The organism is Xenorhabdus sp. TS4, assembly GCF_014467265.1.
GTDB classification, from domain to species: domain Bacteria; phylum Pseudomonadota; class Gammaproteobacteria; order Enterobacterales; family Enterobacteriaceae; genus Xenorhabdus; species Xenorhabdus ehlersii.
This window is the reverse complement of record NZ_NKHQ01000014.1, coordinates 1-56,342: the sequence shown is the minus strand read 5'-3', so window position 1 is coordinate 56,342 and position 56,342 is coordinate 1. Positions and strand designations below refer to the sequence as shown.

59 protein-coding genes are annotated in these 56,342 nt (G+C 45.4%); 31 read left to right on the top strand and 28 right to left on the bottom strand.

All coding sequences use genetic code 11. From position 1 onward, the window contains the following. Nucleotides 1-339 precede the first annotated feature (339 nt). The 12 genes from Xets_RS28645 to Xets_RS28590 all read left to right on the top strand — a co-directional run bounded on the left by Xets_RS28645 (nucleotide 340) and on the right by Xets_RS28590 (nucleotide 11,885). Complete coding sequence (locus Xets_RS28645) at nucleotides 340-2,742, top strand: primase-like DNA-binding domain-containing protein (protein ID WP_187651314.1); 2,403 nt, start codon at nucleotides 340-342, stop codon at nucleotides 2,740-2,742. Between the two features lie 509 nt (nucleotides 2,743-3,251). Then, nucleotides 3,252-3,995, top strand: coding sequence for an Hcp family type VI secretion system effector (tssD, locus tag Xets_RS28640; protein ID WP_255430569.1), 744 nt, complete (start codon nucleotides 3,252-3,254; stop codon nucleotides 3,993-3,995). Between the two features lie 4 nt (nucleotides 3,996-3,999). After that, nucleotides 4,000-5,202, top strand: coding sequence for a hypothetical protein (locus Xets_RS28635; protein WP_187651315.1), 1,203 nt, complete (start codon nucleotides 4,000-4,002; stop codon nucleotides 5,200-5,202). Nucleotides 5,203-5,204: 2 nt separating this feature from the next. Continuing rightward, nucleotides 5,205-5,588, top strand: a complete 384-nt coding sequence (locus Xets_RS28630) for a hypothetical protein (protein ID WP_051862875.1) — start codon at nucleotides 5,205-5,207, stop codon at nucleotides 5,586-5,588. A 136-nt stretch (nucleotides 5,589-5,724) separates the two neighbouring features. Continuing rightward, nucleotides 5,725-6,879, top strand: coding sequence for a phage major capsid protein (locus Xets_RS28625; RefSeq protein ID WP_187651316.1), 1,155 nt, complete (start codon nucleotides 5,725-5,727; stop codon nucleotides 6,877-6,879). Nucleotides 6,880-6,917: 38 nt separating this feature from the next. After that, complete coding sequence (locus Xets_RS28620) at nucleotides 6,918-7,466, top strand: HK97 family phage prohead protease (RefSeq protein ID WP_187651317.1); 549 nt, start codon at nucleotides 6,918-6,920, stop codon at nucleotides 7,464-7,466. 2 nt (nucleotides 7,467-7,468) lie between these two features. Further along, nucleotides 7,469-8,686, top strand: coding sequence for a phage portal protein (locus tag Xets_RS28615; RefSeq protein ID WP_187651318.1), 1,218 nt, complete (start codon nucleotides 7,469-7,471; stop codon nucleotides 8,684-8,686). Continuing rightward, a complete protein-coding gene (locus Xets_RS28610) occupies nucleotides 8,683-9,015 on the top strand; it encodes a phage head closure protein (RefSeq protein WP_187651319.1) in 333 nt (110 codons plus the stop codon). The genes Xets_RS28615 and Xets_RS28610 overlap by 4 nt, the downstream gene beginning before the upstream one ends. Continuing rightward, nucleotides 9,015-9,311, top strand: a complete 297-nt coding sequence (locus Xets_RS28605; RefSeq protein WP_187651320.1) for a head-tail connector protein — start codon at nucleotides 9,015-9,017, stop codon at nucleotides 9,309-9,311. The genes Xets_RS28610 and Xets_RS28605 overlap by 1 nt, the downstream gene beginning before the upstream one ends. Continuing rightward, entirely contained in the window at nucleotides 9,311-9,745 is a 435-nt protein-coding gene (locus tag Xets_RS28600; RefSeq protein WP_187651321.1) for an HNH endonuclease, read from the top strand. The genes Xets_RS28605 and Xets_RS28600 overlap by 1 nt, the downstream gene beginning before the upstream one ends. Before the next feature lie 128 nt (nucleotides 9,746-9,873). Continuing rightward, nucleotides 9,874-10,227, top strand: a complete 354-nt coding sequence (locus tag Xets_RS28595; protein WP_187651322.1) for a phage terminase small subunit P27 family — start codon at nucleotides 9,874-9,876, stop codon at nucleotides 10,225-10,227. Beyond that, the gene (locus tag Xets_RS28590) at nucleotides 10,224-11,885 is read left to right on the top strand and encodes a terminase large subunit (RefSeq protein ID WP_187651323.1); all 1,662 of its coding nucleotides are present in this window, start codon (nucleotides 10,224-10,226) and stop codon (nucleotides 11,883-11,885) included. Before Xets_RS28595 ends, Xets_RS28590 begins: the two co-directional genes overlap by 4 nt. 601 nt (nucleotides 11,886-12,486) lie before the next feature. Here the strand turns inward: Xets_RS28590 and Xets_RS28585 are convergent. Continuing rightward, nucleotides 12,487-13,395 carry an HNH endonuclease gene (locus Xets_RS28585; protein ID WP_187651324.1) on the bottom strand — a complete coding sequence of 303 codons (909 nt, stop codon included), beginning with the start codon at nucleotides 13,393-13,395 and terminating at the stop codon, nucleotides 12,487-12,489. A gap of 543 nt (nucleotides 13,396-13,938) precedes the next feature. Here Xets_RS28585 and Xets_RS28580 point away from each other — a divergent pair. Continuing rightward, nucleotides 13,939-14,196 carry a helix-turn-helix transcriptional regulator gene (locus Xets_RS28580; protein ID WP_187651325.1) on the top strand — a complete coding sequence of 86 codons (258 nt, stop codon included), beginning with the start codon at nucleotides 13,939-13,941 and terminating at the stop codon, nucleotides 14,194-14,196. Between the two features lie 334 nt (nucleotides 14,197-14,530). On the opposite strand, the gene fis is transcribed toward Xets_RS28580, so the two are convergent. The 9 genes from fis to Xets_RS28535 all read right to left on the bottom strand — a co-directional run bounded on the left by fis (nucleotide 14,531) and on the right by Xets_RS28535 (nucleotide 22,220). Further along, nucleotides 14,531-14,827, bottom strand: a complete 297-nt coding sequence (gene fis / locus Xets_RS28575; protein WP_010847912.1) for a DNA-binding transcriptional regulator Fis — start codon at nucleotides 14,825-14,827, stop codon at nucleotides 14,531-14,533. Nucleotides 14,828-14,834: 7 nt separating this feature from the next. Continuing rightward, nucleotides 14,835-15,818 carry a tRNA dihydrouridine synthase DusB gene (gene dusB / locus Xets_RS28570; protein WP_099130858.1) on the bottom strand — a complete coding sequence of 328 codons (984 nt, stop codon included), beginning with the start codon at nucleotides 15,816-15,818 and terminating at the stop codon, nucleotides 14,835-14,837. A gap of 284 nt (nucleotides 15,819-16,102) precedes the next feature. Next, a complete protein-coding gene (prmA, locus tag Xets_RS28565) occupies nucleotides 16,103-16,984 on the bottom strand; it encodes a 50S ribosomal protein L11 methyltransferase (RefSeq protein WP_099130857.1) in 882 nt (293 codons plus the stop codon). Between the two features lie 26 nt (nucleotides 16,985-17,010). Beyond that, nucleotides 17,011-18,456: a sodium/pantothenate symporter gene (gene panF / locus Xets_RS28560; RefSeq protein WP_099130856.1), complete on the bottom strand. Its 1,446-nt coding sequence runs from the start codon at nucleotides 18,454-18,456 to the stop codon at nucleotides 17,011-17,013. Next, a complete protein-coding gene (locus Xets_RS28555; RefSeq protein WP_099130855.1) occupies nucleotides 18,446-18,688 on the bottom strand; it encodes a YhdT family protein in 243 nt (80 codons plus the stop codon). Before Xets_RS28555 ends, panF begins: the two co-directional genes overlap by 11 nt. Nucleotides 18,689-18,788: 100 nt before the next feature. Continuing rightward, nucleotides 18,789-20,138 (bottom strand): acetyl-CoA carboxylase biotin carboxylase subunit, encoded by a 1,350-nt coding sequence (accC, locus tag Xets_RS28550; RefSeq protein ID WP_099130854.1) that lies wholly within the window; start codon nucleotides 20,136-20,138, stop codon nucleotides 18,789-18,791. A gap of 13 nt (nucleotides 20,139-20,151) precedes the next feature. After that, nucleotides 20,152-20,610 (bottom strand): acetyl-CoA carboxylase biotin carboxyl carrier protein, encoded by a 459-nt coding sequence (gene accB, locus Xets_RS28545; RefSeq protein WP_099130853.1) that lies wholly within the window; start codon nucleotides 20,608-20,610, stop codon nucleotides 20,152-20,154. A gap of 27 nt (nucleotides 20,611-20,637) precedes the next feature. Continuing rightward, the gene (aroQ, locus tag Xets_RS28540; RefSeq protein WP_099130852.1) at nucleotides 20,638-21,090 is read right to left on the bottom strand and encodes a type II 3-dehydroquinate dehydratase; all 453 of its coding nucleotides are present in this window, start codon (nucleotides 21,088-21,090) and stop codon (nucleotides 20,638-20,640) included. A 155-nt stretch (nucleotides 21,091-21,245) separates the two neighbouring features. Further along, nucleotides 21,246-22,220 carry an MDR family oxidoreductase gene (locus Xets_RS28535; protein ID WP_099130851.1) on the bottom strand — a complete coding sequence of 325 codons (975 nt, stop codon included), beginning with the start codon at nucleotides 22,218-22,220 and terminating at the stop codon, nucleotides 21,246-21,248. 462 nt (nucleotides 22,221-22,682) lie between these two features. On the opposite strand from Xets_RS28535, the gene mreB reads away from it, so the two are divergent. The 10 genes from mreB to Xets_RS28485 all read left to right on the top strand — a co-directional run bounded on the left by mreB (nucleotide 22,683) and on the right by Xets_RS28485 (nucleotide 34,388). Beyond that, nucleotides 22,683-23,726 carry a rod shape-determining protein MreB gene (gene mreB, locus Xets_RS28530; protein ID WP_010847922.1) on the top strand — a complete coding sequence of 348 codons (1,044 nt, stop codon included), beginning with the start codon at nucleotides 22,683-22,685 and terminating at the stop codon, nucleotides 23,724-23,726. Nucleotides 23,727-23,834: 108 nt separating this feature from the next. Further along, nucleotides 23,835-24,836 carry a rod shape-determining protein MreC gene (gene mreC / locus Xets_RS28525; protein WP_099130850.1) on the top strand — a complete coding sequence of 334 codons (1,002 nt, stop codon included), beginning with the start codon at nucleotides 23,835-23,837 and terminating at the stop codon, nucleotides 24,834-24,836. After that, complete coding sequence (mreD, locus tag Xets_RS28520; RefSeq protein ID WP_099130849.1) at nucleotides 24,833-25,321, top strand: rod shape-determining protein MreD; 489 nt, start codon at nucleotides 24,833-24,835, stop codon at nucleotides 25,319-25,321. The genes mreC and mreD overlap by 4 nt, the downstream gene beginning before the upstream one ends. A gap of 78 nt (nucleotides 25,322-25,399) precedes the next feature. Next, the gene (locus Xets_RS28515) at nucleotides 25,400-25,987 is read left to right on the top strand and encodes a nucleoside triphosphate pyrophosphatase (protein ID WP_099130848.1); all 588 of its coding nucleotides are present in this window, start codon (nucleotides 25,400-25,402) and stop codon (nucleotides 25,985-25,987) included. Next, nucleotides 25,984-27,453 (top strand): ribonuclease G, encoded by a 1,470-nt coding sequence (gene rng, locus Xets_RS28510; RefSeq protein WP_099130847.1) that lies wholly within the window; start codon nucleotides 25,984-25,986, stop codon nucleotides 27,451-27,453. The genes Xets_RS28515 and rng overlap by 4 nt, the downstream gene beginning before the upstream one ends. A gap of 86 nt (nucleotides 27,454-27,539) precedes the next feature. Next, nucleotides 27,540-31,352 (top strand): AsmA2 domain-containing protein YhdP, encoded by a 3,813-nt coding sequence (gene yhdP / locus Xets_RS28505; RefSeq protein ID WP_187651326.1) that lies wholly within the window; start codon nucleotides 27,540-27,542, stop codon nucleotides 31,350-31,352. Continuing rightward, nucleotides 31,349-32,197 (top strand): deaminated glutathione amidase, encoded by an 849-nt coding sequence (gene nit1 / locus Xets_RS28500; protein ID WP_099130845.1) that lies wholly within the window; start codon nucleotides 31,349-31,351, stop codon nucleotides 32,195-32,197. Before yhdP ends, nit1 begins: the two co-directional genes overlap by 4 nt. An 18-nt stretch (nucleotides 32,198-32,215) precedes the next feature. Further along, nucleotides 32,216-33,661, top strand: coding sequence for a metalloprotease TldD (gene tldD, locus Xets_RS28495; RefSeq protein WP_187651327.1), 1,446 nt, complete (start codon nucleotides 32,216-32,218; stop codon nucleotides 33,659-33,661). A gap of 39 nt (nucleotides 33,662-33,700) precedes the next feature. Beyond that, entirely contained in the window at nucleotides 33,701-34,114 is a 414-nt protein-coding gene (locus Xets_RS28490) for a ribonuclease domain-containing protein (protein WP_099130843.1), read from the top strand. A 4-nt stretch (nucleotides 34,115-34,118) separates the two neighbouring features. Further along, entirely contained in the window at nucleotides 34,119-34,388 is a 270-nt protein-coding gene (locus Xets_RS28485) for a barstar family protein (RefSeq protein WP_099130842.1), read from the top strand. A gap of 200 nt (nucleotides 34,389-34,588) precedes the next feature. Here the strand turns inward: Xets_RS28485 and Xets_RS28480 are convergent, their stop codons facing one another. Both Xets_RS28480 and yjgA read right to left on the bottom strand, forming a co-directional pair. Beyond that, nucleotides 34,589-34,855 carry a hypothetical protein gene (locus tag Xets_RS28480; protein ID WP_255430571.1) on the bottom strand — a complete coding sequence of 89 codons (267 nt, stop codon included), beginning with the start codon at nucleotides 34,853-34,855 and terminating at the stop codon, nucleotides 34,589-34,591. Nucleotides 34,856-35,018: 163 nt separating this feature from the next. After that, nucleotides 35,019-35,558 (bottom strand): ribosome biogenesis factor YjgA, encoded by a 540-nt coding sequence (yjgA, locus tag Xets_RS28475; RefSeq protein WP_187651328.1) that lies wholly within the window; start codon nucleotides 35,556-35,558, stop codon nucleotides 35,019-35,021. A 198-nt stretch (nucleotides 35,559-35,756) separates the two neighbouring features. On the opposite strand from yjgA, the gene pmbA reads away from it, so the two are divergent. Further along, entirely contained in the window at nucleotides 35,757-37,100 is a 1,344-nt protein-coding gene (gene pmbA, locus Xets_RS28470; protein ID WP_187651329.1) for a metalloprotease PmbA, read from the top strand. A gap of 50 nt (nucleotides 37,101-37,150) precedes the next feature. On the opposite strand, the gene rnk is transcribed toward pmbA, so the two are convergent. From rnk to Xets_RS28405, 13 genes are all read right to left on the bottom strand, one after another. Then, the gene (rnk, locus tag Xets_RS28465; RefSeq protein ID WP_187651330.1) at nucleotides 37,151-37,561 is read right to left on the bottom strand and encodes a nucleoside diphosphate kinase regulator; all 411 of its coding nucleotides are present in this window, start codon (nucleotides 37,559-37,561) and stop codon (nucleotides 37,151-37,153) included. 205 nt (nucleotides 37,562-37,766) lie between these two features. Beyond that, entirely contained in the window at nucleotides 37,767-38,999 is a 1,233-nt protein-coding gene (gene alr, locus Xets_RS28460; protein ID WP_099130838.1) for an alanine racemase, read from the bottom strand. 449 nt (nucleotides 39,000-39,448) lie between these two features. Then, entirely contained in the window at nucleotides 39,449-39,721 is a 273-nt protein-coding gene (gene npr, locus Xets_RS28455; protein WP_074020590.1) for a PTS phosphocarrier protein NPr, read from the bottom strand. 17 nt (nucleotides 39,722-39,738) lie between these two features. Beyond that, nucleotides 39,739-40,590, bottom strand: coding sequence for an RNase adapter RapZ (gene rapZ / locus Xets_RS28450; RefSeq protein WP_099130837.1), 852 nt, complete (start codon nucleotides 40,588-40,590; stop codon nucleotides 39,739-39,741). A gap of 40 nt (nucleotides 40,591-40,630) precedes the next feature. Beyond that, on the bottom strand, nucleotides 40,631-41,098 hold the full coding sequence (gene ptsN / locus Xets_RS28445; protein WP_187651331.1) for a PTS IIA-like nitrogen regulatory protein PtsN: 468 nt from the start codon (nucleotides 41,096-41,098) through the stop codon (nucleotides 40,631-40,633). Between the two features lie 179 nt (nucleotides 41,099-41,277). Beyond that, entirely contained in the window at nucleotides 41,278-41,565 is a 288-nt protein-coding gene (gene hpf, locus Xets_RS28440; RefSeq protein WP_099130964.1) for a ribosome hibernation promoting factor, read from the bottom strand. Nucleotides 41,566-41,603: 38 nt separating this feature from the next. Further along, on the bottom strand, nucleotides 41,604-43,043 hold the full coding sequence (gene rpoN / locus Xets_RS28435) for an RNA polymerase factor sigma-54 (protein ID WP_099130835.1): 1,440 nt from the start codon (nucleotides 43,041-43,043) through the stop codon (nucleotides 41,604-41,606). A gap of 69 nt (nucleotides 43,044-43,112) precedes the next feature. Continuing rightward, nucleotides 43,113-43,838: an LPS export ABC transporter ATP-binding protein gene (gene lptB / locus Xets_RS28430; protein WP_099130834.1), complete on the bottom strand. Its 726-nt coding sequence runs from the start codon at nucleotides 43,836-43,838 to the stop codon at nucleotides 43,113-43,115. 6 nt (nucleotides 43,839-43,844) lie between these two features. Continuing rightward, the gene (gene lptA, locus Xets_RS28425) at nucleotides 43,845-44,393 is read right to left on the bottom strand and encodes a lipopolysaccharide ABC transporter substrate-binding protein LptA (RefSeq protein ID WP_099130833.1); all 549 of its coding nucleotides are present in this window, start codon (nucleotides 44,391-44,393) and stop codon (nucleotides 43,845-43,847) included. Beyond that, nucleotides 44,374-44,967, bottom strand: coding sequence for an LPS export ABC transporter periplasmic protein LptC (gene lptC, locus Xets_RS28420; protein ID WP_187651332.1), 594 nt, complete (start codon nucleotides 44,965-44,967; stop codon nucleotides 44,374-44,376). The genes lptA and lptC overlap by 20 nt, the downstream gene beginning before the upstream one ends. A gap of 19 nt (nucleotides 44,968-44,986) precedes the next feature. After that, the gene (gene kdsC / locus Xets_RS28415) at nucleotides 44,987-45,550 is read right to left on the bottom strand and encodes a 3-deoxy-manno-octulosonate-8-phosphatase KdsC (protein ID WP_099130832.1); all 564 of its coding nucleotides are present in this window, start codon (nucleotides 45,548-45,550) and stop codon (nucleotides 44,987-44,989) included. Nucleotides 45,551-45,618: 68 nt separating this feature from the next. Further along, nucleotides 45,619-46,587 (bottom strand): arabinose-5-phosphate isomerase KdsD, encoded by a 969-nt coding sequence (gene kdsD / locus Xets_RS28410; protein ID WP_099130831.1) that lies wholly within the window; start codon nucleotides 46,585-46,587, stop codon nucleotides 45,619-45,621. Between the two features lie 35 nt (nucleotides 46,588-46,622). Next, nucleotides 46,623-47,600, bottom strand: coding sequence for a calcium/sodium antiporter (locus Xets_RS28405; protein ID WP_187651333.1), 978 nt, complete (start codon nucleotides 47,598-47,600; stop codon nucleotides 46,623-46,625). Between the two features lie 231 nt (nucleotides 47,601-47,831). Between Xets_RS28405 and mlaF the strand changes: the two genes are divergently transcribed. From mlaF to murA, 7 genes are all read left to right on the top strand, one after another. After that, nucleotides 47,832-48,635, top strand: a complete 804-nt coding sequence (mlaF, locus tag Xets_RS28400) for a phospholipid ABC transporter ATP-binding protein MlaF (RefSeq protein WP_099130829.1) — start codon at nucleotides 47,832-47,834, stop codon at nucleotides 48,633-48,635. Between the two features lie 10 nt (nucleotides 48,636-48,645). Beyond that, nucleotides 48,646-49,428, top strand: a complete 783-nt coding sequence (gene mlaE, locus Xets_RS28395) for a lipid asymmetry maintenance ABC transporter permease subunit MlaE (protein WP_099130962.1) — start codon at nucleotides 48,646-48,648, stop codon at nucleotides 49,426-49,428. 4 nt (nucleotides 49,429-49,432) lie between these two features. Further along, nucleotides 49,433-49,945, top strand: coding sequence for an outer membrane lipid asymmetry maintenance protein MlaD (gene mlaD / locus Xets_RS28390; RefSeq protein ID WP_099130828.1), 513 nt, complete (start codon nucleotides 49,433-49,435; stop codon nucleotides 49,943-49,945). A 33-nt stretch (nucleotides 49,946-49,978) separates the two neighbouring features. Continuing rightward, nucleotides 49,979-50,608 carry a phospholipid-binding protein MlaC gene (gene mlaC / locus Xets_RS28385; protein ID WP_187651334.1) on the top strand — a complete coding sequence of 210 codons (630 nt, stop codon included), beginning with the start codon at nucleotides 49,979-49,981 and terminating at the stop codon, nucleotides 50,606-50,608. Between the two features lies 1 nt (nucleotide 50,609). Beyond that, nucleotides 50,610-50,963 carry a lipid asymmetry maintenance protein MlaB gene (mlaB, locus tag Xets_RS28380; protein ID WP_187651335.1) on the top strand — a complete coding sequence of 118 codons (354 nt, stop codon included), beginning with the start codon at nucleotides 50,610-50,612 and terminating at the stop codon, nucleotides 50,961-50,963. 155 nt (nucleotides 50,964-51,118) lie between these two features. Next, nucleotides 51,119-51,373 (top strand): BolA family iron metabolism protein IbaG, encoded by a 255-nt coding sequence (ibaG, locus tag Xets_RS28375; protein ID WP_074020576.1) that lies wholly within the window; start codon nucleotides 51,119-51,121, stop codon nucleotides 51,371-51,373. A 57-nt stretch (nucleotides 51,374-51,430) separates the two neighbouring features. Next, on the top strand, nucleotides 51,431-52,693 hold the full coding sequence (murA, locus tag Xets_RS28370) for a UDP-N-acetylglucosamine 1-carboxyvinyltransferase (protein ID WP_099130825.1): 1,263 nt from the start codon (nucleotides 51,431-51,433) through the stop codon (nucleotides 52,691-52,693). Nucleotides 52,694-52,771: 78 nt separating this feature from the next. On the opposite strand, the gene degS is transcribed toward murA, so the two are convergent. From degS to zapG, 3 genes are all read right to left on the bottom strand, one after another. After that, nucleotides 52,772-53,836, bottom strand: coding sequence for an outer membrane-stress sensor serine endopeptidase DegS (gene degS, locus Xets_RS28365; protein ID WP_187651336.1), 1,065 nt, complete (start codon nucleotides 53,834-53,836; stop codon nucleotides 52,772-52,774). 89 nt (nucleotides 53,837-53,925) lie between these two features. Continuing rightward, nucleotides 53,926-55,305, bottom strand: coding sequence for a Do family serine endopeptidase (locus tag Xets_RS28360; RefSeq protein ID WP_099130823.1), 1,380 nt, complete (start codon nucleotides 55,303-55,305; stop codon nucleotides 53,926-53,928). A 314-nt stretch (nucleotides 55,306-55,619) separates the two neighbouring features. Further along, nucleotides 55,620-56,018, bottom strand: coding sequence for a Z-ring associated protein ZapG (gene zapG, locus Xets_RS28355; protein ID WP_099130822.1), 399 nt, complete (start codon nucleotides 56,016-56,018; stop codon nucleotides 55,620-55,622). Nucleotides 56,019-56,342: the final 324 nt, after the last annotated feature.

Sequence of the window (56,342 nt, the reverse complement as noted above, 5' to 3'; positions counted from 1 at the left end):
CGAATTGCTAGAAAACTTCTTTCTCACACGTTGGGTATTTTTGCCAATTTTAAACAAGGTAAAAGTCAACGCGACTGGCTTCAACAAGCCAACGTTATAAGATGTTAAAGTCGAGCATCGCGTTAAATTATTAAATTGCATTGTATACAGGAAATCCGACCCATTAGGTCAGGCTTCATTTCGTGCGGGATTATGTACCTCTTTATATGAGGTTATTCTTGAACAGGCCAGCCAACACTGTTCGGAAGAGTTACACGATTTGCTTTCACTGGCCTGTGATATTAATCAGGAAGTCTACTATTCGCTTTATGCAGCGGTTAATGGTGAGGACGAGTGATCATGAGTCAGGGAAATAATAATCAGAAAAGCCGCCCATTAGATGTTATTCGAACAGTGAAGACATCAGCCATCAATCGTTGGCAAAGCCTGTTGCCTGCTTGTGGTGTTGATATTCCGGCAAAAGGCAAACACGGCGCTTGCCCAATCTGCGGCGGCACAGACCGTTTTCACTTTATGGATGATAACCATCATGGCGATTGGCATTGTCGCCAGTGTGATGAGCCGAGTTACGGTGATGGGCTGGATTTGGTGGCAAGAACCAAAGGGATCACGGTCTTTGCAGCGGCTAAGCTGGTGGCGAATGTGTTGGTAATGCCTTTACCTGAACCAAAGCCCACCAAAGCACAACCACGAACAGTGAAATCTATTGCTGAACGCATCGCAACAATGCTCGCTACAGCTATTACGGGCGAATCTCAATATCTGGTGAAAAAGGGGCTGCAATGCCCCAATCAACGGTTATTGAAAGATGGTGCTTTATTGCTGGTGACTCAGATGCTGGACGGCACAATCACGGGTGCGCAGACCATCAAGCCAAACGGTGAAAAACGACTTGTTTCAGGGACTCAGAAGAAAGGCAGTTTTATTCCCGTGTCAGAGATTACCGGAACGCCCGATACCTTTATCATTGCTGAGGGTTATGCAACGGCGTTAACTGTCAGTCAGTTACATGAGGGCATGGTACTGGCGGCCATTGATGAAAGTAATTTACTCACGGTTGCCGGGCTGGTCAGAGCGCAGTGGCCAGACGCAAAAATTATTCTTGCCGCTGATAATGACTGGCATGAGCAAGGCGAACAGGACAAAAACGGTAGGCTAAAAAAGAATGTCGGCAAGATAGCGGCAGAAAAGACCGCTATAGCGATTAACGGCTGGGTAACACTACCGCCTACGGAATTAAAATCTGATTGGGACGATTATCGCCAGCATCACGGCATTAAGGCAGCAAAGCAGGCATTCAGTAACGGATTATATCAGGTTGGGGAGAAAAAACTCATGGAAGCAGAAGCGGTGGTTATTCACGAAACGAAGCCAAAGAAGACCAATAACAATCTGGCACAAATGGCAGCCAGCCAGCGCGGGGCACTGTTGGTTGAGTATTACGGAAAAATAGCGGTCAATCCTGAAAGTGAAATGGCCTATCGTTATAACGGTGCAACATGGGAAAGCGTGCCGGATAGCGAACTGCGCCGCGCAATGGTGGCAATCTTCGACCAGCACGAAACACCTTACAGCCCGAACGGCATTAATAACGCGATCAGTGCGATGAAATTACAAATTCCTGTCATTGGTGAACCGAAACGGGAGTTAATCGGATTCAGTAATGGTATGTATGATTTATCTGTACAGGCGTTTAAACCCCACGCCCCTGAGCATTGGCTCATGAACCATAATGGGATAGCATTCACAGAATCGGTAGCCGGGGAAAATATCCGGCAACATGCCCCACATTTCTATCAATGGCTGTCTCATGCGGCTGGAAATAATGATGAAAAAATGGCGCGTATCAATGCGGGTTTATTTATGATCCTGGCAAACCGTTATGACTGGCAGCTATTTATTGAAGTGACAGGCGAAGGTGGTAGCGGCAAAAGTATTTTTACGTATATCGCCACTTTATTAGCGGGCGAACACAATACCGCCAGTGGCAATATGAGAGCACTGGATGAAGCCAGAGGGCGTTATCAGTTTGTCGGGAAGAGCCTGATTACATTGCCTGATCAGGTTAAATATGTCGGTGAGGGCGCAGGCATCAAGGCAATTACAGGCGGCGATCTGATTGAAGTTGACGGGAAATATGAAAAACAATTTTCCACCATTATTAAAGCCGTGGTATTAGCCACCAATAACGAACCGATGAGCTTTACAGAACGTAATGGCGGGATTGCACGGCGGCGGGTGATATTCCCGTTTAATATTCCGGTCAAAGAATCAGAAAAAGACCCGGAATTATCGGAGAAAATCAGCCGGGAACTGCCTGTGATTATCCGTCATTTATTGAACAAATTTGCCGACCAGAATAAGGCTAAAAAGCTGCTACAGGCGCAACGCGATTCTAACGAAGCACTCTTGGTGAAAAGTAACTCCGACCCGCTGTACAATTTCTGTGCTTATTTGGTCTCATTGGGGAAAGAGTTAGGCATGAAGATGGGGAATAAAAACATTCATCCCAGAGCGCTCAGAATCTACCTTTACCATGCCTACTTGTCGTTTATGGAAGCCTATGGGTTTGACAGGCCACTCACATTAACGAAATTCGGGGATTCCCTGCCGAAAGTGATGCAGGAATATAAGAAGGATTACCGGAAATTCAAAACCAAAAAGGGCTATTATTACAATGTGGATTTAACGGATGAGGCGAATGAATGGCTTCCGGCTGTTCCTGAACAAACTGACAAATAACCTGCCTATATAAACTTTTTATGCTTAACTGTGCAACCTATGCACCAATAATCATAATTAATTGAATTTAAATATAAAAACAGGGTTAATAGTTATTTTTTAACTATGCACCAACTATTCACCCTGTTCATTTTTCTGAATAATTAAAGGAGCATAGTACGGATAGTAGATGGATACCGTCTCCACCGTAAAAAATCATTTATTTTCAATTTATTAACTGATTTTTGGATAGGGTGCACAGTTGAAGGGAGTAAAAAGATTTTCAGGGGACTACCTTTGGCAGGTAAATAAAAGCCAGACAAATCAGAGAAAGCATACGCAGTGCATCAGTTTTATTTTTTGGTACTACCTGAAATTTAAATGATGTAATTGTCTGATTTTGTTTAATAATAGATGTTAATCACAATTTCATTGATGGATTTTTGCTCACACTAGAATCTATAAACAATTCTGTTGTATCCTGTTTCATTCATTCGATATTTATCGGAAGTCAGATCACAGGAGACAAGATGTCACACGTTATCTACTTATCACTAAAAGGCAAGAAACAGGGATTAATTTCAGCGGGATGTTCAACGCCCGAATCCATCGGAAATCGCTATCAGACAGGCCGGGAAGACGAAATACAGGTACTGAGTGTCAGCCATTCAGTGAGCCGCGACCAGAATGCGCATCATCACCCGGTCAGCTTTACCAAACCCATTGATAAATCCTCACCGCTGTTAGCAATGGCAATCGACGGAAACGAATTGCTGGAAGCACGCTTTATGCACTACCGGACAAGCCCAATGGGACAACTGGAACTCTTTTACGAAATTAAACTAACAGGCGCAACGATTGTTGATCTTGCCTATAATTATCCCCATTCCATTAATGATAACGGTGCAATCCCCCATGAAGTGGTGATGCTCGATTACAAATCGATATCATGTAACCATATTGCCGCGGGGACTTCGGGTTACAGTATTACCCAATTAGCCGGGCGTGAAGAAGGCAGGCCGTTATTGTCTGGGTTCACGAGTGTGAAGCCGCTTAAACAGCCATTGGTTGAAGAAACATCCTCAAAACCCTCTAAACATCACGTCCGCTATCGTTTTACGGATGATAACGGCAATCTTTTAGCCGAACATAAGTATCGTGTTTGCCTGCCGGATGGTCAGGTAAAGGAAGGCAAGACTGATAAACAAGGTTATACTCAATGGCATCTCACTGATGACAAAAAGAATCTTGAATTTCATATTTTAAAGGATTAATACCATGCCAACTTATAGCGTTTACACTCAAATTAAATCGAATGTACCTGCTGAAAAATTGTTTTACGATTTAATTATTTTTCGTCAAGATGCAGAAGGAAATCATCATATATTACTGGATGTTGAAAAAGCGCAATTGCAGAGTAATTATGAAACTCAAAAACATATTACTCAGGAAACAGATGATGATCTTTCTGTAATTTATATTATGCAAATTATGCTTTACCGTAAACACGGTTCAAATACGATTCAGGCATTGCAAGCCCCTTTTAAAAAAATGTATACGCTGGGTGAATTTGTAGCAGGTAAAGCCTGTTCGGATAACAAACGAGAAAATGCCTGCTATTTTGAAAGTACGGCTGAAACAAAACCCGTCAGCGATGGCGATAATACGATTGAATTAAAAATTACTATCCCTGAAAGAGTATTTATTGCAAAAGAATATCCAGTTGGTCACGAAAAAGATCCATTTGAAAAAAGTAAAATTGAATCGGAAATTCAGGATAGAATTGCAAAAAAAACTTATCCAAGGCAAGGATGGGCTAGTTTATGTGGCCCAGCGGCATTTTTTTATTGCTTACAGAAGGATAGGCCAGATATTTATGAGCAATCTGCCCGTGAGCTATGGAAATATGGCAAGACTAAAATAGGTAGATTAGAAATTAAACCGGGTGATGGTTGCCGCCACCCTAGCGGTTCTTTCTATAATAATGGAGCACCAACAATTTCAGGTTTAGATTGGATAACATTAGCGAGCTTAAGAGACTCAGAAAATGCTATTTTTAGCTATAATCAAGTTGAAGCTGAAACAGCGGGAGTTACAATGTGGGGGAAATTAACCGAATGGTTTGAGAAAGCAGGTTATGAGAAAATTTTTGATAATATAAGTATTTTTTCCCATAGTAATATCAATGACATAATAACTTTAAACGATTATATAAGAAAAGAGTATATTGTTGTAAGTTTAATCTCGGTTGGAATGCTAAACGGATCAGCTGGTGAAACTTCAGGTAAAAATCATTGGATTGTATGGGAAGGTGAAGTTAGCTCAAAAGGAAAGTCAATAAACCTAGATAGTGAAAATGAAATAGTTAATTTAAATATGTTTACTTGGGGAGGGATTAGTGAGCGAGTTAAACCTAATAATAATTTAAATTATTTTTTAAAACATACATTTGGAGGGTTGGTTTTTAAACCAATAAAATAAAAATGAGAAATATTTTTTTCATTATATCCATCTTACTTGTTTCTGCTTGTACAAGACAAACTGTTTCCATTTATCCTAATGGAAACTATTTAAAAGATGCTCAGGTAGGAGTTCCATATAATGAAATAATAAACATACCGGGTGTTATAGATATGGGTTTTTCAGCCAAAATAACACCTTCAAACTCAGGTCTAACATGGAATCCTAGCGATTATACAACCCCTGTTCTGCCAGCAACAGAAAAAGACTATAGCCGTATTCAAATTCAAGGAATGCCTATACATGCTGGAGAAATAACTATAAAAATATCTGGTGGTGTTTATGGCAATATGTTTACAAAAGTAGGTAAATTTAATAAAACCTACACAATAAAAGTGAAAGAATGATTTTTATTATTAGAATGGCGATTTACATCGCCATTTCTATATTTGTATGCTTGCTCAACAGAATCATAATTCTTCCTTATTATTTTCATGATGTTAAAAGTTATTTACTGAAAAAATAACTATTCTGAAAAACACCATGAAAAAACTACTCGAATTACGTCAGCAAAAAACCGATTTAACCAACCAAATGCGCTCGCTGCTTACCAAAGCCGAAAACGAAAAGCGCTCTCTGACTGCCGATGAAACCAAACAGTTCGACGAGCTGCGCAATCAGTCTGATGCGCTCAGTGCGGAAATTACCCGTTATGAGGCATTATCTGACGAAGAACGCAGTCAGGCAGGTAAAACCCAGCCGACCAGCAAGAACCTCAGTAATGACGAATTGCGTCACTATATTCTGACCGGAGAAACCCGCACTTTGTCTACGGGCGTTCCGTCAGAGGGCGGCTATACCGTTATCCCTGAACTGAATAAGCAGATCATGCAGCAATTGGCTGATGAATCTGTCATGCGCCAAATCTGTACGATTAAAACCACACGCAGCAACGAATATAAGCAATTAGTTTCGGTCGGTGGTGCGGCGGTGGCACACGGCGAAGAAGGCAAGGCACGTGGCGAGACAACCACACCGAAGATGGAAGAAGTGAGCATCAAGCTGTTCCCTATTTACGCTTATCCCAAGACCACCCAAGAGATTATCGATTTTAGCGATGTAGATGTTCTGGGCTGGCTGACCTCAGAGATTGCCGATACGTTCGTGGATACCGAAGAAACGGATCTCGTGAGTGGTGACGGTAGCAAGAAAGCGAAAGGCTTCCTGTCCTATCCCCGTGACACCCAAGCCGACAAGGTGCGTGATTTTGGCACATTGCAAAAACTGGAAGCTACCACGCTTGAGGCTGATAGCCTGATTGATCTTAAGTTCCTGCTTAAGAATAAATACCGCAAGAATTCTGTATGGGTGATGAACTCCAATACTGCCGCCCAAGTACAGAAGCTGAAAAATGGCAATGGCGATTATATCTGGCGTGAGCGTCTGCAAGCGGGTGATCCCGATATGTTGTTGGGCTTGCCTGTCCATTACCTCGAATTTATGCCGGATGAGGTGATCGGTCTGGGTGACTTCAAACGCGGTTACTTCATCGTTGACCATCAAACGGGCATCCGTACCCGCCCTGACAATATCACTGAGCCGGGATTTTATAAGGTACACACCGATAAGTATCTGGGTGGCGGTCTGGTGAACTCCAACGCAATAAAGATCCTTGAAGTTAAAACCGCGTCGAAATAAGCGAAAGGGGCGAAAGTCCCTTTTTGGGAGTCCATAGGATGAATAACGATTTTGAAATTCGCACCGCGTCTCTGTCTGCTGCTGATAAAAAGCTGGTGGGCTATGTGATTAAGTGGAACAGCCGCTCCCATGTTTTATGGGATGAATTTGTGGAACAGTTTGCCCCAAATGCTTTTAGCGCCAGTTTAACTTCGGGGGCTGATGTCAGGGCACTGTATGAACATGATCATATGAACCTGTTAGGCCGCACCACGTCCGGTACGTTGCAGTTGACCAAAGATGCCACCGGATTACGCTTCGAGTTAACCCCGCCTGATACGCAGTTGGGGCGTGATGTACTGACTTTGGTTGAACGGGGTGATATTTCCGGTATGTCCTTTGGATTCAGGGCGCTGAAAGATCAGTGGGATGTTGGACAAGAGCCGTATCTGAGAACCGTTTTAGAGGCCGAACTGCGGGAAATCACTATCACCAGCTTACCCGCCTACCCTGAAAGCGGGGTGGAGATTGCCAAGCGTTCGCCGAATGGGGTTAAGCCCTGTGATGCTGATTTGCGTCATTACTGGCTGCAACTGTCCGAGGTGTGATTATGTGGCCTTTTAAGCGAAAAGACACGGAAACCCGCAGTATGAGCATGGATGAATTTCTTTTTCTGGCGGGCGCGTCTAACACCAAATCGGGCGAGCATGTTTCACCGTCTACGGCGGAGGGCTTACCTGCGGTAATGAATGCCGTTACGGTGATCAGTGAGGCGGTGGCGACTATGCCTTGTTACCTGTATCGGGTTCAGCACCAGAACGGCAAAGAATCCCGCGAATGGCTCAGTGATCACCCCGTAGATTATTTGCTGAATGAGTGCCCGAATGACTGCCAGACCCCGTTTCAGTTTAAGCGAACCCTGATGCGTCATTGCTTACTCAATGGTAATGCTTATGCGGTAATCGTCTGGGGACGGGACGGTCAGCCGCAATCTCTACACCCTTATTCGCCGTCGGCGGTTGTACCGCAACGGTTATCCGATCATCGGTTCGCCTACACCATCACCGAACCTTATAGCGGCAAGGTGAAAACTTGCCTACAGGAAGAAATCCTGCATTTACGCTATGCCACCGAAGACGGCTTTCTTGGACGCTCGCCTGTCACCATCTGCCGTGAAACTTTAGGTCTGGGACTGGCACAACAACGCCACGGCACCAGCATCATGAAAGACGGCATGATGGCGGCAGGGGTAATTAAATCCGCTGACTGGCTGGATGGCGCCAAGGGCGCTAAGGCACTGGAAGCGCTCGAACGTTATAAAGGCGCACGTAATGCAGGCAAAACACCTATCCTTGAAGGCGGGATGGACTACCAGCAATTAGGCATGAGTAACCAAGATGCCGAGTGGTTGGCTTCCCGTCGCTTCACGATTGACGATATCGCCCGTATGTTCAACGTCAGCCCGATCTTTCTGCAAGAGTATTCGAACAGTACCTACAGTAACTTTAGCGAAGCGTCCCGCGCCTTTCTGACCATGACCATGCGCCCGTGGCTTGCCAACTTTGAGCAACAAATCAAATCGGCTTTGCTGGTGGCGTCACCAAAAAGCGGCATCCGCTACCAAGTCGAATTTGATACCGCCGACCTGCTGCGAGCCAATCCGAAAGAACGCTTCCAGAGCTATGAGACAGCGATTAAGTCGGGGGTCATGTGCCCGAATGAAGCCCGTGAACGTGAGGGACTCTCTCCCCGTAAAGGTGGAGATGAATTTAGTCAGGCATGGAAGCAAACGGTAGAAATCAAGAAACAACCGGAGGGTAAGAAATGAGGGCAGGCAGATTGAGGCATCGGGTGACTATCCAGAAATCCGAGCAGTCACGCGCCCCGTCAGGGCAGGTTATTGACAAGTGGGTGGATGCCGCCACCGTCTGGGCAGAAGTGAGGGAGATTAGCGGGCGTGAGCGTTTGGCATCCGGTGCCGTGTTCTCTGAGGCCACTGTGCGTATCTGGATGCGTCACCGTGATGACGTGACCACCGCTAATATTATTCTCTATGACGGGGCTAACACCAGAGGAACCGCTTTTGACATTGTGGCGGTTATCCCTGATGCGAAACACACCCGCTTAGAGTTGCTTTGTAAAGGCGGTGTTTTCTAATGGCTGAAATCCCTTTAAATGAAATCAAACAGCATTGCCGGCTGGATGAAAGCGACACGCTTGATGATATCTTGTTAATGGGCTATGCCGAAGCCGCGCTGGAAGTTAGCCAGCAACATATCGGCAAACGGTTTGATAACGGGTTGGCTTTTACCCCTGCTATTAAGGTGGGCTGTCTGCTTTATATCGGTTTGCTGTATGAGAATCGGGAGATGGCAACGGATGCCGATCTTAAAGAGGTGCCTTTCACCATTAAATCATTGTGGTCTGTCTATCGTGATGTGGGAGTTTACTGATGCCGTGGCAACCTTTAAAGCGCTGTAGCTATCCTAATTGCCGTGAGCGTGTGAAGTCAGGCCGCTGTGAACAACACCAACGGGAAGCCAGACGGCAGCAGGACAAACAACGGGGAACCCGAACCCAACGAGGCTACAGTAACCGATGGGGACGCTACCGGCTGCAATATCTGAAAGCGAATCCGTTATGTGTCCACTGCCTACAGCAAGATATCTATGCCTCTGCAACGATTGTGGATCACATTGTCCCGATACAGGGTGAAGCTGATGTGTTGTTCTGGCCTGCATCCAACCATCAATCGTTATGCCAGCCCTGCCACAACCGCAAGACCGTCCAGACAGATCCTATCACCAAAGCGAAGCGCAAACAGGGTATCTATCAGGAACGGGCAGCAGAAGCGGCAAAGCGTCGCAGTTGGTTAGTCGCAGAATAATAACAAATGAAATAGTGGGTGGGGGTATCAAAAATGACAAACGCGCTTCTCAGCGGAACCGACCCCCTCCTCTAATTTTTACGCACGGCAATTTTTTTGAAAATAAATCACAAGGAACAGAGAACATTATGGCAAGAGCACCCAAACCGCCCACTTATTTAAATGATATCGCCGGCAGTCAATGGAAGGCCAAAGGTAAAATTTTAAGTGAGCGGGAAGACCTGAATGCCGCTGACTGGAACAATTTAGAACTCTACTGCGTGAACTATGCCATTTACCGAAAAGCCGTGGCAGACCTTGATATTAGGGGATTTAGCATCGTCAACAGTCAGGGCAGTGAAAGCCGTAATCCCTCATTGAGCGCCAAGGCTGATGCCGAAAAAATCATGATAAAAATGTCGTCGTTGCTTGGCTTTGATCCGGTTTCACGGCGTAAAAATCCGATAGAAACGGAGGAAGAAGACGAGTTAGACCGCTTATGAATGCATGGGAGCAGTATGCTTTTGATATCCAAAACGGTAAAATTTTGGCCTGTAACCGACTAAAACAAGCAGTGAAACGCTACTATAACGACCTGAATCACCCGCTTTATACGTTTGATTCTGAGGTTGTGGCGCGTTTTATTGCCTTCTCCCGTCTCTGTCCACATGTCAAAGGCCATTTACGCGGTAAACCGATAATCCTTGAGCCGTGGCAGCAATTCGCTTTTGCTAACCTGTTCGGCTTCAAGGTAAAGGCTACTGGCCGCAGGAAGTACCGCAGCGCTTATATTCAGGTGCCACGTAAAAATGCGAAATCCACCGTTGCCGCGATATTGGCGAATTGGTTCTTAGTGATGGAGTCAGGCCAGCAGGATATTTACACTGCCGCCGTGAGCCGTGATCAGGCGCGTATCGTGTTTGATGATGCCCGCCAGATGAGTTTGTTATCAAAGCCGCTGAAAAAGCGGCTATCTATCCAGCAACATAAAGTGACCTACCAGAAAACCAATAGCCTGTTAAAGCCACTGGCAGCCAAAGCCGCCACCATTGAAGGGACAAACCCCAGCCTTGCCATTGTCGATGAGTACCATTTGCACCCCGATAACGCGGTGTACTCTGCCCTTGAATTAGGCATGGGCGCACGCCCCGAAGGCATTCTGTTTGCCATTACGACAGCAGGCAGTAACGTTATCTCAGCCTGTAAACAGCACTATGATTATTGCTGTCAGATATTGGATGACGAAGAACAAAATGAATCCCTGTTTGCCCTGATCTACGAGCTGGACGACGAGAACGAGATTGATGATGAGCGGCTTTGGGTGAAGGCCAATCCCAATCTGAATATTTCCGTAGACACTGCCTCATTGCATGACACCATCCAAAAAGCCCGTGGCATACCCTCGCAATGGACAGAGATGTTAACCAAGCGCTTTAATATCTGGTGTCAGGGGGAAACGCCGTGGATGGGTGAGGGCGCTTGGAAAGCCTGTCAGACTGATTATAATGAAAGCGACCTGAAAGGACTGGAGTGCTACGCCGGACTGGATTTATCGTCAACGGGCGATATCACCAGTGTGTGTTACACCTTTCCTGTGGATAATGAACTGTTATTACTGACTCGTCATTACCTACCCGAAGCCCAGTTGCAGAATCCGGCCAATAAGAATCGGGCTGTTTATCGTCAATGGGCGCAAGCAGGCTGGATATGCACCACGCAAGGCGACTGCATTGATTATGACCGTATCCGTGATGATATTCTCAAAGACAGCCAGCACTTTGATATCAGGCTGGTGGGCTTTGACACATGGAACGCCACGCACCTACGCACCCAATTGCAGGGCGCGGGGCTGGATGTTGAGCCGTTCCCGCAAACTTATATGCGCTTTAGCCCTGTGGCTAAATCTGCCGAAGTGTTCGTTAACCGTAAAGTTATTCGTCACAACGGCGATCCGGTGCTGGCATGGGCAATGTCCAATGTGGTGATGGCAACCGACGCGAACGCTAATATCAAACCGAATAAGAAGAAATCAGCGAATAAAATCGACCCTGCTATTGCGTTTCTGATGAGCTTTGGTACATGGCAGAATGAGCATGAAGACTTTGCGTTTATATTAAATGAAGAACAGCAGCAAAGACTGGATATCTTTGATGGGGTTTAGATAACTAATTGATTTTTTAATTCCTGAGCAGTATAGGAATTAATGAAATCAAATGTTCAGAAGGTTAGATATCACACACCTTTTTGGGGTTAGTCGCTACTTTATCTGACCGCGTGTTCTGTAGAAAAGAGCGACTAAATCTGACAGTCAGCTTGAGCGAGGAGCAGACATTTACGTCTATCTTAGGGACTTCATTAAACACAACGTAATACACTCTTCGCGGCTACTTGTTACATTTTTTCTCTATCAAACAGCAGTTGCTCTATTGTTTTGTATATAGCTGCCCACGTACCGTCTAAATTGGCATAAGGAATCAATTTATATTCCTCTTTAGCCGATGATGCGGTCTTTGTTCCACTGTGAGATAATTATAACCAATCTCCTATAATGAGGGAGATTTAATCTCGAGGGTTTAATTACCCGTCGCTTGCGACGCATAAAATTAAGCTGAACGATGCGAAGCGGATGATTTCATATTAATACCCCGCTGATTGTGGCGGGGATGTTTATTTATGGCAGTCTTACTGAGAGATAGGTGGGCTTTAACTCGTGCTTTGTGAGAATTAGAGCGAATCGAATACTTGTCTCTAGCTACTCTTTGTTAGAGTCTTGCATAGAAAGCTTCGATAAATTCGTTGCTCGGCATGCCAACCACATATGGAGTAATATTTACTATCTTTGCTGTTATATCTACGCTATTAACGAATGCAATGCCTGCAAAATCATTTTGGCCAGAGCTAGGGCGAAACTGGCAGAATGCAGTGCTAGTAGTCACCCAACGCTTATCAATAAAAGCAACCACTTTGTAGTCTCCAATCTTAGTGTAAATATGGGGATCTTTTTTCAAGTCGCTTTTAAATATTGTTGTGTAATCGGATAAGCAGTTGGGCATGTGTATGTTTTTTGTCCTGAAACGGCGGTCAAAACTTATGTACATTCCTTTTATAAGGGAAGGCTGCGTGAGTGCAGTCTCAATTGGCACAGCTTTTAATTCCACCATGCTTAAAAGTTTACTAAAGCCACCCATTAGGCCATTTAGCTCCCAGCCTAACTCATGTAATGCTTTAATTCGGCCATAGCGCGAAAGATCTAGCGAATACCCATATCTAGAACATAACAAAGAAAGTCGTGGTACGTTTATGTAATACATCTGGTGGAGCTTGGTATCCCATACAGGATTACTGGCCAGATTTTCAGAAATCCAATTTTCATGTGATTTTTTTATTTCTAGTAATCTATCAACAGGGTAAGAACTTGGGTTATCATCAATTACCTTGTGATGCATAAGACAGAGCAGAAGCAAGTTTCTTTCAGAATTTCTTGCTGATAGGGTAAGATCGGATATTCCTCGTGGGCCGTCTTTTTTTTCTGCAACTATATGTGCAACTTCGCCAACTAAATGGGTCAGTTCTTTGGCTTCATCATTTAGCAATAAGTCTTCTCTGCAAATAGAGCACTTACCTGCAGCTTTAGACCAAATCACTTTTTTTAACTTCTCTGATACTGGCACACGGCCTCCATGCCTTTAACGTTGGTAACATATGTATTTTTGTAGTGACAGCGAAATTGTAATAAAACAATCTCCTAACCTAACTTGGTTATGTAATTCTACATTAAATAAATATTTGGATATGAAAAAGTAATAGGGTTGCTTTTTTCTCATTCACTTCTCTACAAGTTTCATCACAATTTCTCATAATGGCACTGAGCTGACTGTCATATTTGCTTGAATCCAGAGTAGCAAGGGTATCAGATCTCATCCGGACAGAACATAACGCAAAAAGTTAAGTGTTTATACTGATTCGCTTATTGAGTCCGATAAACCAATCAGTTAAAGTAGCCCCGCCATTGGCAAAATCCGATGGTCAAGGTTTCGCAGCCTTGTAAAGAGTCATCCACTGGTAGGAATTTTCTACCAGTGTGTCTGCTATCGTCCTTTCAATGGCGGTTCAGACAGGGGAGGCTTCGGTCTCGCCGGACGATGACTCCCGGTACTGCGAACCCTGTCTTGAATCGCCACCATCAATATTAATTAATGGAAGGGATAGCAGGAATGTTCAATACCAAAAACGACTGGCATCAAGCTGATATCATCGCTGCATTACGTAAACGCGGTACAACCTTAGCGGCTGTTTCTCGTGAATCTGGCCTCAGTTCATCTACACTAGCAAATACGCTCAGCAGACCGTGGCCTAAAGGCGAATGGATAATTGCTAACTATCTCGAAATACATCCCTCTGAAATCTGGCCTAGTCGGTATTTTGATATGTACGGGCAGCTTATTGAGCGCAAGGTTCGGGATAAATCATAAAAATAATCAGTTCCATTTGAAAGTCATCGGGAAGATAGCTGTAACGGGGTATCTTCTCACTGTAATAACATTCTCTTCTGACACTCCAATAACTTTTGACGAAACCCATCGAAATTTCTTCACAAGGTTGCCCGAGTCAAATGTACTGACCTAATCACTAGCAACGAGTTTCACCAATAGCGCTTCATATCAACATTATTGATGTTCTCATCTTATACAGCGCTTATAGATTCGTTCAGTGAACCATGTATAAACATTTGTATAAACAAAAACAAAAAAAGCACTTCCCCTAAAAGAGAAAGTGCTTTTATAACAACATGATCTAAGACTAGGATCAGTTCATGCCGTATTTTTTCAGTTTCTTACGCAGAGTACCACGGTTGATTCCCATCATCAGCGCTGCGCGAGTCTGGTTGCCACGGGTGTATTGCATCACCATGTCCAACAGTGGCTGTTCTACTTCAGCCAGTACCAGCTCATACAGGTCATTAACATCTTGACCGTTCAGTTGAGCAAAATAGTTCTTCAGTGCTTGTTTAACTGAATCACGCAGAGGTTTTTGAGTTACCTGATCTTGTGAATTTACAGTAGCAACGGTTAGTACATCAGAATTTACGCGTTGTTCGAACATAGTTCTGTCAGCTCTTTTCTTTATTTACGCAAAAATTTTCGAAGTATGCCTTCAACGCCTCCAGCTGTTCGCTGGCATCCTCTATGGCGTTGAATGTGCGCCGAAACTGGTCATCAGGGGCATGTTCCTTGAGATACCAAGATACATGCTTGCGTGCAATACGAACTCCTTTGCCTTGACCGTAAAAATCATGCAGTTCTCGTACATGCTCGCTCATGAAGCACTGCACTTCGCCAAGAGGCATCGGTGGCAGCAATTCTCCTGTTTCCAGATAATGCTGGATTTCCCGAAAGATCCAGGGTCTTCCCTGAGCAGCACGGCCTATCATCAGGGCATCAGCCCCGGTGTATTCAAGCACTGCTCTGGCTTTTAGCGGGTCAGTAATGTCGCCATTGGCAATAATTGGAATGGCAACAGTCTGCTTAACTGTCCGAATATTGTCGTACTCGGCCTCACCATTAAACAGGCAAGCTCGTGTCCTGCCATGTATCGTAAGAGCCTGAATACCACAACGTTCGGCCAATTGGGCAATTTCTACACAGTTACGTTCTTCCGGTGACCATCCTGTGCGGATCTTCAAAGTGACAGGCACATCAACTGCATTGACTACCGCAGAAAGGATTTTTTCAACCAGTTCTGGATAACGCAGTAATGCAGAGCCTGCCAGCTTACGATTCACCTTCTTAGCTGGGCACCCCATATTGATATCGATGATCTGAGCGCCATTAGCGACGTTAATTTTCGCTGCCGCCGCCATTTCATCGGGATCACTGCCGGCTATTTGTACAGAACGCACTCCGGGTTCATCGCTATGAACCATACGCAGCCGAGATTTATCCGTCTTCCAAACCTGGGGATTGGAAGAAAGCATTTCTGAGACTGTCATTCCTGCTCCCATCTGGTAGCAAAGAGATCGAAATGGGCGATCTGTTATGCCTGCCATAGGGGCTGCAATAAGACAGTTTTTCAACTGGTATTGTCCGATACGCATAGACGAAGAAAGAGTGGTCAACTGTGACTAAGGGCGCGTATATTACGCATTTTTCACAAGATATGAAAGGCCAAACTTTGAGCGAATCGACATTTATAACGGATTTTTTCCAGTTGATTTTTTTAAATTTGGTTAATTACTGTTAAATAACAGATGGTTACATGTTATTGCTGAAATTTGTTATTACTGATATTTCTAATCATAAAGAGAGCGGATTACCACTAATTGACCTCCTGGGTGATCATTTTAGTGGATAATCTCGCTTTTCAATAGGCATTGGTTGATTATTTTTTAATCCCTGTGATGCGACACCATTCTTCTTGTTCAGCTATTGGATCGATAATGAATTCATTGTCATAGGCTTGGGCTACCCCTTCAGCCTGACTGGCCAGAACACCGGACAAGCCCAATAATCCACCAGATTTAGGCAGTGAGCCGATGACAGGGGCAAGTTCGCGCAGAGGACCCGCCAGAATATTGGCAATCACGATATCGCATTCGAAGTCTTTAGGTTGATCTTTAGACAGGTAGAGGGTTAATTGGTCAGATACACCGTTGCGTTCGGCGTTATCCCGGCTGGCTTGAATAGCTTGTGGGTCAATATCAATACCGATGGCGTGTTTCGCGCCTAGTTTCAGGGCTGCGATAGCCAATATGCCTGAGCCACAACCAAAATCGATTACGGTTTTACCTGTCAGGTCAAGGCCATCCAGCCATTGCAGGCAAAGGGAGGTAGTTGGGTGAGTACCTGTCCCGAAGGCCAGACCAGGGTCAAGCATAACATTAACGGCGTCTGGTTCGGGCACTTCGCGCCAGCTAGGGCAGATCCACAGACGTTTACCGAAGCGCATAGGGTGGAAGTTATCCATCCATTCTCGCTCCCAATCTTTATCTTCCAGTTGTTCAATTTTGTGAATAAAACCTTTGCCTAGTTGTGGAAGTTGTTCCAATTGGCTAACAACCGCTTTCATATCCATTTCAGCGTCATACAGGCCGATAACATCGGTATCACCCCATAAACGCGTCTCGCCCGGCAGAGGCTCAAAAATAGGCGTATCATGGCTATCCTGAAAGGTGACTGATACTGCGCCACTTTCCATAAGCTCATCGCCTAACGCTTCCGCTTGTTGTCCCGTGGTGTTTAATCTTAATTGTATCCAAGGCATAAAAAATTCTCGTTTTGTAAATCACGTTATTGTGTGAAATGTAATCGTTTAGAGCAAGCCACGCCGAATTTATTTCCTATCCAAAATGCCAGTAAACTCAGTAATAGCGATGGCACGATAGGATGAAAACCAAGAAGCTGAATGTTGAAAGTTGCCAGCAAAGTATAACTTGCTGCCCCTGTCAGCATTGAGCTGATCGCTCCTTGGGCATTGGCTTTTTCCCAATATAATCCCAGAACCAGTGGCCAGAGGAAAACGGCTTGCAGTCCACCAAATGCCAGCAAGTTCAGCCAGATAATCATCTCTGGTGGGCGCCAGGCTGCCAGCAGCAGTAATGCCCCTAGAAATAGAGTGGAATAACTGGAGATGCGTGACAGTTTTTTCTCCTGGCTGATCTGGTGTGGAAACAGGTTTAAATAGAGATCTTTGACGATAGTGGCCGAAGATTGTAGCAGTTGGGCATTGATGGTGGACATAATCGCAGCCATTGGTGCAGCCAGAAAAATGCCGGCAGCAACAGGAGGCAGTACCGTGATCATTAAGGTTGGGATCACTTGATCGGGGATCGTCAGATCAGGAATGATGGCTCGGCCAAGGGCACCGGCAAGGTGCATACCGAACATCAGGAATGCCATCACGATCGTGCCAAGCACAATACCACGGTGAACGGCCTTACTGTCTTTATAAGAGATACAGCGCACTGCGGTGTGTGGCAGCCCAACGACACCAAAGCAAACCAGTACCCAGAAAGACGCCATAAATGGCCCTGTGAGGATATTATCGACGCCATAAGGAGAAACCAGGTTTGGGTCAATAGTGCGCAGTGTCGTCACTGCTGCTGATAATCCGCCAGCTTTATAGATAATGCCTGCCAGTAATAACGCCGTTCCCAGCAGCATCACCAATCCTTGTAAGGCATCATTGAGGACACTGGCCCTAAAACCGCCAAATGCGGTGTAGAGGGCAATGGAAACGCCAAAAATCAATAATCCCGTATCGTAAGGGATACCGGCGGCTGTTTCCAGTAAACGAGCACCGCCAATGAATTGTACTGTCATGGCCCCGATAAAGGCGACCAGCAAGCTTATACTGGCAAACCAGACCAGAAAGCGGCTCTGATAGCGTGCATATAGCATGTCATTGAGGGTGACTGCATTGTAACGGCGGGCTAGGATAGCAAATTTTTTCCCCAGTACGCTAAGCGAGAGCCATATCGCGGGCAATTGGATCAGTGATAATAACACCCAACCGATACCATACTTATAAGCGGCGCCAGGGCCACCAATAAAGGAACTGGCACTGATATAGGTTGCGGTAATGGTCATTGCCAGTACAAATCCCCCCATTGAGCGGTTGCCAAGAAAATACTCACTGAGGAATTCACCTGTTTGTCGGCGGCGATAAGCATAGATTGAGAGTATGAACACTAATGCCAGATATCCCACGAGAGGCAGAATGACTTCACTTTGCATCACTATCCTCCAGTGGAATATCTTTGAATATAAATTTCACCATCAAGTAGCAAAGGATGATAAATAAGGCAGGTAGCAGCAGGCAAGCCAGTTCAAACCAGCGAGGTAGTCCAGTTAAGCCAATGGCATCACTGGGTAAATACGCACACAGTAGCCAACCAACAAGATAAGCTAGCGTCAGGAATACTGCCCAACGTGCTTCTTTGTGGGATTGAACAAATCGTCCGTCCATCTGTTCTCCGGGTAATTTACATGGAACTATAAAAAATCCCACCTATAAAAGATGGGATTTTATTCAAAGCAACAAACGCTAAATAAGCGTCAAAGAAACCTTACTTATCATGTAAGCCCAATTTCTTTTCCAGATAGTGGATATTGGTTCCGCCTTTCTGGAAGTTCTCGTCATTCATAATTGCCAGTTGTAGATCGATATTGGTCTTGATGCCATCAATGATCAATTCGGCCAGTGCGTTCTTCATACGTGCAATTGCCTCTTCACGGGTTTCGCCGTAAGTGATCAGCTTACCGATCATGGAGTCATAGTAAGGCGGTACGGTATATCCCGCATAGATGTGGGATTCCCAACGCACACCAAATCCACCTGGTGAGTGGAAATGGGTGATCTTGCCCGGACTTGGCAGGAAGGTTTTCGGATCTTCTGCATTGATACGGCATTCGATCGCATGACCTTTGATTTCGACATCTTCTTGTTTGATGGACAGTGGCAAACCAGAGGCGATACGCAGCTGTTCCTTAATCAAGTCAACGCCAGTGATCATTTCAGTCACTGGATGTTCAACCTGAATACGGGTATTCATTTCAATAAAGTAGAATTCGCCGTTTTCGTACAGGAACTCAAATGTACCCGCTCCGCGATAGCCTATTTCGATACAGGCATTGGCACAACGTTCACCAATGCTGCGGCGCAGTTCTGGTGGAATACCGGGAGCTGGCGCTTCTTCCACCACTTTCTGGTGGCGGCGCTGCATGGAGCAGTCACGTTCAGCCAGATAGAGCGCATTGCCCTGACCATCAGCTAAGACCTGAATTTCAACGTGACGTGGGTTTTCAAGGAATTTCTCCATATATACCATGTCGTTGTTGAAAGCTGCCTTGGCTTCTGCACGGGTCATGGCGATGGATTGTTCCAGATCTTTGTCGCTGCGTACGACGCGCATACCACGACCGCCACCACCACCCGATGCCTTGATGATCACCGGATAACCGATGCGATTTGCAATGGTTTTGTTTTTCTCGGCATCGTCACCCAATGGGCCATCAGAGCCAGGAACGCAAGGTACGCCCGCTTTTTTCATGGCGTTGATAGCGGAAACCTTATCCCCCATCAAACGGATGGTGTCCGCTTTCGGGCCAATGAAAATAAAGCCAGAACGCTCGACCTGCTCGGCAAAGTCGGCGTTTTCAGACAGGAAGCCATAACCCGGATGGATTGCCTGTGCGCAAGTGATTTCCGCCGCAGAGATAATGGCAGGAATATTCAGGTAACTTTTTGCTGAGGCGGCCGGACCGATGCAGACGGTTTCATCCGCCAGCAGGACGTGCTTCAGGTCACGATCTGCCGCAGAGTGCACAGCTACGGTTTTGATCCCTAGTTCCTTACAGGCTCTCAGGATACGCAGTGCAATTTCACCGCGGTTAGCAATGACAATTTTTTCAAGCATGGGGTGCGCCTCGTTATTCGATGACGACCAGTGGCTCGTCGAATTCAACAGGTTGACCGTCTTGAACCAAAATCGCTTTCACTACGCCAGTTTTGTCAGCTTCGATCTGGTTCATCATTTTCATCGCTTCAACGATGCACAGGGTTTCACCCTGATTAACATGTTGGCCGACTTCAATGAAAGGTTTCGCATCTGGGCTTGGGGAACGGTAGAACGTACCAACCATCGGAGAGCGAACCGTGTGACCGCTGATTTCAGCAGGTTTGTCAGCGGCGACTGGCGCTGCTACTGGTGCAGCGGCCTGTACTGGCTGTTGAAAAGGAGCAGAAATATATTGCTGAGTCACAGGTATTGTCGTGGCTGTTGTTGCCCGGCTGATGCGTACTGACTCCTCACCTTCAGAAATTTCCAGTTCAGAAATGCCAGATTCTTCAACCAGCTCGATCAATTTTTTTATCTTACGAATATCCATGAGTGTGGTTCCGTACTTTTAAGTCAATTAGTTGGATGTTGACAAGCGGTTGACCGCTGCCTGTAATGCGAAACTATAACCATTCGCCCCCAATCCGCAGATGACGCCGACTGCAATATCTGAAAGATATGAGTGATGGCGGAATGGTTCGCGGGCATGCACGTTGGAAAGGTGAATCTCAATAAATGGGATACCTACCGCCAGAAGTGCGTCGCGCAATGCCACGCTGGTATGCGTGTATGCCGCAGGGTTGATTAAAATAAAATCTGTATTGCCCCGTGCAGAATGAATTCTCTCAATCAGTTCAGATTCTGCGTTGGATTGCAGATGGGATAATTCAGCCCCCGATTGCTGAGCTTCTTGTGACAGTTTGTTAACGATGTCATCAAGCGTTAACTTGCCGTAGGTCTCTGGCTCTCGTGTTCCCAACAGGTTCAGGTTAGGGCCATTCAAGAGTAAAATGCGAAACTTGTCTGCCATTGTGCGGGTATCTCCGGCAATCTGTCAACAATCGACCAAGATAACTCGATGTCAACGGTTTGTCATCTCTTTCTGATAGCTAGAATTGTAAATTTGACGATAAAGCCCGACATTATAAACATATCGTGGCATTTAGCAGCTAAATACTGGTCTTATCAGCGCACTTTCACGACCGTTCTGCCCGTAATTTGATTGTTTATCAACTTATTGGCGTGTTCGAGCACCTGGTCTAATGTAATTTCATTAGCTGCTTGCTGATAAAAGGAATCTGGTAGTAGCGCTTGCAAACGCTGCCAAATGGCAGGACGTTTCAAAGCAGGAACAGTGACAGATTCCACACCCTGTAAACGAACATTACGCAGAATAAACGGCATTACGCTGGTGAGTAGTTGACTGTCACTTGCCATGCCACAGGCGGCTACTGTACCGTTGTAACGCATTTGTGCCAGCAAGGTAGCCAATACTGTGCCACCAACGGTGTCTATCACACCGGCCCAGCGCTGTTTTTCTAATGGACGTGATGGCTGGTTGAAGTCACTGGCGGGCAATACCGCTTTCGCTCCCAGCGAGATCAGGTAATCTTGACTGTCGGGTTTGCTGCTAATTGCAGTGACGGAATAACCCAGTTGTGACAGTAAGGTGATCGCCGTACTGCCAACACCACCACTGGCTCCCGTCACGGCGATTTCTCCGCTTTCTGGTGTGATGCCCCCTTGTTCTAACGCCATGACACATAACATGGCAGTAAAACCCGCTGTGCCGATGATCATTGCTTGTCGGATACTTAATGCGTGCGGTAAGGGTGTTAGCCATTCACCAGAGACTCTCGCTTGTTCTGCCAGCCCACCCCAGTGCGTTTCTCCCACACCCCAGCCAGTCAGCAAAACATGTTGTCCGACGTGAAAACGGGGATCTTCGGAATGATGGACAACACCAGAAAAATCGATCCCTGGCACCATCGGAAATTGGCGGATAATTTTCCCTTTGCCGGTGATGGCAAGGGCATCTTTGTAATTGAGTGTTGACCAATGGATATCAACGACCACATTACCCGATGGTAATTGAGATACATCAATATCTTGAATAGATGCAGATAATGTTTCGTGTTGTTCCAGTAATAAAGCTTTCATGATTATCCTCTCTTGATAGGTATCTATCTGACATTATTACCTGTTTAGCATTACCACGATTCTGGTATTACCACAATTTTGCATCATTACAATTTTGCGTTACTACAATATAGATAAAACCTATATAGATAAAACCTGATGTACTGAAATGGGAGGGCAACAATGTTGTGATATTTCACCAAATTCATCTATTGTTTTTATAATTAATGAACTATTTCATCTTGGGACTTTCTTTGTCATGTTGTTTTTTGGTGTATTCGCTGAATTAACCCATTTTTATGCAGTTTTTTTCTGCTCCGTTAGAGAAAAGTAACGTAGAATATCGTATTTCTGATGTGAATAACGTGGCCACTTTTATTGAAGTAGTAAAAGTAGTTAATTATGCGCCTTGTCGCTGCTTCATGTGGTTGGTAGAGTAGACGGACAATCTCCGTCCCCAGCTTGCAGGATTATCCTTTCGTTATGTTAAAGAAATTTCGTGGCATGTTTTCCAACGATTTGTCCATTGACTTGGGTACTGCCAATACCCTTATTTATGTCAAAGGCCAAGGAATAGTATTGGATCAACCTTCTGTTGTTGCTATTCGCCAGGACAGAGCCGGTTCACCAAAAAGCGTTGCAGCAGTAGGGCTGGAAGCAAAACAGATGCTGGGACGTACTCCGGGTAATATTGCCGCTATCCGTCCCATGAAGGATGGGGTCATTGCTGATTTTTATGTTACCGAAAAGATGCTACAGCATTTTATCAAGCAGGTTCACAATAACAGTTTCATGCGTCCAAGTCCGCGCGTGTTGGTTTGTGTGCCTGTGGGTGCGACGCAAGTTGAGCGTCGTGCTATCCGTGAATCCGCCCAAAGTGCAGGAGCGCGGGAGGTATTTTTAATTGAAGAACCTATGGCGGCTGCTATCGGTGCTGGTTTGCCGGTTTCCGAAGCAACGGGTTCAATGGTCGTTGATATTGGTGGGGGAACCACTGAAGTTGCTGTTATTTCCCTTAATGGGGTTGTTTATTCTTCTTCTGTACGTATTGGTGGTGACCGTTTTGATGAAGCCATCATTAACTATGTTCGCCGCAATTATGGTTCCCTGATTGGGGAAGCAACGGCAGAGCGCATCAAACATGAAATTGGTTCTGCCTATCCAACGGATGAAGTACGTGAAATCGAAGTGCGTGGTCGTAACCTGGCCGAAGGTGTACCGCGCAGCTTTACTTTGAATTCCAATGAAATTCTTGAAGCTCTGCAAGAACCATTAACGGGTATTGTGAGTGCAGTGATGGTCGCTCTGGAACAGTGCCCACCAGAATTGGCCTCCGATATTTCTGAACGAGGCATGGTGTTGACTGGCGGTGGTGCTTTGCTGCGTAATCTTGATCGTCTGCTGATGGAAGAAACCGGTATTCCTGTCATTGTTGCTGAAGATCCACTGACCTGTGTTGCCCGTGGTGGTGGCAAGGCACTGGAGATGATCGACATGCATGGTGGCGATCTGTTCAGCGAAGACTAAAAGTCATTCTGCGAGCTGGGAGGTGGACGTGTTTTATTGGGGCCTCCTTGCTGATTGTGCCGGAGTTTTATCATTTATGAGACAACACAGCTCGACAATACGCCATTTATGAAGCCGATTTTTAGCAGAGGGCCTTCTCTGCAACTACGACTCTTTTTTGCTATCATTATTGCCATTATTTTGATGGTGGTAGACAGTCGCCTTGGTATTTTCAATAAAGTCCGTAGCTACATGGATACGGCTGTGAGTCCTTTTTATTTTCTTGCCAACGGGCCGCGTCAGTTTTTGGACAGCATCTCAGAATCTTTTGTTAGCCGCAATCATCTGGAGCTGGAAAATAGAACCCTGCGTAATGAATTGCGTTTACAGGACAGCAAATTGCTGCTGTTGGGGCAACTGAAACAAGAAAATTCCCGTTTACGTGAATTGCTGGGATCGCCGCTGCGTCATGATGAACATATGATGGTATCGCAGGTGATTTCCGGGGGGATGGACCCATACCGCGATCAAATTGTCATTGATAAAGGGGCGAAGGATGGCGTGTACGAAGGGCAGCCGGTTATCAGTGATCGAGGTGTCGTGGGTCAAGTAACTGCCGTGAGCCAGTTGAGCAGCCGGATATTGTTGATTTGCGATCCCTCTCATGCAATTCCTGTGCAGGTACTGCGTAATGACACTCGTGTTATCGCGGGTGGAGCAGGGTGTACGGATGATCTCCTGCTGGAACCTTTACCAAGTGATACAGACATTCGCGTAGGTGATGTATTGGTGACATCGGGGTTGGGAGGGCGTTTTCCTGAAGGTTATCCTGTGGCTGTAGTCTCTTCTGTCAAAATTGATAACCAGCGGGCTCATGCGGTAATTCGTGCCCGTCCATTGGCTGAACTGCGGCGCTTGCGCTATTTACTCCTATTGTGGGGAGTTGATAACGATCCCTCTGAACCATTGCCACCTTCGGAAGTATACCGCGCTGCCAATGAGCGTTTGATGCAGATGTTACCGCAAGTGTTGCCAAATCCATCAAATGAGTCGCCGCAGTTGCTGGCACCAAAATCGGCAGAAGTGTCAGCGGAAAAACCGACATTACCAGCTACAGGAAATCGTCAATGAGTCAATACCATAGCCAAGGACTCTGGGTTATTTGGTTATCTTTCCTGATTGCAATAGTGCTACAAATTATGCCGTGGCCGGAGCAGTTTTTTATGTTTCGGCCAACCTTACTGATGCTGTGTTTAGTTTATTGGTTGCTTGCGCTTCCCCATCGTGTCAGCGTTGGTACTGGCTTTGTCTTGGGGATTATTACTGATCTGTTGCACGGAAGTATTTTGGGAGCATATGCTCTGGCATTTAGCATTATCAGTTTTCTGGTCGCATTCAAATTCCAGCTTATCCGCAATATGGCGCTTTGGCAGCAAGCTCTGGTTGTGGTCGGACTTTCGACATTGATGAACCTCTGCGTTTTTCTGATCCATACCCTGTTACTCAAGACACTCTTTCATCCAGAAGTATTCTGGAATGGGGTGGTCAATGGTATTCTCTGGCCTTGGCTATTCTTATTAATGCGGAAAATCCGTCGTCAATTTTCAGTCCGTTAAAGTGGGTTTGTGTATTTAAAAAGCAAAGGTATATAACAAAAAATAGCTGATGGGATAGACTCCTAAGGATTATTCGCGATGAAAACCATTTATTTAGCTTCTGGCTCCCCAAGACGGCATGAGCTGGTGGAATTATTGGATTTTAATTTTGAAATCCTGGCACCTCAGGTCGAAGAAAAATGGCGTGAAGGAGAGTCTCCTCAGCAATATGTTACTCGATTAGCCAGAGAGAAAGCACAGGCTGGTGTAGCCATTGCATCACACGATTACCCCGTTCTGGGGGCTGATACCCTTGTTGTATTGAACAACCGAATTTTGGAAAAACCGCGAAATCAGCAACACGCTGTGGAAATGCTTAACAGTTTGTCTGGTCAGTGCCATCAGGTCATGACGGCTGTTGCTTTATCGAACAATCAACATACCTTGAGTGAGATAGTCATTACAGATGTGATATTCCGCCAGTTGTCCCAACGGGAAATACAGGAATATATTGCAACTGGGGAGCCAATGGATAAAGCCGGTGCTTATGGCATTCAAGGTAAAGGCGGTTGTTTTGTCAGAAAAATTAATGGCAGTTACCACGCTGTTGTCGGCTTACCACTGGTGGAAACGTATGAATTAATCACACGATTTTTAGCGTTAGCTGATGGGAAGGACTATTCATGACAGCAGAGTTATTAGTCAATATAACACCATCCGAAACGCGGGTTGCTTATATTGATGGCGGTATCTTACAAGAAATTCATATTGAGCGGGAAGCCAAAAGGGGCATTGTCGGAAACATTTACAAAGGGCGTGTGAGCCGGGTTTTACCGGGTATGCAAGCGGCTTTTGTCGATATTGGGCTGGAAAAAGCGGCTTTTTTGCATGCTTCGGATATCGTGCCTCATACTGAGTGTATTGCCGGCGAAGAGCGGAAGAATTTCCATGTCAGGGACATTGCTGAATTGGTGCGTCAGGGGCAGGATTTACTTGTTCAGGTAGTGAAAGATCCTCTGGGGACAAAAGGTGCCCGTTTGACAACGGATATTACTTTACCGTCACGTTATTTGGTGTTTATGCCTGGCGCATCGCATGTTGGTGTTTCACAGCGCATAGAGAGTGAAGAAGAACGTGAGCGCCTAAAAAGCATCGTCATGGGGTACTGTGATGAGTATGGGGGTTTTATTATCCGCACGGCCGCTGAAGGCGTGGGAAAAGAAGAACTGGCACAGGATGCCGAATTTTTGAAGCGCCTGTGGAGTAAAGTGATTGAACGTAAGAAACGCAATATCACCAAAAACAAGGTCTATGGTGAATTAGCGCTGGCGCAGCGTGTTTTACGTGATTTTGTTGGTGCTTCCCTTGATCGCATCCGGGTCGATTCCCGCCAAACATTTCTCCAATTGCAGGAATTTATTGATGAATATATTCCTGAAATGAACGCTAAACTGGAACATTATCAGGGAAATCAACCGATATTTGATCTGTACGATGTGGAAAATGAAATTCAACGGGCGCTGGAACGTAAGGTGGAATTAAAGTCTGGTGGCTATCTGATCATTGATCAGACAGAAGCCATGACAACAATTGATATTAATACCGGTGCTTTTGTTGGGCATCGCAATTTAGAAGAGACTATCTTTAATACTAATATTGAAGCAACACAGGCGATCGCCCGACAATTAAGGCTCCGTAATTTGGGCGGTATCATTATCATTGATTTTATTGATATGGGTAATGAAGAACACCGTCGCCGTGTATTAGCTTCCCTGGAACAGGCATTAAACAAAGATAGGGTGAAAACCACCATCAATGGTTTTTCACAATTGGGTTTGGTTGAGATGACGCGCAAGCGTACACGGGAAAGTATCGAACATATCTTGTGTGATAATTGTCCAACCTGTCAGGGACGTGGAACGGTAAAATCCGTCGAAACCGTCTGTTATGAAATCTTGCGTGAAATTGTTCGGGTCAATCGCGCAATTAATGCTGATCGTTTTCTGGTTTATGCCTCTCCAGCCGTAAGTGAATCCCTGAAAGGGGATGAGTCTCACGCATTGGCCGAGGTGGAAATTTTTGTGGGTAAACAGGTCAAAGTGCAGACAGAACAGCGTTACAGCCAGGAGCAATTTGACGTCATTATGATGTAATACAAGCCGTTAGTTTGTGAGGGCTTATCTGTAGTCTGTAGAAGACGGTTTGCAAAGAAATAGCGCTGGCAACCAAGGAGAAATGCGTGAAGCGACTGCCGGGGATACTATTAGCGACAGCCGCAATAGTCATTATCATTGTGGCTTTGCTTGTCAGCGGGTTGCGTTTCTTCCTGCCACACATCAATGAATATCGTCAGCAATTAGTCGAAAAAATTGCTGACGTGACAAACATTCCTGTCAATATTGGTTACATAAAAGGTCATTGGGAACCTTTTGGTCCTAGTCTGGAAATCCGTGATATCAGCGCGAAAACGGCAGATGCCGATATTCATGCTAAAAAGGTCATACTTTCTTTGGATGTCTGGCGTTCACTGTTACAACGGCGCTGGCATTTTCGTGATCTGTCCTTTTACCAGCTTCAGGTAAATTACGATAAGTCTCTGTTTGGAGCAGAGGGCGAAAACAGGTTTTCTCAGCCGGATAGCCTCTCTGCCTTGTTTCTTGAACAATTCAATCATTTTGATTTGCATGACAGCCGATTGACCTTTTTGACGCCATCGGGTGAAAAAGCGGATTTGCTATTACCGCAGCTAACCTGGTTGAATAAAGATAATCGCCATCGGGCACAAGGCAGCGTAAGCCTCTCTTCGATCAATGGGCAAGAAGGTATTGTTCAGGTGAAGCTTGACCTGAAAGATAGTGATGGGGTTCTGGATAATGGCACAATTTATTTGCAGGCCGATGACATCGACATGCGACTGTGGTTAAGCCATTGGTTGAGGGATAACACAGGGTTGGATAATGCCCATTTCAGTTTAGCCAGTTGGATTACCTTGCAGAATGGGCGAGTTGATAGTGGACGTTTGCAGTTTAGGCACGGTGGAGCTAATTGGCATGTCGAAAATGAAAAACATCAGCTTGACGTGCATGACTTCCTTGTGCAAATGCGTCGCCAGGGTGAAGGGTGGTTGTTTGAAGTCCCAAATCTGGCACGCCTGAAAACTGACGAGCAACAGTGGCCTGAAGGGAAGCTCGCGACACTGTATGTTAAGCAGTCACAGCAATATCAGGGTAATGATCACTGGCGTATTCGTGCTGAAAATATCCAGCTTGAATATTTAAACGGGATATTACCGATACTCTCTTTTGTGACACCGGATATTGTTAAGGATTGGCAGCATCGGCAGCCGAAGGGGGTGATTGACGATTTTGCTCTCGATATCACACCAGCGCTTCCCGATGATATGGGAATTCGCCTGAAATGGCGGGATGTAAGCTGGTTACGTTGGAAGGAACTGCCTTCAATTAACCATTTCAGTGGCAGGTTAGAGGGAAATAAGCAGCGGGGAAAGCTCAATCTTGCACTGAAAAACAGCACCATTGATTATGGCAATATGTTTCAGGCTCCGCTTGAGATTACCAGCAGCGAAGGGCAGGTATCTTGGGAAAATGATCAAAATGGCATGAAAGTCTGGAGTCAGGGGTTGGATTTGCAGGCCAAGTCGCTGTGGCTCAATGGAAATTTCCATTACCTAAAACCTCACAACAAACCACCTGTTTTGGCCATGTTAGCGGGAATTCGCGCCAATGACCTGGGTGAAGCATGGCGTTATTTCCCCACGCCACTGATGGGGGAATCTCTGACAAACTATTTGACCGCTTCCTTGATTAAGGGAAAGGTCGATAATGCGACCCTGATTTTTCAGGGTGATCCTCATGATTTCCCGTTTAGACAGAACAATGGTCAATTTCAGGTATTTGTACCGCTGCGCCATGCCACCTTTCAATATCAACCCGATTGGCCGGCTTTGTTTGATTTGAATATCGATCTGAATTTCCAGAATAACGGATTGTGGATGCTGGCACCGAAAACGCATTTGGGAAAAGTGGAGGCGACTGACGTCTCAGCAGTGATCCCAGATTACGGTAAGCACAAGCTGTTTATTGATGCGGCACTCTCTGGAGACGGAAAGAGTATCCACGATTATTTCAACCACAGCCCGATGGCAGATACGATTGGCAGCGCACTAGATAACTTACAACTTAATGGCAGGGTGGATGGAAAACTCCATATGGATATTCCCTTGCAGCATGGGAAAGTTGTGGCAAGCGGAGAAGTGGTGCTGAAAGATACCCATCTGTTCATCAAACCATTAAATAGCGAAATGGCGCATCTCAATGGCAAATTTCGCTTTGACAATGGTAACTTAAAAAGTGAGACATTATCTGCTAATTGGCTAGGAAATCCCTTGTCTCTGAAGTTTTCTACCCAGGATTTACCAAAACATTATCAGGTTGATGTGAAACTGGATTCACATTGGGCGGCGAAGACATTACCGGAACTTCCGACGGAGATTCGCAACCAACTATCTGGAACGCTGAATTGGCAGGGGGACGTCAATGTAACTCTACCTTCTGGTGAGACAAAGAGTGATGTTAAATATCGTATTGCAGTTAATGCAGATTTGTCACATTTGTACAGTAAATTACCCATATTGGACACAAAATCTCTGCGGGAATGGAATAAGATTAATCTCCATGCTGAAGGTGATATGAACCAACTCCAGATCAAAGGATTAATGGGCAAGCGATATGCTTTCAATACCCAGTGGAGGCTGGAAGAAGCTCATGCCAAATTGCAGCGAGGTATTTTGCAGACCGATAATATGGGTATTCCTGCTCTGCCGAAAAAATCATTGTTGGCCTTAAACTTGCCTGCCATTGATGGTGAAAAGTTATTGGCGCTGCTTGAACTTCTGCATTGGAAGCCCTCGAAAGATAATGGTTCGCTGTGGCCAAGCTTATTTGCAATTTCATTGCCTGCATTGGATCTTGCCGGACAGCGTTGGAATCAACTCACATTCAATGTTATGCAACAAAACGGTGAAGTAACCGTGAATGCACAGGGGAAAGAGATTAATGGCAACCTTCTGATTGAAAAGCATAAACCGATGCGGGCATCAATCAATTATCTTTATTACGATCCTCTGTTTGCGACAGATTTGTCGGTTGATGACAAAAGGCTAATGTCAGATAAGGTGCCAGTGCCCCATTATGCTTTGAACAATTGGCCTGCATTGGATGTCAAATGCGCAGAGTGCTGGGTTGCTGGATTAAAACTCGGCAAAGTATCTGGATCGATCAGGCCAGAAGGCGATTCTCTGATTTTGACCAATGGGCAAATGGAAAACAGTGCTGGAAATCTGACATTATCTGGGCGTTGGTATGAAAACCATACCGGCAGTTATAGCCATATCAAGGGACAGTTATCGGGAGAAAAATTCGATGATATGGCCGCTTATTTGGGCTTTATCGTTCCGATTGTGGATGCGCCTTTCAAATTTGATTTCAATTTGAAATGGCAAAATGTCCCGTGGCAGCCAGATCTCAAAACGCTGAACGGCACGCTGATTGGAGACATGAAAAAAGGTGCCATCGCCAAATTGGGCGGTGGCAGGGCTGGGCAATTATTCAGACTTATCAGTTTTGATGCGTTGTTGCGTAAATTACAGTTGGATTTTAGTGACACATTCAGTGATGATTTCAACTTTGATTCCATTCGTGGTGACGCAACGGTAAAAAATGGGGTCGTGTATACCGATAACTTTCTTATTGATGGATTGGCAGCGGACATCAATGCTACAGGGCGGACAGATTTAGTTCATCGCCAGATCAATATGGCACTGGTCATTACGCCAGAAATTTCGACAACGGTGGGAGTCGCAACGGCCTTTGCCGTCAATCCTGTGGCTGGCGCGGCAATTTTTGCCGCAACAAAAGTACTGAGGCCCCTTTGGAGCAAGATATCGGTGATTCGCTATCGGTTAACGGGCAGCCTCGAACAGCCTAAAATTGATGAAGTTATACGTCAGCTTAAGGAGAATAAAGGGCCATGAAAAACGCCAATGTTGCACTTTTACAATTATGCAGTGGAACGAATGTCAAACACAATTTAGCGCAAATTGAACAGCAGATTAAGCAATTACCAGAGACAGTAAAACTGGTTCTAACACCAGAAAATGCGCTGTTATTCGCTGATGCCGATACCTACCGCGCACATGCAGAAACGCAGGGTAGTGGACCATTGCAACAGGCGGTGAGTGAAATAGCACAACGTTACGGTGTTTGGCTGTTGATTGGCTCTATGCCGTTGATCAGTCGGGAAGATCCCACTCGTATCACTAGCAGTAGTTTGCTGTTTGATGATCAAGGCGAAATCCAGGCACGTTACGACAAAATCCACATGTTTGATGTCAATATCAACGATGAACACGGTGCCTATAATGAATCCACGATTTACCAGCGTGGGGAACATATAACTGTTGTTGATACACCTGTTGGTCGCCTGGGGATGACTATCTGTTATGATCTGCGTTTTCCTGGACTTTTTCAGGCATTGCGTGAACAGGGCGCAGAGCTTATCTCCGTCCCTGCTGCTTTCACCCGCTTGACGGGTAAGGCGCATTGGGAACCCTTGCTGAGAGCCCGTGCTATCGAGAATCAATGTATTATTTTGGCACCGGCACAGGTTGGTGTGCATGGTACTCGCAGGACATGGGGACACACAATGGCGGTAAATGGCTGGGGCGAAATTATCAAGAAAAATCCTCTGACTGTCAGCGCATTACAGCTTAATATCCGTCGGGATAGTTTGGCTCACATGCGTGAGCAGATAAAAGTGGTGAAACACAATCGCTTCCGTCCACAACTGACTTCTTTGATAAAAAAGAATACAAATTAAGATAAAAGAGTAATCAATATGAGTTTAACTTATGTCAGTGAACATTTACTGGCTGCGAATAATTTGAATCATCAAGACTTATTTTCGGTACTGGGTCAATTGTCGGAGCGTCGTCTGGACTATGCCGATCTCTATTTCCAAGCCAGTTATCATGAAACATGGGTATTGGAAGACCGCATCATCAAAGATGGCTCCTATAATATCGATCAAGGTGTGGGAGTTCGCGCGATCAGTGGAGAAAAAACAGGTTTTGCTTATGCAGATCAAATCACATTGAATGCGTTACAGCAAAGCGCTCAGGCTGCGCGCAGTATCGTACGGGAAGCGGGTAATGGTATCTCGCATACGTTAGGTGCTGTGACGCATAAGGCACTTTATCCGGCAGCTGATCCTTTGCAGAGCATGAGTCGGGAAGAAAAAATTGCTTTGTTGCATCGTGTTGATCAAATTGCACGGGCGGAAGATCCCCGTGTACAAGAAGTGAATGCCAGCCTGACAGGTGTCTATGAACAAGTGCTGGTGGCGGCGACAGACGGTACATTGGCAGCAGACATTCGCCCATTGGTACGCCTTTCTGTCAGTGTATTGGTGGAAGAAGATGGTAAGCGTGAGCGTGGCGGCAGTGGTGGTGGAGCGCGTTATGGTTACGAATATTTCCTGCGTACCGAAGATGGTCAGATTCTGGCAGAGCAGTTTGCTCGTGAAGCGGTTCGCATGGCACTGATCAACTTGTCAGCGGTTGCAGCGCCTGCGGGCACTATGCCTGTCGTATTGGGTGCTGGATGGCCGGGGGTTCTACTACATGAAGCGGTGGGACACGGTCTGGAAGGAGACTTTAACCGCCGTGGGACTTCTGTTTTCTCTGGACAGGTTGGGCAAAAAGTGGCTTCAGCGCTTTGTACCGTAGTGGATGACGGCACACTTGAAGGGCGTCGTGGTTCACTGGCTATTGATGATGAAGGTGTTCCGGGGCAATACAATGTGCTTATCGAAAATGGCATTTTGAAAGGCTACATGCAGGATAAACTCAACGCTCGCTTGATGGGTGTGGCTCCGACGGGCAACGGTCGCCGTGAGTCCTATGCACATTTGCCAATGCCACGTATGACCAATACTTACATGCTGGCGGGAAATTCTACACCAGAAGAAATTATCGCCAGTGTGGATCGCGGGCTGTATGCACCCAATTTCGGGGGCGGTCAGGTAGATATCACATCGGGTAAATTTGTTTTCTCAACCTCGGAAGCCTATTTGATTGAAAACGGCAAAATCACCAAGCCAGTAAAAGGTGCGACCTTGATTGGTTCTGGTATTGAAGCCATGCAGCAAATTTCAATGGTTGGAAATGATTTGGCTCTCGACAAAGGTGTGGGTGTCTGCGGTAAGGAAGGCCAAAGTGTACCAGTGGGTGTTGGGCAACCAACTTTGAAACTGGATAACCTGACCGTAGGTGGAACAGCCTGATAATTTCTTGAGCAATAGAACACATAGCTTGAGGTCATCATGAAAAAGAGCATCCTGGCGGCGGTACTATTGGCTCTGGCTGTCATATATACCGCCTTTGCCAACTCAGAGAAAGAACAGATTGATGTTCTGACTGAACAAAACCGTGTTGCGGACTACCTGCGCCAGCATCACACATTGCCAGACTATTACATTACGAAGAAACAGGCCCGTCGCCTTGGCTGGAACGCTCGTGCAGGTAATTTATGTGAAGTATTGCCGGGCAGGGCGATTGGTGGTGATAAATTTTCCAACCGTGAGAATGAATTACCGACAAAATCCGGCCGCCACTGGTTTGAAGCGGATGTAAATTATCGGTGTGGGCACAGAGGAAGTGACAGGTTGCTTTATTCTAATGATGGCCTTATTTATCTGACGGTTGATCACTACAACAGTTTTACCCGACTGGAGTAATGACATGAAAAAGGTGGAATTCGACTTTAACCAACTCCCTGATTTGAGCGCTTTCTATGATGAATTCGAACAGCGCTTCGATCTTGGCGATGATTTTGGTGCCAACTTAGACGCACTGTGGGATGCAGTGACTGGCTATATTCAGTTACCCGTTGAGATTAATTTTATCCACTTAACCCCGCAAAAAAGGACGTTCTTTGCGGCATTAATATTGTTGTTAGAAGAAGCCGAAGAGGAGCTGGAAGGGGAATTGCGGTTTAATGTGTTAGATTGAGTTTTCTCTTCTGTTGGTATTCTTAAGCCGCTTGCGATGATGCAGGCGGTTTTTTACTTCTTAATCACATGTATTAATCACATGGCTCTTATCGCCAGAAAAATATCGCTCAATGTTTTTAAATGAACTTTCGAAATAAATGCCATAACAGCTTTTAGTAACATAACCGATATGTGGGCTGCAAAGTACGTTATTTCGTTTTAACAAAGGGTGATTGGTATCCCATATCGCCATTCAGTTTGCCAGTGACCTTTTTTCATCATTTCTACAGACGGCACAAACCGGCGTATAGCACTTTGAATTAACAGCCAGGTTAATTCTGCTGCGGCAATGGGTGAGCCACTACCTTCAACAACAGCGATGCCCCGTTGTTTGCACAATTCCAGATCGATATTGTAAGCCACCTTTCCTGTCTGACTGATGAGTTTTAAATTGGGTGTTTTAGACAAAAATTTCTCATCAATCAAAGTTCTTTCACGGATCAATATTAGGGCATCAGCTTTAGATAATAGCGCTTCTGCTTTATAACATTTTATCAAATTTGTTAACTTAATTCAGTTAATGTCACGAAGATAAGGGGATGGAAGGAAATATACCGCCAATTCTTGACGAAATGGCGGTGAAGATGGACTAAGCGGATTCCGATAACTCTTTCAAATATTGGAAAATTTGACGGTAGGATTTAGGTGGCTTGTTAGTTGCCTTCTCCTTTTTCGCATTACGAACCAATGAGCGAAGTTGCTGGCGATCAGTATGTGGATACAGTGCGATGACTTCTTCAAAGGCATCATCATTTTCAAGCAATTTGTCACGCAGTTCTTCCAGCTTGTGTAAAACAACGACTTGCTGGTTGTGACGGTTTTTCAGTTTATCCAACGCAGTGGTGATTGGCTCAGGATCGCGGGCACGCAACAGTTTGCCAATGAGCTGCAATTGACGGCGACGTCCTTCACGTTTGATTTTCTGGGCCAACTCAATAGCTGCCCGCAAATCTTCATCCAGTGGAATTCGCTCCAGTTGGCTTTTACTCAGTTCAACCAGTTCCGTTCCCAACTTTTTCAGGATTTCAGCATCCCGCTTGATTTCACTTTTACTGACCCAGATTATCTCTTCTTCTTCTTCCTCTTCAGCAGGATAATTGTCGAGCCAATCTTCAGGCTGCTTTGCCATAATTGTTTTCCTTCTAAAAAGGCCGGATAAGGTACGTTTTGGAGCATGACCTATCGTCCGGTGGGTGTTAACATCCTAATATTGTGTATTGTAACTGGGAAAATTGCCTGATTACCACTCGGCATTCGTGCCATAAGCCGGAAGCGGGCATTTTTTATGACGAATTCTCTTTTTAATTCATTGGATTATGGTTAATTAATGATAGTTACCAATCAACAAATCGCGGAGCAGCGTAAGCTGCTGGAAGATGCGGTTGCCCATGCGCTGGAATTAGCAAAAGCCGGTTGTGATGCTGCGGAAGTTGCGGTCAATAAGACCACGGGGATTAGCGTCAGCACCCGTTTTAGTGAAGTCGAAAATGTTGAGTTTAATAGCGATGGTGCATTGGGGATCACAGTTTATCACCAACAGCGCAAAGGCAGCGCTTCTTCAACGGATCTCAGCCCTGAGGCGATTGCCTGTACTGTGCAGGCCGCTATTGATATTGCGCGTTATACTTCGCCTGATCCTTATGCCGGCCCGGCCGATAAAGCGTTATTAGCATTTGAAGCTCCTGAGTTGGATCTTTTCCATCCCGCTGATCTGGATGCGGATAAGGCCATTGAATTGGCAGCCCGCGCTGAACAAGCGTCATTGCAGGCAGATGAGCGTATTACTAATACTGAAGGCGGTAGTTTCAACAGCCATTATGGTATTCGGGTATTTGGTAATAGTCATGGGATGCTGCAAAGCTACTGCTCCAGCCGTCATTCTATGTCAAGCTGTGTGATTGCCGAGCAAGATGGCAACATGGAACGCGATTATGCCTATACCGTGAGCCGCCATTTAGACGAGTTGAAATCGCCTGAGTGGGTAGGGCAGGAGTGTGCTCGCCGGACGCTTTCTCGTCTGGGCGCGCGTAAATTATCAACCATGAAAGCGCCGGTTATCTTTGCTGCAGAGGTGGCGACGGGGTTGTTCGGTCATTTGGTTGGCGCGATCAGCGGTAGCAGCATTTATCGTAAATCTTCTTTCTTGTTGGATAGCCTGGGCAAACCGATCTTGCCTTCATGGCTGACGATTGAAGAACAGCCGCATTTATTGCGTGGGTTGGCTTCAACGCCATTTGACAGTGAAGGTGTGCGTACAACAACACGTGATATTGTTAAAGATGGTGTTTTGCAGACTTGGTTGCTGACTTCCTATTCTGCCCGTAAGTTGGGAATGGTGAACACGGGTCATGCCGGTGGAATTCATAACTGGCGTATTGCAGGCCAAGGCCTGGACTTTGCTGGCTTGTTGCGTGAAATGGGCACTGGCCTGATCGTCACTGAGTTGATGGGGCAGGGCGTTAGCGCGGTGACCGGTGATTATTCTCGCGGCGCATCCGGCTTTTGGGTTGAGAATGGCGAGATCCAATATCCTGTCAGTGAGATCACTATCGCGGGCAATTTGAAAGATATGTGGGCAAATATGGTGACAATTGGTAATGATATCGAAACACGTAGCAATATTCAGTGCGGTTCGGTGTTGTTGCCGGAAATGAGTATCGCCGGTCAGTAGGGATACTCAATTAACAGCAGCCAGTTCAATGTCACTGAGCTGGCTGGAAATTAACGGTGATATTCGCCTGCGGCTTCTGGCTGATAAAGTATTTCTAATACTTTTATTCGGGTTGTTTCACCGTTTGGCAACTTCCATGTTATTTCATCATTCACCCGTAAACCCAGAAGAGCAGCACCCAAAGGCGCCATGACGGACAGATGTTTGGTGCTGTCTTGCAGGGCAGCAGGGTAGACCAGTGTACGAACACGCTCTTCATCACTGCCCAGATCAATAAAACGAACTTCACTGTTCATGGTGACAACATCGGCTGGGATATCTACCGGAGCCACTATTTCGGCTCTATCCAGCTCTTCATTCAAGGCATCTGCGATACTGGTATTAGCAAAAGCAGGTTGTTCCAACAGAGAATCTAAACGTTCAGCATCTAATTCATTGATAATGATTTTAGGTTTTTTCATACCACACTCCAAATTAAGCTCAATACAAAATAACACCCCACATCGCAAGGAGGGGGGTGTTATTTTCAAAGTAATTGAAATGATATTAGGCTGTTCTGCCGCGAAAATAAAGAGATCATGATCACGAACTGTTTTGCCTTGCTAATGAAACAAGGCTTATCCACAATGGAGGAAAAGAACAGTCTGCTATCATTTGAACCGCAAATTATAAGCCGGTGGTTACGATACGTGGGTTGGTTTCACCCCAAATGGAAGAAAGCTCAACAACATGCATTCCCCCCCATTTCTGAATATCAGACTGGGTGATTTCGTCGTTACCTTGTTTACCGAAAATGACCACTTCATCGCCACTTTTTACTTCTGGTAAATCAGTCACATCGACCATCACGGTGTTCATAGAAACGCTACCGACAACGGGTACACGGTGACCGTTGATCAGGACATAAGCTTTGTTTGACATGGCAGAGCTAAAGCCATCAGAGAAACCTACTGGCAAGTTAGCGAGCTTGGAATCGCGTTTCAGAATATAGGTGTTGTCATAACCGACTCCATTACCTTTAGGATATGTTTTAACAGAAGCAACACGAGTTTTCATTTGAATCAATGGCTTGAATTCTGGGTGGCTGGTGGTCAGGATGCCGTACAGCGCACTGCCAACGCGAGCCATGTCGAATTGGGCTTCAGGAATGCTAAGTGAGGCAAAAGAGCTTGATGCGTGCAGAGTGATTTCGTCTCTGTTCAGATTTGCCGTTTTGATCAACCAAGAAGTTTGTTCTTTGAAGTTCTTAATGCTGTCACGGATGGCATCCATATTAGTGAATGCATGGTGACTCATCATGCCGACCAGTTTCAGGTCAGGCAACTGGGTAATTTTCAGAGCGTCTTGTTTGCCCTGCTCAGTCTTCATTTCCAATCCATTGCGGCTCATAAGACCTGTGTTCAGCATCAGGTGGACACGAATTTCTTTACCGTGTTTTTTTGCCAGCGTATTGATGGCTTGGGCATGATCTAGATCGCCGATTATCTCTTCCATGTCATAGCCCAGTGTGCTTTCGATTTCAGTGATGTCAGCTGTACGGACACGTATCAGTTGTCCTTTAAAGCCGCTTTCACGCACGAGGCGGGCTTCTTCATTACTGGTAACACCTACACAAGGCACATCAGTTTTGATGATGGATGGCATCAGCAGGTCGATGCCATGACCGTAAGCATCGCCTTTCAAAATCGCACACATTTTGGTGCCTTTATTCAGTTTTTTTTGCAGGGTGTGAATATTATTTTCGAAAGTCGTGGTATTGATTTCAACCCAAGCGTTATTGGTTGCGGCGATGCTTTCTGCATGAGTGTTATCTAAAGAGAGCACAGGTGCTGCTTGGGCAACACCTTGAAACAAACTCAAACCAAGAAAAATTGCCAGTGTAGTTTTATTAAAACGCATGAAGTAAATCTCCAGTGTAGGGACTGTATGTATACTGTTCCGCATATAATTGCGTTTTAATAATAAGTTTTTTTGAATTTAATTTCACATGGTTAACTTATTGAAAGCTAACATTTATTATCTGTATCACACTATTTATAAATAGTTAGATTAATTAACTAAGTTAATGATTATAATATTTTATTTTTACGCATTGTGAATGTTTAATGAGCAGATTATATTAATGATTTTTTATCTTTAGTTAGTTTTAATCACTGATTTTGCGTTTACCTTGAAAATAGGTTCAATGGCACACCACACCGAAGCGCTCTCTAATTGTCTGCTCTGTATCAAGAAATAAATCAGGATTCAAGTTAAATCCGTCTGTTGCGTCGTTAGATTTTTGGTTAGGTGGGAGTTATTGTCCACAATAAGAAGCCATTCGAGACAATATCTTTAGAAGGAACGTGTTACTCTTCGTCAAATCCTGCATTGAAGAGTTCGATAATGGCCGCCAGCGCTTGCTGTTCATCCGGTCCGTTGACTTCAACGTCAATATGGCTGCCTTGTTCAGAGTCCAGCATCAGCATGGCAATGACGCTGCGGGCCTCGGCCTGTAAGTTACTGCTGTTACGCAGAATCACTTCTGATTGAAACTGTTGTACCAGATCATGCAGTTTCATCGCAGGCCGGGCATGCATTCCGAGCCGATTTTTAATTTCAAGTCTTTGTCTGACTGTCATGGCTTGTGTTATTCATATTATTTACGTTTTTCCAGTGTGCGGTGGCGTGATTGCACATTCTTGCCACGGGAACGAAAATAATCAGCCAACTGTTCTGCCACATAGACTGAGCGGTGTTTACCGCCTGTGCAACCAATAGCGACCGTCAGATAGCTGCGGTTATTGGTTTCCAGCATGGGTAGCCAAAGCTCAAGATAGCTACGCGTCTGATAAATAAAATTATGAACTTCTGTATGGCGATCCAAAAATGCTGCCACAGGGCGATCCAAACCGGTCATTGGGCGTAATTTCGGATCCCAATGCGGATTTGGTAGGAAACGCACATCGAAAACATAGTCTGCGTCGATAGGAATACCATGTTTGAATCCAAAGGATTCAAACACCATAGTCAATTCTCGCTCCCGTTTGCCTAATAGACGTGTCCTGAGCATTTCCGCCAGTTCATGAACGGACATTTCAGATGTATCAATGATCAAGTCAGCGCGTGAGCGCAGGGGTTCAAGTAAATCGCTTTCTTGGTCAATGGCACTTTCCAGTGACAGGTTCTTGCTGGAGAGTGGATGCAGACGGCGCGTGTCACTGTAGCGGCGGATCAGAGTATTACGATCCGCATCAAGAAACAGTAACTGTGGTGAAAAACTGTCAGGCAATTGCGTTAGCGCTGCTTCAAAAATTTCTGGCGACTCCGGCATGTTTCTGACATCAATGCTAACCGCAGCCGAGATATCACGTTCGGCCAGTGTGTTTGCCAATTCTGGCAGTAACACAACGGGCAGGTTATCCACGCAATAGAAGCCCATATCTTCCAGTGCACGCAAAGCAACGGATTTCCCAGAACCTGAACGACCACTGACTATCATCAGCACCATGAGGTGACTCCCCCTAAATGTTTATAATTATAATCGCTATTTATTCAGTAATAATTTTATAGAGTTCTTCATCACTCTGCGCTGAGCGCAGGCGACGGCAGAGATTTTTATCTGCAAGGCGCTTTGCAATCAATGATAGTGAGTGTAAATGGGTTTGACACTGGTCTGATGGCACCAATAAAGCAAACAGCAAGTCAACAGGTTGATTATCGATGGCGTCAAAGGTAATGGGTTGTTCCAGGTGTAAAAATACCCCAACGGCATTATCCGAACGCTCTTTATCCAATTTGCCGTGAGGGATCGCAATCCCGTTGCCAATTCCTGTTGTGCCTACTTTTTCGCGCGAAAGAATAGCCTCAAATACGGTATTTTCCGGCACTTCAAGCTGTTTTGATGCCAGCTCACTGATAATCTCTAAGGCGCGCTTTTTACTCGAACAAAGTACGTTGTTGCGTGTACATGCGGGTGAAAGCACAGAGCTTAGTGGTAAATCTGTTTCGTTGTTCATTTCTTTATTCACTTAGGGCCTTGTTATACCAGATGCCTGATGAGGCATCCGGTATTAATGCACTGCGCTCTAAAACCGATCTACAGATCGCACTAAGTACATAGCACTATAGGGCGTTATAGACGGTGTTATAGATAGAACAGTGATAATTTTATGACAGCCCCGTTGCCTAAAAGCGATTAATGTTGTCTCAATTTACTTTTGTGTTTGGTCAATTGACGCGCTAGCTTATCTACCAGTACATCAATTGCCGCATACATGTCTTCATGTTCTGAGGTTGCATGCAACTCACCTCCATTAACATACACTGTAGCTTCGGCGATCCGTTGCACCTTTTCTACTCGAAGGATGACCTGAATGAGGTTAATTTTATCGAAATATTGATTCAATTTGCCGCATTTGGTGTTCACAACGTTGCGAAGTGCATCGGTGATTTCAATATTGTGGCCTGTAACATTGAGTTGCATGGTTTTGAGTTGCATAGTGTTTTCCTTCTCTGTGTTGTTCAAACCAATTTTTTACGTTGGTTTGAAGGCGGGATGGATAACGACTCTCTATATTTTGCGACAGTCCGGCGAGCCACTTGAATACCTTGCGCAGTAAGTATGCTGGTCAATTTACTGTCACTCAGTGGCTTGACCGGATTTTCTGCCGCGACCAGTTTTTTCACCAGGGCACGTATCGCGGTAGAAGAGGCTTCACCACCACTGTCGGTGTTGACGTGACTGGAGAAAAAATATTTAAGTTCAAAGATCCCTCGTGGGCTATACAGGTATTTCTGGGTCGTCACGCGGGAAATGGTGGACTCATGCATGTCAATCTGATAGGCGATATCAGCCAATACCAGTGGTTTCATGTGTTCCTCACCATATTCAAAAAAATCTTGTTGCCGTTCAACAATACAGCAGGCGACTTTTAGTAATGTTTCATTACGGCTTTCGAGGCTCTTGAGCAGCCATTTAGCCTCTTGCAAGTTGTTGCGTATAAACAGGCTGTCACTCTCATTGTTGGCCCGTTGTCCCAGTGCTGCGTAGTGTTGGTTGATGCGCAGACGGGGGATACTATCGGTATTTAGCCTGACTTGCCAGCTTCCATTTTCTCTCTGTACCAAGACATCTGGAACAACATATTCGGATTCACCCGTATTGACTACCAGGCCAGGTTTTGGTTCCAGTGATTGGATGATATCAATTGCCCCCTTCAGGGTACTCTCTTTTAATTTGCTCTGACGTAATAAATTACGGAAGTCTCGGTTACCCAGTAGTTCCAGATAGTTGCTGACAATAAGTCTGGCATCCTTCAGATAAGGTGTCTCTGGCGGCAGCATGGAAAGCTGAATAAGCAAGCATTCGCGTAAGTCACGGGCAGCAACGCCGATTGGGTCAAAATGTTGTATGCGTTTGAGGACGGTTTCGACTTCTGCCAACGTCAGTTCATCATCACCAATACTGGCAAGGATCTCTTCGATAGAAATGGTCAGATATCCGGTGTCATCAATGGCGTCAATGATTGAAGTGGCAATGGCAGCGTCCGTTTCGGTAAATGGCGTTAATCCTGCCTGCCACATGAGATAGTCTTGCAAAGTTTGGGTGGTTTCTCCCTGATATATGGGGAAATCGTCAGCGCTATAGTCACTGTGAGTTCCTGAAGGCGTGCCAGCGGTGTAAATGTCATCCCAACTGGCATCTAACGGTAGCTCTTCAGGCATATCCCTCTGCTCAAGTGCTTCACGGGTATCCATGACTTCAGTGTTGGTATCAGAAAGTGCCTGATTCTCCACTTCCTGATGCAGGTCATCCTGTTCAAGCAGCGGATTGGTTTCCAAAGCTTGCTGAATCTCCTGCTGAAGCTCAAGCGTAGATAGTTGCAACAAACGGATGGCCTGTTGGAGTTGTGGCGTCATCGTCAATTGCTGACTGAGCCTGAGTTGCAAACTTTGCTTCATAGCGTTACCACTTTCTCCTTAACCTAGCTTGAATAGTTCCTTGAATCGCGCCTGACAGAAGGATAAAAGTTAAAGGCGGAAACCTTCACCCAAATAGACGCGTTTGACCTGCTCGTTATTCAGGATGTCATTCGGAGTACCGTGGGCAATCAAATGACCCTGGCTGACGATGTAGGCACGTTCACAGACATCCAGTGTTTCACGCACATTGTGGTCAGTAATCAGTACTCCTAATCCGTAATCCCGCAGATGTTGAATGATCTTTTTAATATCCAGTACGGAAATGGGGTCAACACCGGCAAAAGGTTCATCTAACAGAATGAATTTGGGATTGGCTGCCAATGCACGGGCAATCTCCACCCGACGGCGTTCACCACCGGAAAGTGATTGCCCAAGGTTATCACGCAGGTGAGCGATGTGAAATTCTTCCATCAATTCTTCTGCACGCGCTTTTCTCTGCTCTTGAGTCAGGTCTTTGCGAATCTCCAGTACCGCCATCAAATTGTCGAATACACTCAAACGACGGAAGATAGAAGCTTCCTGAGGCAAGTAACCTATCCCACGGCGTGCACGCTCATGCAGGGGCAGCAGGCTGATATCTTCTTCATCAATGGTGATAGAACCAGCATCACGTGGAACAATGCCAACCACCATATAGAAAGTAGTGGTTTTACCTGCTCCATTGGGACCAAGTAAACCAACAATCTCCCCTGATTTCACGTTTAGGCTGACGTTCTCAACGACCTTACGGCCTTTATAGGCTTTTGCCAGATTTTCTGCGTTTAGTATTGCCATCAGTCGTTATTTACCCTTTTTCTGAGCGTCAGCGCCGTTAACACCTGGGCCTTTTTCTTGTAGCTGGGCAGGTAACAAGACGGTAGTGACATGTTTACCTTTATCGCTAAAGGCTTCCATTTGTTGTGTCGGTACGAGATAAGTGATTTTATCGCCTTTGATATTACTGTCTAGCTGTTCAAGATAGGCGTTCCCTGTCAGGGTGACCAGCTCTTTATCCATCTCATAGCGCATCTTTGATGCATGACCTTTGATGGGCTTACCATCATCTTGCAATTGGTAAAAAGTGGCAGGATTACCGAATGCTTCAATAACTGTCTTGTCAGAATTTCCTTCCGGGCGGGTAACAACGACCTTATCTGCATGAATGTCGATCGAGCCTTGTTTTACGCTAACATTATCCGTAAATGTGGCAATGTTTCCCGTTAAATCCAGCGACTGTCTTGCTGAATCGATGGTAATGGGCTTTTTTGTATCATCTTTTAAGGCCAGTACGGGTAGGCTGACGGCAAAAAGAGTACCGGCAATAATGGAATTACGGATTAGGTTGTTCATGTGGAATCTCATATTGAGTGGTCACCTTTTCAATCAGTTCAGCAGTTTTGTTTCGCAGATTGCCACGCATTTTCATGCCAACAGATTTCAGACCGACACCAATAAGAGTGACTCGGTCATCGGATGCGACATCTTGGGTTGTCAGATTGACGATCGCATTGTCTGTTGTGATCCGCTGCAATTGTGACGCATCGTTCAGGCTATCCACTTGGACATCCCCGTACAGATAGAGCATCTTATCTTGGGTCATTTTGGCCTTGTTGGCGCGTACTGTCCATGTTGCTATCGGGGTGCCAGGGGTGCCATTGGGGGCAAATGTTATCAATACGGGGTTGGTAAACCAGGTCAACTTGGTTTCCGTATAGTTTTTAACATCGTCAGCGACCAGCTTGTAAGTCAGCTTACCTTCCGGATCATAGACAAAAGTAATAGCTTCCTGTGTTTGATAAGTCGGATAACCATCATCCACAATGGCTGATGAGGTATTATCATTTACATTCGAGAAATTCCAGCCAATCAGCGCAAGCGCGATCAGTGCCAGTATTGCGATCAGCCAGGATTGAATTTTGCTCATTCTTTTTTTCAATTTTAATTTATATGGATAATCCTTTGGCATCTTCGAGCTTATTCTGAGCGAAGAGTACCAAATCACAAAGTTCCCTGACTGCACCGCGACCGCCGGCAATCTGAGTCACATAATCTGCTTTTGGCAACAGTAAAGGATGGGCATCAGCAACTGCAACAGATAATCCAACTTGTGCCATGACAGGCCAGTCAATAAGGTCATCACCAATATAGGCGACTTGCTCTGGCTGCAACGCTAGTTTATCCAACAGTTCCTTATACGCCAAAACCTTATCGTTTTGTCCTTGGTAAAGATGTGTAATACCTAGGGTTTCTGCCCGATTTTCCAGCAGTTTTGCTTTGCGGCCAGTGATGATGGCAACCTCAATATCGGAGGTGATTAAACAACGGATGCCATAACCATCACGAACGTTAAAGGCTTTCAGCTCTTCGCCTTCATTGCCCATGTAGATAAGCCCATCAGACATCACGCCATCAACATCACAAATCAACAAACGGATTTGGCGGGCTTTTTCGATAATTACTTGATTAACTGGGCCATAACAGGTGTCCAGGTACTCTTTTTGACTCATTAAGAAATTCTCTTAAGATTTATATCATGCTTGTTTGTATCAGTTTACTTGCTTTATAGAAGACCGGTCTACACAACACCGGCCTGCAAAAGATCGTGCATGTGTAGTACACCAAGTAATTTGTCACCTTCTGTGACCAATAGTGAGGTGATATGGCGTGATTGCATCAGGTTTAGTGCATCAACCGCCAGTGCATTGGGTTTAATACGAATGCCACCGGCAGTCATGACATCAGAGATTTTTGCATTGTTTAAATCAATGCCCATGTCGAAAACACGGCGTAAATCGCCATCGGTAAAGATACCACTGATCTGCATGTTATCATCACAAATAACCGTGATGCCCAATTTTTTGCGGGTGATTTCCACCAAAGCCTCACGCAAAGTCGCTGTACGGGGAACACGGGGAATGTCATTACCCGTGGTCATTAAATCACTGACCAGCAGCAGAAGTTTGCGTCCGAGTGCTCCACCAGGATGGGAAAGGGCGAAGTCTTCAGCCGTAAAGCCACGGGCCTGCAAGAGTGCAAGGGCTAATGCATCGCCCATGACGAGTGTGGCGGTGGTGCTGGTCGTGGGGGCCAATCCCAATGGACAGGCTTCCTGTGGGACTTTGATGCACAAGTGGATGTCTGCGGCTTTGCCCATGTTACTGTTGCGATTATTTGTCATGCAGATGAGCGGGACTTTTTGTCGCTTGAGTACGGGAATTAACGCCAGAATTTCATTTGATTCACCGGAATTGGAAATCGCCAGTACGATGTCTTTTGCTGTTACCATGCCGAGATCGCCATGGCTGGCTTCGCCAGGATGGACAAAGAACGAAGGTGTACCGGTGCTGGCAAATGTCGCAGCGATTTTTCGTCCAATATGACCGGATTTACCCATCCCCATCACAATGACTTTTCCTTCACAACTAAACATTAGTTCACAGGCTTGGCTGAAATCGTCATTAATGTATTGTTCCAGGCCAACCAGCCCTTCAAGTTCAATATGTAATACTTGCTTACCTGCTTGCTGAAAATCGATTTTAGGCATTTTTACTTCCCACTCTTTTCCCATTCAATCGGCAATTACTTAGTACCGTAATAATTAGAAACAAAAAGTACGACAAAATAAGTGATAAAACAGCTCAGTAGCAAGATGCCGTTCAATCGGTTCAATCGATGCTTTCTTCCCAGACAAAATACCGTGAATAGTATACTCGCTGCCATCATGACCCAAAAATCGCGGGAAAATGCTTGAGGTGAAAAGGCACTAGGGGAAAGTATGGCAGGGACACCCAGAACAAGGGTGGCGTTGAATACGTTTGAGCCAACAATATTGCCCATTGCCATGTCATTCTCACCTTTTATGGCCGCAGCAATAGCGGTGGCAAGCTCAGGCAAACTGGTTCCCACGGCAAGTATTGTGAGGCCAATCACCAGTTCGTTAACACCATAAATACGTGCAATAACGGTTGCATTATCAATCACCATGCGGGTAGAAATGGGAAGAATCATTAACCCCAGAACCACCCAAAGAAGCGCAATTCCTTTGTTGCCTTCGACCGGCAATTCGGCATTTCGTTCCTGGGTATAGCTATCAACCCTATTGTGTTGGGAGAAAGCGGTCATCTTTATCATCAGAGAGATAAAGAAGAGGGCTGCAAGCACTAAAAGAATACCATCCAGCCGGCTCAGGTATCCATTGGACAGCAAATACCCTGCAAATACGGTGATCGCCAACATTAGGGGCACTTCTTGTCGCAAAATTTCTGATTTTACCCTGATTGGCCGAATGAAAGCCGCAGCTCCCGTAATGAGCAACAGGTTAGTAATATTGGAGCCAATGGCATTGCCTATGGCCATGTCTGGCTGTCCGTCTAAAAATGCTGTGACAGAGACCATCAGTTCTGGCAGCGAGGTTCCTATTCCCATAATAACCAGGCCGACAATAAAAGGGGGAATTTTCATGGCACGGGCAAAAACGGCCGCACCATAAACTAATCTATCGGAACCATACACCAGTAAAATCAACCCGGTAATGAGCAGTACAATTGTCAGAAACATGGAGTGTCCCTTAAATAAGTTTTATTCCGAGCATAATGCTAATAATGGTTGATTTTTAAACATGGAATGTTTATTCAGCTAGACTTATACATTCTGACGATCAAGCGATAAAAAGTAAAATTTGTCACAACTTTGCTAACGCAAAATTGGGCAATTTTTTGTAGTATGCATTATTAATTATTTAAATACAGTCATGAAGACAGTTCTATTAACGGTTAGGGGCTATCAATAATGAGTCAACAAACAGCAAATCTTATTGAGATCTGTGGAATGCATTTCACCCGGGGCCAACGCCCGATTTTTGCTGATATTAATCTGACCGTTCCGAAAGGAAAAATTACCGCCATTATGGGACCTTCTGGTATCGGAAAAACCACGTTGCTGCGTCTGATCGGGGGACAAATTCGCCCTGAACGTGGTGAAATTTGGTTTGATGGCGATAATATTCCGGCATTATCCCGCCCACGTCTGTATGCTGCCCGTAAGAAAATGAGCATGTTATTTCAGTCAGGTGCTTTGTTCACCGATCTGAATGTTTTTGACAATGTGGCTTTTCCCCTGCGTGAGCATACCCAACTGCCTGAAGCGTTGATTCACACAACCGTGATGATGAAGCTGGAAGCGGTAGGGTTGCGTGGCGCTGCGCACTTGATGCCATCGGAACTCTCTGGCGGTATGGCAAGGCGAGCTGCATTAGCAAGGGCGATTGCACTCGATCCCGACTTGATCATGTTTGATGAACCTTTTGTCGGTCAAGATCCCATCACGATGGGCGTTTTGGTGAAGCTGATCGATGAGCTGAATCATGCGCTTGGTGTTACGTGTGTCGTGGTTTCCCACGATGTGCCTGAAGTACTGAGTATTGCCGATTATGCTTATATTGTGGCTGAGAAGAAAGTGATTGCAGAAGGTACTCCAGATCAACTGAGAATGAATCAGGATCAACGGGTTCGGCAGTTTCTTGATGGTATTGCTGATGGGCCTGTACCTTTCCGTTTCCCTGCTGGGGATTACAAAACTGAGTTATTAGGATGATGGAATGTTGATGTTAACACGGGCATTAGCAGCAATGGGCCGGCGTGCGATTGAGGTTACGGCTTCATTCGGTCGTGCGGGCTTTATGCTGTTTACTGCAATCATTGGTAAGCCAGAGCCAGCCAAACAATGGACACTATTGCGTCAGCAACTGTATAGCGTAGGTGTTCAATCTCTTCTGATCATTGTGGTTTCAGGTCTGTTTATTGGTATGGTGTTGGCCTTGCAAGGTTATTTGGTTTTAACCACATTTAGTGCGGAAGGCAGCCTTGGCATGATGGTGGCGTTATCACTACTGCGTGAATTGGGGCCTGTGGTGACTGCACTACTGTTTGCCGGGCGAGCGGGTTCAGCTTTGACTGCAGAAATTGGTTTGATGAAAGCCACTGAACAGATTTCCAGTCTGGAAATGATGGCGGTTGATCCGCTGCGCCGCGTTATTGCCCCGCGTTTTTGGGCTGGTTTTATCAGTATGCCCTTACTCTCCCTAATCTTTGTCGCTGTGGGGATCTTGGGAGGTGCAATAGTGGGTGTTGATTGGAAAGGCATTGATGGTGGCTTCTTCTGGTCATCGATGCAATCTACGGTTGAATGGCAAAAAGATTTGCTCAACTGTTTTCTCAAGAGTGTCGTTTTTGCTATTACGGTAACTTGGATTGCACTGTTCAATGGTTATGACGCTATCCCAACATCGGAAGGGATCAGCAGGGCAACGACGCGCACAGTAGTTCATGCGTCGTTGGCGGTATTGGGTTTGGATTTTGTGCTGACAGCACTGATGTTTGGGAACTAAGTCGATGCGAAGCAAGAAAAATGAAATTTGGGTGGGAATTTTTGTCTTGATTGCGTTGGCAGCAATCATTTTTTTATGCCTCAAAGTTGCAGATATCCGATCTTTCGGCAGCCAGCCAACTTATCGTGTATATGCCGCGTTTGATAATATTGGTGGCCTGAAAGTACGTTCACCGGTGAAAGTTGGCGGAGTAGTTGTTGGCCGCGTGGAGAAAATCTGGCTGGATCACAAAACCTATACACCACAAGTTGAATTGGATATTTTCACGCAATACGACAATATTCCAAATACCAGTTCGCTTTCTATCCGAACGTCAGGGTTACTGGGAGAGCAATATATTTCTCTCAATATTGGGTTTGATGACCCTGATTTAGGCACTGCCATGTTGAAAGATGGCGATCGTATTGAAGATACCAAGCCTGCGATGGTACTTGAAGATTTGATTGGTCAGTTCTTGTATAAGAGTAGTGGCGGAAGTCAGGGAAAATCCGCTTCGGCACCTGAACAAGCACACTAACCAGCAATCCACTGCTTAGGAGAAATAACACTTATGTTTAAGCGATTACTTATGGTTGCGTTGCTGGTGGTTGCGCCATTGGCCAGCGCTACAGATCAAACCAACCCCTACGCATTGATGAAAGATGCAGCGGCAAAAACGTTTATCCGTTTGAAGAACGATCAACCGCAGATTCAGGCCAATCCAGAAGTCTTGCGTCAGATTGTGCGTCAAGAATTACTGCCTTATGTGCAGATAAAATATGCAGGAGCACTGGTTCTGGGGCCTTACTACAAACAAGCGACACCGGAGCAGCGTGATGCTTATTTCAAGGCGTTTGAATCCTATCTGGAGCAGGCATATGGTCAGGCCTTGGCGATGTATCACGGACAAGCTTATCAGATTGCACCAGAACAGCCGTTGGGTGATAAGACGATAGTGGCCATTCGTGTCACGATCATCGATTCTAATGGACAGCCGCCTGTTCGTTTAGATTTCCAATGGCGTAAAAACAGTAAGACAGGTTATTGGCAAGCTTACGATATGATCGCAGAAGGTGTGAGCATGATCACGACCAAGCAGAACGAATGGGCGGATATCCTGCGTCAGAAAGGTATTGATGGCCTGACTGAACAGTTAGCCATCAGCGCGAAAGCACCAATCACTTTAGAAAAGAAAAAGTGATATGGAAAAAGCGACTTTTGATAACGATATGATGATTAACGAAAATGTCAATCAGGGAACTGTTAACTGGGAAAAGGCCGGTAATACATTGTTTCTGCAAGGCACATTGGATCGTGATAGTTTGTTACCCCTTTGGCAACAAAAAGAGCACGTTCTGGAGGACATTGGCAATATTGATGTCTCTCAACTAAGCCGTGTGGATTCTACGGGGTTGGCCCTGTTTGTCCAATTAAAGGGGGAATGCCAGAAACGTGGCAGGACACTGACTTTTTCAGGCGTAGGTGAACGCCTGAGTACGTTGATAACGTTGTATGGTCTGCAAGCCCTTCTTGACGATAACCAGCCGAAGACGTAATTCCTTTTTTTGATCATCAGCGCCCTTGTAAGCTATCAACTTACAGGGGCGTTTTTCTTGGTTTAAGAGTTGCCTTTATTCCATTAGGATAAGCATCTACTATTATTTTTTTAATTTAACGACACTATTTTCTAACGACGAGTGTGAGCAGATTTATGGATACGAATGAAATCAAAAAAGTGCTGATGGAAAAATTGGCACTTGATGAAGTTATCGTCAGCGGTGACGGCAGCCACTTTCAGGTTATTGCTGTTGGCGCATTTTTTGATGGCCTGAGTCGGGTTAAACAACAGCAGGCTGTTTATGCTCCTTTGATGGAATACATCGCTGATAACCGCATTCACGCGTTGTCAATCAAAGCCTATACGCCGGCACAATGGCAGCGTGACCGTAAGCTTCAGGGACTTTGAAGCTGTTTGCCTCACCGCGAACAGCACACTTTGAATTAAATAAGAGAATCATGACAGATGGATAAATTTCGCGTGAAAGGGCCTACCTGCCTGTCGGGAGAGGTGATTATTTCCGGGGCAAAAAATGCCGCCTTACCAATTATGTTCGCAGCGTTACTGGCAGAAGAACCGGTTGAATTACAGAATGTTCCTGAATTGAGAGATATTGATACCACGATCAAATTGCTTAATCGTTTGGGTACAAAAGTGGAACGTAATGGTTCTGTTTTTATTGATGCCAGTGAAGTCAATGAATATTGTGCCCCTTATGAACTGGTTAAAACCATGCGAGCGTCCATCTGGGCATTGGGACCGTTGGTGGCACGTTTCGGTCAGGGGCAGGTCTCTTTGCCAGGCGGCTGCGCTATTGGAGCTCGCCCTGTTGATCTCCATATTTCTGGCCTGGAGCAGCTTGGTGCGAAAATCGTGCTGGATGAGGGATATGTCAGAGCCACTGTGGATGGCCGTTTGAAAGGTGCCAGCATTGTGATGGATAAAGTCAGTGTTGGGGCAACGGTTACGATCATGACTGCGGCAACATTGGCAGAAGGAACAACCACCATTGAAAACGCTGCGCGTGAACCTGAAATTGAAGATACAGCTAATTTTCTCAATATGCTGGGAGCAAAAATCAAAGGTGCAGGTACTGATCGCATTGTGATTGAGGGAGTTGAGCGTTTGGGTGGTGGTGTTCATCGTATACTGCCTGATCGTATCGAAACTGGCACCTTCTTGGTCGCGGCGGCGGTTTCACGTGGTAAGGTAGTTTGTCGTCATGCGAAACCTGATACTTTAGATGCTGTTTTAGCCAAGTTGCGTGAAGCTGGGGCGGATATCAAAGTGGGAGAGGATTGGGTTAGCCTTGATATGCATGGTCAGCGGCCAAAAGCAGTGACATTCCGCACGGCACCTCATCCGGGCTTTCCAACTGATATGCAGGCGCAATTTAGCCTATTGAATATGGTTGCAGATGGTGCAGGTATGATCACTGAAACCATTTTTGAAAATCGCTTCATGCATATCCCTGAGTTGATTCGTATGGGCGCACGGGCTGAAATTGAGAGTAATACAGTGTTGTGTCATGGTGTTGAAAAGCTATCTGGTGCTCAGGTTATGGCGACTGATTTGCGTGCTTCTGCGAGTTTAGTATTAGCTGGTTGCATTGCCGAAGGAACGACAGTCGTAGACCGTATTTATCATATTGACCGTGGTTACGAACATATTGAAGATAAGCTGCGTGGTCTTGGCGCAAATATTGAGCGCATTAAGACAACTGGCTAAACGGAATTAAATATTCTTTCTCGTCCACCTTGCCCACATTATGGGTGAGTGGACGAGAAAATAGCTGGCGAGAAAAGATTAATAGCCATCAAACTCATCGATTGTGACGTTAAGTGTGAGGGAAGCTCCATCGCGTAGCACCGTTACAGGAACAACACTGCCCGGACGAATTTCCGCAACTTTATCCATTGTTTCCACAGGTGAGATGGCTGGCTGGTGATTAACGCTGGTAATGATATCTCCCACTTTGATCCCCGCTTTTTCAGCCGGACCATTAGGTGCGATCTGGAAAACGCGTAACCCCTGAATTTGATTGATATTACTGCCTGATGAGCGAATATAGGGTAATTCTCTGGCGGTGATGCCTACATATCCCCTGATAACTCGGCCATCACGGATCAATTTCTGCATAATGGTAGTCGCCAGTTTTGTTGGAATGGCAAATCCCAGCCCTTCCGGTGTTGAACCAAACTCAGACTTATCGAACGTTAACGTATTGATACCAACTAATTCTCCTAGCGTATTGACCAAAGCACCACCGGAGTTGCCTTGGTTAATTGACGCATCTGTTTGCAGGAAATTCTGGCGACGCGTTGGACTAAGGCCGACACGCCCGGTTGCACTGATAATGCCTTGTGTGATGGTTTGTCCCAAATTGTACGGATTGCCGATAGCCAACACGATATCCCCTACGTGGGCCACACGTTTAGGATTAATTGGGATCACAGGCAGGTTTGTGGCGTTGATTTTTAAAACTGCCAGATCCGTTGGGCTATCTGAGCCGACTAACAGTGCTTCATAAAAGCGCCCATCTTGCAAGGCGACAATAATGGAAGCTGCCTTATTGATAACATGCCGATTAGTGAGGATATAGCCTTGTTCACTCATAATGACACCGGAACCTAAAGGAAGAAGTTCCCGGCTTTCATGGGAAAAACTGCCCATGCTGCTGCTGTAAATATTGACTACCGCAGGAGCAGCCCGGCGGACAGCTTTGCTGAAACTGGATACTGTATCGCTGCTGTTGTTGTTATCGCTCAGGAAATTTTTTAAGCCACTAGGACGCAGAGAGGGGATAGCGACCAGCAAAATAGCGGCAATCAATAAGCCTATGAGTATAGAGCGTAATAACTTGATCAGCATGACATTATTCAGAGTAGTAATTGATTGAAAGAAGAATAGCATAGAAGCGGACAGACACAGTATTATACTGTGTCTGTCGTGGGTATAGATTAATTACGCAGTAAGAGATAAATATTATCGTCACCACGTAAGACGTTCAATGCGATAATGGTCGGCTTCTCCTCAGTGATCTTGCGTAATTCACTGATATTTCGTACACGCACATTATTGGCACCAACAATCAAGTCATCCTTCTGCAAACCCGATATTGCAGCAGGTGAGTTCGGAATAATCGAATCCACTTTGATGCCTTGGGTATTTTTTATGGCGGCATTACTCAGGGTTGCGCCTTGCAGGGCAATACTCAAGTTTTCTGCTTTCGTTGGCTCTCCATCACTGTTATCCAGTGTAACGGTGACTTCAAGTGGCTTCCCTTTGCGCAGCAGACCAATTGTGACTTCTTTACCTGGAACTGTTGTACCAACCTTCGCACGTAGCTCAGCAAAGCTATTAATTTTTTTGCCATCAAAGGAGATTAGTACATCCCCTGGTTTGATACCCGCTTTAGCCGCAGCCGATTTAGGCAGGACTTCGCTGACAAATGTCCCTTGTTGTGCTTCAACATTGAGTGCTTTGGCGATGTCTGCCGTCATCTCGGTTCCTTTGATACCGAGTATGCCGCGTTTGATTTCTCCATGGGAAATAAGCTGGGCAGAAAGAGCCTTAGCCATATTACTTGGGATGGCAAAACCGATACCGACGTTACCACCGCTTGGTGCGAGGATGGCGGTGTTAATACCGATCAGTTCTCCTTTCAGATTAATCAATGCACCACCAGAGTTACCGCGGTTAATAGGGGCATCGGTCTGGATAAAGTTTTCCAAACCTTCCAGATTCAGGCCGCTGCGGCCAAGAGCAGAAATGATCCCGGATGTGACGGTTTGCCCCAAGCCAAATGGGTTACCGATGGCAATAGCATAATCTCCGACGCGCAGTTGGTCGGAGTCAGCGAACTTGATGGCAGTCAGGTTTTTGGCATCTTTCAATTGCAAAAGAGCAATGTCGGTTTGTGGATCACGTCCAAGGAGTTTTGCTGAGTATTCACGACCATCATTTAATTGAACGCGTATTTTATTTGCATTATTAATGACATGACTATTGGTCAATACATAACCTTTATTGGCATCAATAATTACCCCAGAGCCTAACCCCGTGAATGGACGTTTTCTTGGTTCTTGCGGAGGAAATGCAGGACCGAAGAAGAACTGGAAATCGTCAGGTAACTGGAGTTGTTGGCTTTGTACTTCTGTACCTGAAACATGAACAGTGACAACAGAAGGCAGCACTTTTTCCAGCATGGGAGCGAGACTGGCTGATTCTTGAGCGACCGCAGCAGCAGGTAGGGCTGCATTACTTACCATTGGAACTGAAGCTAAAGATAGTCCGATACTAATAGCGAGTGCGCTGAGCAATGTATTTTTTCTTTTCATGAATACGTTCTCTTAATACCTAAGCTAGAAAAGGAAATTGTGCTTAAGAGATCTATCCTGTCAAGGCTTTGCTACCTTGGAAATCACTTATTCCTGAGGATTAGATAGGCCTTAAGCATCATTGTTTCAATGCTGTTATGACTCTCAATTATTCAGCAAAGTTCACTAATAAAGTCGTTTTAATGCGTTTCTTTACAGGTATTTACGTGAATCAAAAATCAAAAATCAAAAATAAAAAACAAAAATCTTTCCATTGGATGAAGGGCACGAAAGGGAGCCGTGGTAGCGATTGTTACCACGGCAAAGTGTATTAATTATTTATCTTGGAGCGGACGGAACAGGCCAGATGCACCTTCAGAATAATCCCGTGGAGGCGTGTTAGCAGTCACTTTATTTGTCTCAGTTTCGGATTCGCTTAGACGATAATTGAAAGGATTATCCTGTACTGGCATGTTGGGCATCAGTTCATTGGAACTTTTCGCCATGTGCTGATACAACTGACGGTAATCGCGTGCCATATTGTCAAGTAATTCAGCGCTACGGGCGAAATGGCTGACCAGCTCTTTGCGGTATTCTTCCAATTCAGCCCGATTTTTCTCCAATTCAGCCTGTAGGGCATTTTGTTGGCGTAGCTTTGAGCTGCCAAAGCGGACAGCCAGCGCGCCGACGATAAAACCGATGATTAATCCGATCAGGGCATATTCCCAAGTCATGGCAACTCCTTTAGTAACATCGTTATTCTGCAATATTGTTTCTGCAATGTTCTTAGAGCCTTATCCCATTAGGCAGTTCTGTTTGCAAGGATATACAACTATTGGGATAGGTTCTTGGTTCATGATGACCACTATAACCGTTAATTTAGTCAGAGTGGAATATTGATTATTAATTAATTCATTTATCTGTAATCTAATATAACGCGATGCTCGACTTTAACATCTTATAACGTTGGCTTGTTGAAGCCAGTCGCGTTGACTTTTACCTTGTTTAAAATTGGCAAAAATACCCAACGTGTGAGAAAGAAGTTTTCTAGCAATTCG

Bases quoted from the DNA above. Each gene is read 5' to 3' on its own strand.
- Xets_RS28645 (WP_187651314.1), top strand. From the start codon at position 340: ATGAGTCAGGGAAATAATAATCAGAAAAGCCGCCCATTAGATGTTATT.
- tssD (WP_255430569.1), top strand. From the start codon at position 3,252: ATGTCACACGTTATCTACTTATCACTAAAAGGCAAGAAACAGGGATTA.
- Xets_RS28635 (WP_187651315.1), top strand. From the start codon at position 4,000: ATGCCAACTTATAGCGTTTACACTCAAATTAAATCGAATGTACCTGCT.
- Xets_RS28630 (WP_051862875.1), top strand. From the start codon at position 5,205: ATGAGAAATATTTTTTTCATTATATCCATCTTACTTGTTTCTGCTTGT.
- Xets_RS28625 (WP_187651316.1), top strand. From the start codon at position 5,725: ATGAAAAAACTACTCGAATTACGTCAGCAAAAAACCGATTTAACCAAC.
- Xets_RS28620 (WP_187651317.1), top strand. From the start codon at position 6,918: ATGAATAACGATTTTGAAATTCGCACCGCGTCTCTGTCTGCTGCTGAT.
- Xets_RS28615 (WP_187651318.1), top strand. From the start codon at position 7,469: ATGTGGCCTTTTAAGCGAAAAGACACGGAAACCCGCAGTATGAGCATG.
- Xets_RS28610 (WP_187651319.1), top strand. From the start codon at position 8,683: ATGAGGGCAGGCAGATTGAGGCATCGGGTGACTATCCAGAAATCCGAG.
- Xets_RS28605 (WP_187651320.1), top strand. From the start codon at position 9,015: ATGGCTGAAATCCCTTTAAATGAAATCAAACAGCATTGCCGGCTGGAT.
- Xets_RS28600 (WP_187651321.1), top strand. From the start codon at position 9,311: ATGCCGTGGCAACCTTTAAAGCGCTGTAGCTATCCTAATTGCCGTGAG.
- Xets_RS28595 (WP_187651322.1), top strand. From the start codon at position 9,874: ATGGCAAGAGCACCCAAACCGCCCACTTATTTAAATGATATCGCCGGC.
- Xets_RS28590 (WP_187651323.1), top strand. From the start codon at position 10,224: ATGAATGCATGGGAGCAGTATGCTTTTGATATCCAAAACGGTAAAATT.
- Xets_RS28580 (WP_187651325.1), top strand. From the start codon at position 13,939: ATGTTCAATACCAAAAACGACTGGCATCAAGCTGATATCATCGCTGCA.
- fis (WP_010847912.1), bottom strand. From the start codon at position 14,827: ATGTTCGAACAACGCGTAAATTCTGATGTACTAACCGTTGCTACTGTA.
- dusB (WP_099130858.1), bottom strand. From the start codon at position 15,818: ATGCGTATCGGACAATACCAGTTGAAAAACTGTCTTATTGCAGCCCCT.
- prmA (WP_099130857.1), bottom strand. From the start codon at position 16,984: ATGCCTTGGATACAATTAAGATTAAACACCACGGGACAACAAGCGGAA.
- panF (WP_099130856.1), bottom strand. From the start codon at position 18,456: ATGCAAAGTGAAGTCATTCTGCCTCTCGTGGGATATCTGGCATTAGTG.
- Xets_RS28555 (WP_099130855.1), bottom strand. From the start codon at position 18,688: ATGGACGGACGATTTGTTCAATCCCACAAAGAAGCACGTTGGGCAGTA.
- accC (WP_099130854.1), bottom strand. From the start codon at position 20,138: ATGCTTGAAAAAATTGTCATTGCTAACCGCGGTGAAATTGCACTGCGT.
- accB (WP_099130853.1), bottom strand. From the start codon at position 20,610: ATGGATATTCGTAAGATAAAAAAATTGATCGAGCTGGTTGAAGAATCT.
- aroQ (WP_099130852.1), bottom strand. From the start codon at position 21,090: ATGGCAGACAAGTTTCGCATTTTACTCTTGAATGGCCCTAACCTGAAC.
- Xets_RS28535 (WP_099130851.1), bottom strand. From the start codon at position 22,220: ATGAAAGCTTTATTACTGGAACAACACGAAACATTATCTGCATCTATT.
- mreB (WP_010847922.1), top strand. From the start codon at position 22,683: ATGTTAAAGAAATTTCGTGGCATGTTTTCCAACGATTTGTCCATTGAC.
- mreC (WP_099130850.1), top strand. From the start codon at position 23,835: ATGAAGCCGATTTTTAGCAGAGGGCCTTCTCTGCAACTACGACTCTTT.
- mreD (WP_099130849.1), top strand. From the start codon at position 24,833: ATGAGTCAATACCATAGCCAAGGACTCTGGGTTATTTGGTTATCTTTC.
- Xets_RS28515 (WP_099130848.1), top strand. From the start codon at position 25,400: ATGAAAACCATTTATTTAGCTTCTGGCTCCCCAAGACGGCATGAGCTG.
- rng (WP_099130847.1), top strand. From the start codon at position 25,984: ATGACAGCAGAGTTATTAGTCAATATAACACCATCCGAAACGCGGGTT.
- nit1 (WP_099130845.1), top strand. From the start codon at position 31,349: ATGAAAAACGCCAATGTTGCACTTTTACAATTATGCAGTGGAACGAAT.
- tldD (WP_187651327.1), top strand. From the start codon at position 32,216: ATGAGTTTAACTTATGTCAGTGAACATTTACTGGCTGCGAATAATTTG.
- Xets_RS28490 (WP_099130843.1), top strand. From the start codon at position 33,701: ATGAAAAAGAGCATCCTGGCGGCGGTACTATTGGCTCTGGCTGTCATA.
- Xets_RS28485 (WP_099130842.1), top strand. From the start codon at position 34,119: ATGAAAAAGGTGGAATTCGACTTTAACCAACTCCCTGATTTGAGCGCT.
- yjgA (WP_187651328.1), bottom strand. From the start codon at position 35,558: ATGGCAAAGCAGCCTGAAGATTGGCTCGACAATTATCCTGCTGAAGAG.
- pmbA (WP_187651329.1), top strand. From the start codon at position 35,757: ATGATAGTTACCAATCAACAAATCGCGGAGCAGCGTAAGCTGCTGGAA.
- rnk (WP_187651330.1), bottom strand. From the start codon at position 37,561: ATGAAAAAACCTAAAATCATTATCAATGAATTAGATGCTGAACGTTTA.
- alr (WP_099130838.1), bottom strand. From the start codon at position 38,999: ATGCGTTTTAATAAAACTACACTGGCAATTTTTCTTGGTTTGAGTTTG.
- npr (WP_074020590.1), bottom strand. From the start codon at position 39,721: ATGACAGTCAGACAAAGACTTGAAATTAAAAATCGGCTCGGAATGCAT.
- rapZ (WP_099130837.1), bottom strand. From the start codon at position 40,590: ATGGTGCTGATGATAGTCAGTGGTCGTTCAGGTTCTGGGAAATCCGTT.
- ptsN (WP_187651331.1), bottom strand. From the start codon at position 41,098: ATGAACAACGAAACAGATTTACCACTAAGCTCTGTGCTTTCACCCGCA.
- hpf (WP_099130964.1), bottom strand. From the start codon at position 41,565: ATGCAACTCAATGTTACAGGCCACAATATTGAAATCACCGATGCACTT.
- rpoN (WP_099130835.1), bottom strand. From the start codon at position 43,043: ATGAAGCAAAGTTTGCAACTCAGGCTCAGTCAGCAATTGACGATGACG.
- lptB (WP_099130834.1), bottom strand. From the start codon at position 43,838: ATGGCAATACTAAACGCAGAAAATCTGGCAAAAGCCTATAAAGGCCGT.
- lptA (WP_099130833.1), bottom strand. From the start codon at position 44,393: ATGAACAACCTAATCCGTAATTCCATTATTGCCGGTACTCTTTTTGCC.
- lptC (WP_187651332.1), bottom strand. From the start codon at position 44,967: ATGAGCAAAATTCAATCCTGGCTGATCGCAATACTGGCACTGATCGCG.
- kdsC (WP_099130832.1), bottom strand. From the start codon at position 45,550: ATGAGTCAAAAAGAGTACCTGGACACCTGTTATGGCCCAGTTAATCAA.
- kdsD (WP_099130831.1), bottom strand. From the start codon at position 46,587: ATGCCTAAAATCGATTTTCAGCAAGCAGGTAAGCAAGTATTACATATT.
- Xets_RS28405 (WP_187651333.1), bottom strand. From the start codon at position 47,600: ATGTTTCTGACAATTGTACTGCTCATTACCGGGTTGATTTTACTGGTG.
- mlaF (WP_099130829.1), top strand. From the start codon at position 47,832: ATGAGTCAACAAACAGCAAATCTTATTGAGATCTGTGGAATGCATTTC.
- mlaE (WP_099130962.1), top strand. From the start codon at position 48,646: ATGTTAACACGGGCATTAGCAGCAATGGGCCGGCGTGCGATTGAGGTT.
- mlaD (WP_099130828.1), top strand. From the start codon at position 49,433: ATGCGAAGCAAGAAAAATGAAATTTGGGTGGGAATTTTTGTCTTGATT.
- mlaC (WP_187651334.1), top strand. From the start codon at position 49,979: ATGTTTAAGCGATTACTTATGGTTGCGTTGCTGGTGGTTGCGCCATTG.
- mlaB (WP_187651335.1), top strand. From the start codon at position 50,610: ATGGAAAAAGCGACTTTTGATAACGATATGATGATTAACGAAAATGTC.
- ibaG (WP_074020576.1), top strand. From the start codon at position 51,119: ATGGATACGAATGAAATCAAAAAAGTGCTGATGGAAAAATTGGCACTT.
- murA (WP_099130825.1), top strand. From the start codon at position 51,431: ATGGATAAATTTCGCGTGAAAGGGCCTACCTGCCTGTCGGGAGAGGTG.
- degS (WP_187651336.1), bottom strand. From the start codon at position 53,836: ATGCTGATCAAGTTATTACGCTCTATACTCATAGGCTTATTGATTGCC.
- Xets_RS28360 (WP_099130823.1), bottom strand. From the start codon at position 55,305: ATGAAAAGAAAAAATACATTGCTCAGCGCACTCGCTATTAGTATCGGA.
- zapG (WP_099130822.1), bottom strand. From the start codon at position 56,018: ATGACTTGGGAATATGCCCTGATCGGATTAATCATCGGTTTTATCGTC.